The sequence below is a fragment of the Streptacidiphilus sp. ASG 303 genome (assembly GCF_020991365.1).
Taxonomy (GTDB): Bacteria; Actinomycetota; Actinomycetes; order Streptomycetales; family Streptomycetaceae; genus Peterkaempfera.
This window is the reverse complement of sequence record NZ_JAJLRA010000001.1, coordinates 404,376-462,046: the sequence shown is the minus strand read 5'-3', so window position 1 is coordinate 462,046 and position 57,671 is coordinate 404,376. Positions and strand designations below refer to the sequence as shown.

Sequence of the window (57,671 nt, the reverse complement as noted above, 5' to 3'; positions counted from 1 at the left end):
GAGACCGTCCGCAAGATGGTCGTCGCCATGGCCAAGGACCCCCGCGTCCTGGTGATCAAGCTCGCGGACCGCCTGCACAACATGCGCACCATGCGCTACCTCAAGCGGGAGAAGCAGGAGAAGAAGGCCCGCGAGACCCTGGAGATCTACGCCCCGCTGGCGCACCGGCTGGGCATGAACACCATCAAGTGGGAGCTGGAGGACCTCGCCTTCGCGATCCTCTACCCCAAGATGTACGACGAGATCGTCCGGCTGGTCGCCGAGCGCGCCCCCAAGCGCGACGAGTACCTGGCCACCGTGATCGACCAGGTGCAGGGCGACCTGCGGTCCGCCCGCATCAAGGCGACCGTCACCGGCCGCCCGAAGCACTACTACTCGGTCTACCAGAAGATGATCGTGCGGGGCCGCGACTTCGCCGAGATCTACGACCTGGTGGGCATCCGGGTGCTGGTCGACACCGTCCGCGACTGCTACGCGGCGCTCGGGACCATCCACGCGCGGTGGAACCCGGTGCCGGGGCGGTTCAAGGACTACATCGCCATGCCCAAGTTCAACATGTACCAGTCGCTGCACACGACGGTCATCGGGCCCGGCGGCAAGCCGGTCGAGCTGCAGATCCGCACCTTCGACATGCACCGCCGCGCCGAGTACGGCATCGCCGCGCACTGGAAGTACAAGCAGCGGGCCGTCGCCGGCGCCTCCAAGGTGCGCACCGACGCCCCCGCCGCGCCGCGCCGGGCCGGCGACCGGGGCGACCTCAACGAGATGGCCTGGCTGCGGCAGCTCGTCGACTGGCAGAAGGAGACCGAGGACCCGGGCGAGTTCCTGGAGTCGCTGCGGTTCGACCTCTCCAGCAACGAGGTCTTCGTCTTCACGCCCAAGGGCGACGTGATCGCGCTGCCCGCCGGGTCCACGCCGGTGGACTTCGCCTTCGCCGTCCACACCGAGGTCGGCTACCGCTGCATCGGCGCCCGGGTCAACGGCCGCCTGGTGCCGCTGGAGTCCACCCTGGACAACGGCGACCTGGTGGAGGTCTTCACCTCCAAGGCCGCCGGCGCCGGGCCGTCCCGCGACTGGCTGGGCTTCGTCAAGTCGCCGCGGGCCCGCAACAAGATCCGCGCCTGGTTCTCCAAGGAGCGCCGCGAGGAGGCCATCGAGCAGGGCAAGGACGCCATCGCCCGCGCCATGCGCAAGCAGGGCCTGCCCATCCAGCGGATCCTCACCGGCGACTCGCTGGTCACCCTGGCCCACGAGATGCGCTACCCCGACATCTCCTCCCTCTACGCCGCCATCGGCGAGGGCCACGTCGCCGCGCAGTCCATCGTGCAGAAGCTGGTGCAGGCGCTCGGCGGCGAGGAGGGCGCCACCGAGGACATCGCGGAGATCACCACCCCGTCGCCCGAGCACGCCCGGCGGCGCCGCCCCAAGGGCGACCCCGGCGTCATCGTCAAGGGCGTCGAGGACGTCTGGGTGAAGCTCTCCCGCTGCTGCACCCCGGTGCCCGGCGACCCCATCGTCGGCTTCATCACCCGCGGCAACGGCGTCTCCGTCCACCGCGCGGACTGCGTCAACGTGGAGTCGCTCTCCCAGCAGCCCGAGCGCATGATCGACGTCGAGTGGGCGCCCACCCAGTCCTCGGTCTTCCTGGTCGCCATCCAGGTCGAGGCGCTGGACCGCTCCCGGCTGCTCTCCGACGTCACCCGGGTCCTCTCCGACCAGCACGTCAACATCCTGTCGGCGGCGGTGCAGACCTCCCGCGACCGGGTGGCGATGAGCCGCTTCACCTTCGAGATGGGCGACCCCAAGCACCTGGGGCACGTCCTGAAGGCGGTCCGCGGGGTGGAGGGCGTGTACGACGTCTACCGCGTCACCTCCGCCCGCCAGCAGCGCTGACGGCCCGACCCGCCGGCGTTCCCGCCGCCCCGGCCCCCGACGCCGCCCCGGCCGCCCGCCGGGGCGGCGGCACGACGGACCGGTACGTCCGGCGGGGCGCGGCGGCCGTCCGCCGCCCCCGCCGCTCTGCCGGCCCCGCGCGCCGGGACGGCACGGGCCGGGACGCGGCGGCGGCCGGGACCCCGCCGCTGCGGGGTCCCGGCCGCCGTGTCCGGGCCGTCGGCGCGGCTCAGCCGCTGAACTCCTCCAGCGACTTCTGCGCCTGCTCCAGCAGCTCGCGGCGCCCGGCCAGCTCGGCCTCCAGCTTCGCGGCCTTGGCGGTGTTGCCCGCCGCACGGGCCCGCTCCGCCTCGCCCTCCAGCCTCTCCACCGCGGCCTGCAGCAGCCCCGTCATGCCCTGGGCGCGCGCCCGGGCCTCCGGGTTGGTGCGGCGCCACTCGGCCTCCTCGGCCTCCCGGATCGCCCGCTCCACGGTGTGCAGCCGGGCCTCCAGGCGCGGCCGGGCGTCGCGCGGCACGTGGCCGATCGCCTCCCAGCGCTCGCCGATCGACCGGTAGGCGGCCTTCGCCGCCTTCAGGTCCGTGACCGGCAGCAGCGCCTCGGCCTCGACCAGCAGCGCCTCCTTCTGCGTCTGGTTCTCCCGCTGCTCGGCGTCGCGCTCGGAGAAGGCCTCCGAACGGGCCTGGAAGAAGACGTCCTGGGCGCCGCGGAAGCGGGTCCACAGCTCGTCCTCGGCCTCCCGCTGGGCGCGGCCCGCCGCCTTCCACTCCGTCATCAGCTGGCGGTAGCGGGCCGCGGTCTCGCCCCACTCGGTGGAGCCGGAGAGCGCCTCCGCCTCGGCCACCAGCTCCTCCTTGCGGGCGCGCGCCTCCTCGCGCTGCTGGTCGAGGGTAGCGAAGTGCGCCTTGCGCCGCTTGGAGAACGCCGAGCGGGCGTGCGAGAAGCGGTGCCACAGCTCGTCGTCGCTCTTGCGGTCGAGCCGCGGCAGGCCCTTCCAGGTGTCGACCAGGGCGCGCAGCCGGTCCCCGGCCTCCCGCCACTGGGTCGACTCCGCCAGCTGCTCCGCCTCGGCGACCAGCTGCTCCTTGGCCGTCCGGGCCTCCTCCTGGGCCTTCGCCCGGGCGGCCCGGCGCTCCTCCCGGCGGGACTCGATCTCGCCGGTCAGGGCGTCCAGCCGGGCGGCGAGCGCGGCGAGGTCGCCCACCGCGTGGGCCTCGACGACCTGGGCGCGCAGGTGCTCCACCGCGGTCAGCGCGTCCTTGGGCGCGAGGTCGGTGGTGCGTACGCGGCGCTCCAGGAGGCCGATCTCCACCGCGATGCCCTCGTACTTCCGCTCGAAGTACGCGAGGGCCTCCTCCGGGGAGCCCGCCTGCCAGGAGCCGACGACGCGCTCTCCTTCGGCCGTCCGCACGTAGACGGTCCCCTGCTCGTCGACACGGCCCCACCGGTCGCTGGTCACAGCGCCTCCTCCACATGACACCCGCCCCCGGCGGCGCCGGGCCGCCGGGGTGCGGACGTCGTCCACAGTTGGTGTACGGCCGCCCCGGCTCACGGGCCGGCCGCCCGGTGCGCCGCCTTCGCGGTGCCTGGTGGAGGCGGCCGCCGGGTCAGGGCACCCTACACAACAGCAACATAGGCGACCGGCACCGGTGCTGTCCGCATCCGGGGCCGCCCGTTTCGCGCGGCGGGGTCCCGCCGCCCGCGCCCCGGGCCGGGGCGCCCGTGCCTCCGGTCAGCCCTTGGCGGCGGTGACGGAGTCCATCACCACGCCGGCCTTGGGGGCGCCGTCCGCGCCGCCGCCCACCACGCCGCCCGCGGCGATGTTCTGCAGCACGTCCAGCCCGCCGGTGATCCGGCCGAAGGGCGTGTAGTTCGGGGGCAGCTCGGTGTCCTTGTAGACCAGGAAGAACTGGCTGCCGTTGGTGCCGGGGCCCGCGTTGGCCATCGCCACCGTGCCCGCCTTGTAGGTGGCGCCCTTGAGGTTCTCGTCCTTGAACTGGTAGCCGGGGCCGCCCGAGCCCTGGCCGGTCGGGTCGCCGCACTGCAGCACGTAGATGCCCTGGGTGGTCAGCCGGTGGCAGGGCACGTGGTCGAAGTAGTGCTGCCCGGCGAGGAAGACGAACGAGTTGACGGTGTGCGGTGCCGCGGCCGGGTTCAGCTCCAGCGTCACCTTCCCGCAGGTGGTGTCCAGCACCGCCCGGTAGGTCGCCTTGGTGTCGACGGTGAGCGCGGGCTCGGCCTTCCACTGCTTCCCGTTCGGCTTCGCCGAGGACGGGACCCTGCAGCCCTTGACCGACGCCGGGTCCGCCGAGGGGGCGGCGGACGGCGCGGCGGACGGCGCGGCGGACACGGCGTCGCCGGCCGCCGGGGCGTCCTTCTTCGCGTCGCCGTCGCCCGCCAGCGACGCCCCGGCCCAGGCGGCACCGCCGGCGAGCAGCACCACGGCCAGCGAGGCGCCGACCACCGTGTTGCGCCGCCTGGCGCGCCGCTGCGCCTCGGCCCGGCGCTGCTGCTGCCGCTCGTACTTCGCCCGGGCGAGCTCCCGCCGCCGCTTCTCGCTGTCCACCTGGGGGTCTCCTCGTTCGTGGCCGGGGGTCCGCCGGGGGTCCGCGGCCGGGGGGCTGAGGGGCGTGCGCCGGTGCGGCACGCGCCTGTCGGCGGCCAGTGTAGGGACGTCCCGGGTAAACCCGGCGTCAGCGGACGGTTCCGCACCGCAGCCGTGCCGCGCCCCGCCGGGGCCGCACCCGGCCGGCCCCCGCCCCGGGGAGCGGCGGCGCCGGACGGGGGAGCGGCGGGGACGCGCGGGAGCCGGGCCCCGCATCTGGTTCGCAAACGGCACCGCACCGCCGGTAGGCTGCCCGGAGACCTCAGAGACCGCCGCCCGAACCCACCCCCGAGGACGCCCGTGTTCATCGCCGGATTCCCCGCCGGAGCCTGGGGCACCAACTGCTACCTGGTCGCCCCGGCCGCCGGCGAGGAGTGCGTGATCGTCGACCCGGGCCACGAGGCCGCGGACGGCGTCGAGGAACTGGTCCGCGAGCACCGGCTCAAGCCGGTCGCGGTGGTGCTGACCCACGGGCACATCGACCACATCGCCTCCGTGGTGCCGGTCTGCGGCGCCCGCGGCGTCCCGGCGTGGATACACCCCGACGACCGCTACATGATGGCCGACCCGGCCCGCGGCCTCGGCCTCTCCCTCGGGCAGCAGATCATGGGGTCGATCACCGTCGGCGAGCCCGACGACGTGCGCGAGCTCTCCGACGGCGCCGTCCTCGACCTCGCCGGCCTGCGGCTCACGGTCGACCACGCACCCGGCCATACCGAGGGGTCGGTGACGTTCAGGACGCCCGCCGCCGGGGACGTGCCCCCGGTCCTCTTCTCGGGCGACCTGCTCTTCGCCGGCTCCGTCGGACGCACGGACCTGCCCGGGGGCGACTCCGCCGCACTCCTGAGGTCGCTGGCACGCGTGTGCCTGCCGCTTCCGGACGAGACGGTGGTCCTCTCCGGCCACGGCTCCCAGACCAGCATCGGCCGCGAGCGCGCCGCCAACCCCTACCTCAGGCAGGCGGCCGGCGCCGCCGGGGCGGCACCCGCCGCCCCGCGACGAGGAATGTGACGGAAGCGAAGTTGAGCACCTTCTCCGCCCCCAAGGGCACCTACGACCTGATCCCGCCGGACTCCGAGACCTTCCTCGCCGTGCGCGAGGCCATCGCCGCGCCCCTGCGCCGCGCCGGGTACGGCTACGTCGAGACCCCCGTCTTCGAGGACGTCAACCTCTTCTCCCGCGGTGTCGGCGAGTCCACCGACATCGTCACCAAGGAGATGTACACCCTCACCACCAAGGGCGGCGACGACCTCGCGCTGCGCCCCGAGGGCACCGCCTCCGTGCTGCGCGCAGCCCTCCAGGCCAACCTGCACCGCACCGGCAACGTGCCGGTCAAGCTCTGGTACTCCGGCTCCTACTACCGCTACGAGCGGCCCCAGGCCGGCCGGTACCGCCAGTTCTCGCAGGTCGGCGCCGAGGCGATCGGCGCGGAGGACCCCGCACTCGACGCGGAGCTGATCGTCCTCGCGGTCGACGCCTACCGCTCCCTCGGTCTCAGGGACTTCCGCCTGCTGCTCAACAGCCTCGGCGACCGCGAGTGCCGCCCCCTCTACCGCGCCGCCCTCCAGGACTTCCTGGGCGGCCTGGACCTCGACGAGGACACCCGCCGCCGCGCCGAGATCAACCCGCTGCGCGTCCTCGACGACAAGCGCGAGGCCGTGCAGAAGCAGCTCGCCGGCGCGCCCCTCATGCGCGACCACCTGTGCGAGGGCTGCAAGGCCTACCACGAGCAGGTGCGCGAGCTGCTGACCGCGGCCGGCGTCGCCTACACCGACGACCCCCGGCTGGTGCGCGGCCTGGACTACTACACCCGCACCACCTTCGAGTTCGTCCACGACGGCCTGGGCTCGCAGTCCGCGGTCGGCGGCGGCGGCCGGTACGACGGCCTGTCCGAGATGATCGGCGGCCCCGCGCTGCCCTCCGTCGGCTGGGCGCTCGGCGTGGACCGCACCGTCCTGGCGCTGAGGGCCGAGGGCGTGGACGTCGCCGTCCCCGCCCGCACCCAGGTCTTCGCGGTGCCGCTCGGCGAGCAGGCCCACCGGACGCTCTTCGGCCTGGTCACCGAGGCCCGCCGGGCCGGCATCGCCGCGGACCTCGCCTTCGGCGGCAAGGGGCTCAAGGGCGCCATGAAGTCCGCCGACCGCTCCGGCGCCCGCTGGGCCGTCGTCGCGGGCGAGCGCGACCTCGCCGACGGCGTCGTCCAGCTCAAGGACCTCACCACCGGCGACCAGACCCCGGTCGCCGTCGACGCTCTCGTCACCACCCTGAAGGAGAAGCTTTCGTGATCCGCACGCACGACGCGGGCACCCTCCGCGCGGAGCACGCCGGAACCACCGTGACCCTCGCCGGCTGGGTCGCCCGCCGGCGCGACCACGGAGGCGTCGCCTTCATCGACCTGCGCGACGCCTCCGGCACCGTGCAGGTCGTCGTCCGCGACCTGGACTCGGTGCACGGCCTGCGCGCCGAGTACTGCGTCAAGGTCACCGGCGAGGTCCGCGTGCGCCCCGAGGGCAACGAGAACCCCGACATCCCCACCGGTGCCGTCGAGGTCGTCGTCGCCGACCTGGAGGTCCTCTCCGAGGCCGCCCCGCTGCCGTTCCCGGTCGCCGAGTACGAGCCCGGCACGGTCAACGAGGAGGTGCGGCTCCGGTACCGCTACCTCGACCTGCGCCGCGAGGGCCCGGCCCGCGCGCTGCGCCTGCGCTCCAAGGTCAACCACGTCATCCGTACGGTGATGGAGGAGAACGGCTTCCTCGACATCGAGACGCCGAACCTCACCCGCTCCACCCCCGAGGGCGCCCGCGACTTCCTCGTCCCGGTCCGCCTGCAGCCCGGCACCTGGTACGCGCTGCCGCAGTCCCCGCAGCTCTTCAAGCAGCTGCTGATGGTCGCCGGCATGGAGCGCTACTACCAGATCGCCCGCTGCTTCCGCGACGAGGACTTCCGCGCCGACCGGCAGCCGGAGTTCACCCAGCTCGACGTGGAGATGTCCTTCGCCGACCAGGAGGACGTCATCGACGTCGGCGAGCAGGTCGTCGCCCGCGTGTGGAAGGAGGTGCACGGCTACGACGTCCCGCGCCCGCTGCCGCGCCTCTCCTACGCGGACGCCATGGCCCGCTACGGCTCGGACAAGCCCGACGTCCGGTTCGGCCAGGAGCTGGTGGACCTCACCGGCTACTTCGCCGGCACGGAGTTCCGCGTCTTCCAGGCCCCCTACGTCGGCGCGGTCGTCATGCCCGGCGGCGCCTCCCAGACCCGCAAGCAGCTCGACGCCTGGCAGGACTGGGCCAAGGCCCGCGGCGCCCGCGGCCTCGCGTACGTCGTCGTCGACGCCGAGACCGGCGAGCTGCGCGGCCCGGTCGCCAAGAACCTCTCCGAGGAGCACCTGGCCGGCCTCGTCGAGGCCGCCGGCGCGGCCAGGGGCGACGCGATCTTCTTCGCCGCCGGCCGCCGCACCGCCTCCCAGGAGCTGCTGGGCGCCGCCCGCCTGGAGATCGGCCGCCGCTGCGGCCTGATCGACGAGTCCGCGTGGGCGTTCCTCTGGGTCGTCGACTTCCCGATGTTCGAGCCGGTGGAGGACGACAAGGGCGAGCAGACGGGCTGGACCGCCATCCACCACCCGTTCACCGCCCCCACCGCCGCCTCCCTGGACACCTTCGACAAGGACCCGGCGAGCGCCCTGTCCAACGCCTACGACCTCGTGCTCAACGGCTCCGAGATCGGCGGCGGCTCCGTCCGTATCCACCAGCGCGAGGTCCAGCAGCGGGCCTTCGAGGCCATCGGCCTCTCCCCGGAGGAGGCCGCCTCGCAGTTCGGCTTCCTGCTGGAGGCCTTCAACTACGGCCCGCCGCCGCACGCCGGCATCGCGCTGGGCCTGGACCGGCTGGTGACCCTCCTCGGCGGGTACGACACCATCCGGGACGTCATCGCCTTCCCGAAGACGTCGACCGGCGGCGACCCGCTGACCGGGGCCCCGACCCCGATCACCCCCGAGCAGCGCCGCGAGGCGGGGATCGACGCCAAGCCCAGGCCCAGGGGCGAGGCGGAGCAGGCGTCCGGGTCCTGATCCGGGCGGCAGGACCTTCCGGGCCCCGGCGGCCGCGTACCTGGCGGCCGCCGGGGCCCGTTCACAACGGTGTGGAGCACGGAGGGAGCAGGCGATGATCGAGCGCACCGGAGTGGTCCGGGCGAGACCCGAGGAGCCCGGCGACGCACCGGCGGTGCGCCGCGTGCACATGGCGGCCTTCCCGAGTCCCGCGGAGGCCGACCTGGTCGACACGCTGCGCAAGGACCCGGTGTGGCTGCCCGGCCTGTCCTGGGTCGCGGTGGACCACCGCGGCCTGGTGATCGCCCACGCGCTCCTCACCCGGCTCGACGTCGGCGGCGGCGACGCGCTGGCCCTCGCCCCGGTGGGGGTCGCCCCGGAGTGGCAGCGCCGCGGGGTCGGGACCTTCGTGGTCCGCTCCGCCCTGGAGGCCGCCGAGGCCGCCGGGGAGCGGCTGGTGGTGGTGCTGGGCGACCCGCGCTGGTACGGCCGGTTCGGCTTCGCACCCGCCGCCGACCACGGCGTCGACGGCCCGTTCGACGGGGCCGCCGCCCACTTCCAGGCGCTGCCGCTGGCGGCCCACGACGGGGCGCCGCGCGGCGTCGCGGTCTACCCGCCGCCCTTCGCCCAGGTCTGACCGGCCCCGGCCGGCCCCGTCCGGTCCGGCCCCGTCCGATCCCAAAGGACCCGATCCGGGCGGACCCGATCCGCCCGGGCCCGTCCGCCCCGGCCCGGGGCCCGGTGCGGCCGCCCTCCGGCGGCCCCCGGGATTTTCTTCCCGCAGGTTTGAACCGTCCACCGTCCGGCCCCGTAATCCTCCTCGACGGCGGCGCTACCGCGCCACAGCAGACCGGACCGAGGAGTGCGCAGATGAAGAAGGCGACAAGGGCGGGAGCCGCTGTGGGGGCTGCGGCCGTGGTCCTGCTTGCAGGCGCCTGCGGATCTTCCCAGCAGTCTGCCGGCACCACCACCGTGCAGCCCGCGGCGGCCGCCGGCGACGCCTACGGGAACTCCGCGGCCTACGGCGGCTCCTCGTCCGCGCCCCAGGCCGCCCCGGCCGCCGCCGGAGCCGCGGGGGGCATCGGCACCGCCAAGGACGCGAAGCTCGGCGAGATCCTGGTCGACGGCCAGGGCCGGACCATGTACCGCTTCGACAAGGACACCGCCAACCCGGCGAAGTCCAACTGCAACGACGCCTGCGCCCAGGCGTGGCCCCCGGTCCCGGCGTCCGCCAAGGACGGCGCCAAGGTCGCCGACCCGAGCCAGCTGGGCGAGGTGACCCGCGCCGACGGCTCCAAGCAGCTGACCGTGGCCGGCTGGCCGATGTACCTCTACGCGGCCGACTCGGCGGCCGGCCAGACCAACGGACAGGGCGTCAACCAGGTCTGGTGGGCCGTCCAGCCGAACGGCAAGAAGGCCGGCCAGGCCGGCGGCGCCGCACCGGCGGGCGGCGGCGCGTACGGCGGCTCCGGCAGCGGCGGCGGCTCGTACGGCGACTCGGGCAGCAGCACCGCGTGGCCGGCGCTCTCCAGCGTCGAGGACCCGCAGCTCGGCAAGATCCTGGTCGACGGCAAGGGCATGGTGCTCTACCGCTTCACCAAGGACGTCGCCTGGCCCATGAAGATCTCCTGCGTCGGCCAGTGCGCCAAGGTCTGGCCGCCGGCCAGGCCCCTCGACCTGAAGCAGCAGGAGGAGGCCGCCAAGGCGCTCGGCATCGACCGGAAGCTGATCACCAACATCCACCGGCCCGACGGCACCTGGCAGCTCGCCATCAACTGCTGGCCCGTCTACACCTACAGCAAGGACACCAAGCCCGGCCAGGCCTCCGGCCAGGGCGTCGGCGGCACCTGGTTCGCCGTCACGCCCCAGGGCAAGCTGGCCAAGTAGACCCGCAGGGGAACCGGCGGCGCCTGGCAGCGGCCCGCCGGTGCGGGGAAGGGGAGGGCGGCGCACGGACAGGAAGGGTCCGTGCGCCGCCCCGGTGCGTCGCGGCCCCGCCGCCCGGGCCCGCCCCGCTCCCCGGCCCGCCCCGCTCCCCGGCCCACCCCGCTCCCCGGCCCACCCCGCTCCCCGGCGCACCCCGCGCCGCCGGGGCGCCGCGGGTCCGGGGCGCCCGGGGTGTCCGCGCCCTGGCATACGCTGCACGGGTGGAAGCCGACCTCTTCACCGCCGCCGCCGAGGAACGCCGGGCCCGGGAGCCCGGCCGCGAGCCGCTGGCCGTCCGGATGCGCCCGCGCACCCTGGACGAGGTCGCCGGGCAGCGCCACCTGCTCGGCGACGGGTCCCCGCTGCGGCGCCTGGTCGCCTCCGCCCGCGGCCCCGCCGCCACCTCCTCGGTCATCCTGTGGGGGCCGCCCGGCACCGGCAAGACCACCCTCGCCCACGTGATCAGCCGGGCCACCGAGCGCCGCTTCGTGGAGCTGTCCGCGATCACCGCGGGGGTGAAGGAGGTCCGCGCCGTCATCGACGGCGCCCGCCGCGAGGTCGGCGCCTCGGGCCGGGAGACGGTGCTCTTCCTCGACGAGATCCACCGCTTCTCCAAGGCCCAGCAGGACTCCCTGCTCCCGGCGGTGGAGAACCGCTGGGTCACCCTCGTCGCCGCCACCACCGAGAACCCCTCCTTCTCGGTGATCTCCCCGCTGCTCTCCCGCTCGCTGCTGCTCACCCTGGAGTCGCTCACCGAGGACGACGTCCGCGCGCTGCTGCGCCGGGCCGTCGCCGACGAGCGGGGCCTGGGCGGCGCCCTGACCCTCGCGGAGGACGCCGAGCAGCACCTGGTGCGGCTGGCGGGCGGCGACGCCCGCCGGGCGCTCACCACCCTGGAGGCGGCGGCCGGCGCGGCCCTGGCCCGCGAGGAGGACGAGATCACCCTGGCCGTCACCGAGGCCGCGGTGAACCGGGCGGCGGTCCGCTACGACAAGGCCGGCGACCAGCACTACGACGTGGCCAGCGCCCTCATCAAGTCCATCCGCGGCAGCGACGTGGACGCGGCGCTGCACTACCTGGCCCGGATGGTCGAGGCGGGGGAGGACCCCCGGTTCATCGCCCGGCGGCTGATGATCTCCGCCAGCGAGGACATCGGCCTCGCCGACCCCACCGCGCTGCAGACGGCGGTGGCCGCCGCCCAGGCGGTGCAGCTGATCGGATTCCCCGAGGCCCGGATCACCCTCTCCCAGGCCGTGATCGCCCTGGCCCTGGCGCCCAAGTCCAACGCGGCCTACCTGGCGATCGACGCCGCGCTGGAGGACGTCCGCAAGGGGCTCGCCGGGCCCGTCCCGCCGCACCTGCGCGACGCCCACTACGCGGGGGCCCGCACGCTCGGCCACGGCCAGGGGTACCGGTACCCGCACGACCTGCCGGGCGGGATCGCGGCCCAGCAGTACGCGCCGGACGCGGTGCACGGCCGCCGCTACTACCGGCCCACCCGCTACGGCGCGGAGGCGCGCTATGCGGAGGTCGCGGAGCGGGTGCGGGGCAAGCTGTCCGGGGAGTGACGCCCCGGCGGCCGGCGCCCCGGGCCCCGCGGCGGGTCCGCGGCCGGACCGGTCCGCCGTGCCGTCAGGCGCCCGCCGCCGCCTGTGCCGCCCGCACGGTGGCTGCGGGCGGCGCGGTCGGCAGGTCGCGGTGCGTGCGGACGGGCCCGAGCAGCCGCACGCCCTTGAGGAGCACCCCGGCGCCCAGGGTGATCCACAGGGCCTCCCGGACGCCCAGCACGGTGCCGAGGGCGCCGCCGAGCAGCGCCGCCACGGGGATGACCCCGAACTGCAGGACCCGGGAGCTGGCGTAGACCCGTCCGAGGATCCGCTGCGGGACGTACGCCTGGCGGAAGCCCCCGGAGAGGACGTTGCAGACGGTCAGTCCGGCCCCCGCCACCATGAGCCCCAGGGCGAAGAGCAGCAGCCGGGGACCGGGCCCCGCCAGCGGGATGAGCAGCGTGAACGGCGCGGTCCCCAGGGCCGCCAGCAGCATGCCGCGCGCGGTCCCGAAGCGGCGGGCGATCCGGACGGCCAGCAGTCCGCCGACGACGCCGCCGACGCTGTCCGCGGCGGTCATGAAGCCCACCGCGCCCGTCGGGGCGTGCAGGTCGCGGACGAGGTAGACCACGTACAGGGCGGCCGAGGAGGTCCAGGTGAGGTTGTCCAGTGCGCCCGCCACCGTGAGCACCCGCAGGTAGGGGTCGTGGACCACGAAGCGGACGCCCTCGGCGACCTCGGCCCGCAGGTCCCGCCGGGAGCGCTCCCCCGTGGGCTGCGGCTCGGCGGTCCGGATCCGCAGCAGGCACGCCGCCGACACCGCGAAGCTGGCCGCGTCCGCGAGGACGCCGGCCACCGCCCCGGCCGCCTGCGCGATCAGGCCTCCGGTTCCGGGGCCGGCCACGCCGGTCACCTGCTGGGTGGTCTGCAGCTTCGCGTTGGCGCCGCCCAGGTCCTCCTTGGCGACCAGGGTCGGCAGGTACGCCTGGTACGCGGCGGTGAAGAAGACGGAGGACGCGCCGACGCCGAGCGCCACCGCCACCAGCTGCGGGACGCCCAGCACCCCGGAGGCGGCCGCCACGGGCACGCTGGCGAGCAGCAGCAGGGAGGCGGCGTCGCAGGCCAGCATCACCCGGCGCCGCTGCAGCCGGTCGATCCACACGCCGGCGGGGAGCCCGATCAGCAGCCAGGGGAGCCAGCTCGCCGCCCTGATCAGGGCGACCATGAAGGTCGAGGCGTGCAGGGCGGTGACGGCGGTGAGGGCGATCGCGACCCCGCTGATCCCGGTGCCCAGGCCGCTGACGGCCTCGCCGCCCCACAGCAGGCGGAAGTCGCGGCGGCGCACAGCCGCGGCGTCCCGGACGGCGGGCCCGCGGCTGCGGACTGCGGTGGACCGGCTCACCTCTTCGGACATGCCTCGTACCCCCGTCGCACACTCCGGCAGATCTGGAGTGTACATGCCGACCATGGGAGACGGTCAGTGGACGAAGCGCATCCCCCGGCCCCGCCCCCCGCGGCGGGCCCCGCTCCGGGCCGCCGGTGGGACGGGCACTCCCCGGCACCCCGTACAATGGCCGGAAGCACCACGCCCCGTGCACGGCCGTCATCCGGGAGACCGGACCGCCGGCCGGCATCACCAGCGGAGCGTCGGTCGGAGCGCCGCACCCCGGTGCGGCTCCTCCAGGAGCGTCGCGCACGTACCGTGCCGCGGGCAGCCCACCGCCTTCCGGCGGTGGGCCTCTCGTGCGCACCGGTGCGGGCTCCGGACCGGGAAGCGGCTGGCCCCCTCCGCCACGGCGGGGACGGGTTTTCCCGGACCGCGGCAGGCGACCTCCTTCAACAGTGGTGAGCCATGCACACAACAGAGAGGTTCGGTTCACAGTGAACCAGTCCCGTCCCAAGGTGCGTCTGTCCCGCGCGCTGGGTATCCCGCTGACCCCGAAGTCCGTCAAGTACTTCGAGGCCCGCCCCTACCCGCCGGGTCAGCACGGCCGTGGGCGCAAGCAGAGCAGCGACTACAAGGTCCGCCTGCTCGAGAAGCAGCGCCTCCGCGCCCAGTACGACCTCAGCGAGACCCAGCTCTCCCGTGCCTTCGACCGCGCCCGCAAGGCCGGCGGCAAGACCGGTGAGGCGCTGATCATCGAGCTCGAGCGCCGTCTGGACGCCCTGGTGCTGCGCTCCGGCATCGCCCGGACGATCTACCAGGCCCGTCAGATGGTCGTCCACGGCCACATCGAGGTCAACGGCCGCAAGGTCAACAAGCCCTCGTTCCAGATGAAGCCGGGCTACGTCGTCACCGTGCGTGACCGCAGCAAGGAGAAGCACCCCTTCCAGGTGGCCCGTGAGGGCGGCTACGCCGGCGAGGGCCAGACCCCGAAGTACCTCGAGGTCAACCTCAAGGCCCTGGCCTTCCGCCTGGACCGCGACCCGCAGCGCAAGGAGATCCCCGTGATCTGCGACGAGCAGCTGGTCGTCGAGTACTACTCCCGCTGACCCGCGGGCCCTACCCGCGCCCACGCGCGGGCAGGCCGCCCGGTGTACGCGGACCCCGGCCCCCGCGGCGCACTGCGCCGCGGGGGCCGGGCCCGTCCAGGGCCCGGGCGACGGCCGCGTCCAGGTCCAGCCCGGTGCCCTCCCGGAAGGCCTCCGCCGACACCGGCCTGGACAGGCCCGCCCGTGCGCGGGCCGCGCACTCGTCGTGCGGCGCCCGGAAGTGGTGCGAGCCGAACAGCGGGATGCCCACCGCCTGCCAGATCCGGTGCGCGGCCCCCTGCAGCACCCTCGCCTCCCGCAGGTCGCCGGGGGACCCGTCGGCGCCCGGCTCCGTCGCCAGCAGCGCCAGCAGCTCCAGGCCGAGCACCGTGCCGACCAGGTCGCGGAAGAGGTGGTTGAGGCGCACGCACTCCCGCGCCTCCCGCCGCGCCGTGCGCACGTCGCCGGCCAGCCACGCCGCGTACGCCGTCCCGTAGAGGCAGTAGGCGTAGGCCCACTGCTCCCCGAACTCCTCGCACACCTCCCGCAGCCGCTCCAGCCAGTGCCCGGCGGTGTCCGTCTCGCCCAGGAAGAGGGCGGCCACCCCCAGCTCGAACATCGCCATCAGCACGTTGCTGTTGAGTTCGCCGAGCTTCTCGTAGTGCCACAGCGCCTCCTCGAAGAGCTCGGCGGCGCGGGCCGGGTCGTCGCCGACGAGCGCCGCACAGCCCTGCCGGTGCACCGCGTAGGCGAGCGCCAGGTCGTCCCCCGTGTCCAGCGCCTGCCGCCGGCACTCCTCCAGCATCGGCCGGGCCCGCTCCAGGTCGCCCTGGAGGGTCGCCATGTAGCCGGTCACCCAGAGCGCCTTGGCGCGGGCCGCCGTCGCCCCCGGAGCCGTCGCCAGCGCCCGGTCCAGCCACACCCGGCCCTCGCCCAGGTGCCCGCAGCCCACCCAGTAGAACCAGAGCGTCGCGGCCAGGTGCAGCGCGACCTGCTCCTCGCCCGGCTGGGTGAGGCAGAAGTCCAGCGCCGCCCGGAGGTTGGGGTGGGCCAGGCGGGTGCGCTCGCCGGTCTCGGCCTGCCGGGCGGAGAACCACTCCACCTCGCCCCAGGTCGCCAGCCCCAGGTACCAGTCGCGGTGCCGGCGGCGGATCACGCCCTCCTCGCCCAGCGACCGCAGCCATCCGGCGCCGTACTCGCGCAGCGTGTCCAGCATCCGGTAGCGGGCCCCGCCCGCGACGCCGTCGGACGCCTCCCGGACCACCACCGACTTGGCGACCAGCTCGCCCAGCAGCTCCAGGACGTCCTCCGCCGCGATGCCGCCGCCGGGGCAGACGTACTCGGCGGCGTCCAGGTCGAAGCCGTCGGCGAAGACGGCGAGGCGGGCCCAGAGCAACCGTTCCTGCGGGGTGCACAGCTCGTGGCTCCAGCCGACGGCCGTCCGCAGGGTGCGGTGGCGCGGCAGCGCGGTGCGGGCCCCGCCGGTGAGCAGGCGGAAGCGGTCGTCCAGCCGCTCGGCCACCTGCTCCAGCGAGAGGGTGCGCAGCCGCCCGGCGGCCAGCTCCACCGCCAGCGGGATGCCGTCCACCCGGCGGCATACCGCCGCCACGGCGGCCTCGTTCTCCGGGGTCAGGCGGAAGCCGCCCGCCACCGCCGCGGCCCGGTCGGCGAAGAGCGCGACCGCGTCGCCGTCCCGGCGGCCCGTCCCGCCGCCCGCCGCCCCGCCGCCCCCCGGCGGTCCCCCCGCCGCGCCGCCCGCCGGGGACGGGCGCACCGGCAGCGGCGGCAGGTCCAGCAGGTGCTCGCCCCCGGTCCGCAGCTCCTGGCGGCTGGTGGCCAGCACCCGCAGGCCCGGCACCCCGCGCAGCAGCACGTCCACCAGCTCCGCGCAGGCGTCCACCAGGTGCTCGCAGCCGTCCAGCACGAGCAGCACCTCCCGGTCGCGGAGCCGCTCCACCAGCACCTCCGCCGCCGGCCGGACCGTGGAGTCCGCCAGCAGCAGCGCCTCCAGCACCGCGTGCCCGAGCAGGGAGGGATCCTGCACCCCGGAGGCCTCCACCAGCCACGCCCCGTCGGGGAAGAGCCCCCGCACGGCCGCGGCCGCCCGCAGCGCCAGCCGGCTCTTGCCGACCCCGCCCGGACCGGTCACCGTCACCAGCCGGGAGACCCCCAGCAGCCGTGCCGCCTCGCCCAGCTCGCGGCGGCGCCCGACGAAGCTGGTGGTCTCCGCGGGCAGGTTCCCCGCACACCGCACCGGGGCCGGCCCGTCCGCCTCCGCCCCGGCCCCCCGGCCCGCCCGCACCCCCGCCGCCCGGTCCCGCTCCCGGTCCCGCGCCCCCGCACCGGTGCCGTCAGCCGCTCCCGTGCCGTCAGCCGCTCCCGTGCCGTCAGCTGCTCCCGTACCGGCCGAGGCCGACCCCGCAGACACCCTCGTACCCCCACCGACGCCGCTTCCGGCCGGGGACCGCAACGCCCCGGCCAACCCCCAACGACACGTCCGGCGGGCAGGTTACGTCCCCGCCCCACGGGGCAGCAGGGCAGCGCGGAGACATGCGGTCGGGAAAGCGGGCGGCGGCGCGATAGGGTTCTACCCTGCGGCTTGACGTGCGCACCCGAACGCACCGCGCACCGCCGGCCCCGCCCCGACGCGGGCCCGGCCCGACGAGCCCGGCAGCCGAGGCAGCACACGAGGGAGCGCTCAAGGTGTCCGTGGGAGAGATGGCCGGCCTGATCGTGGCCGTCTTCTGGGCCGTCCTCGTGACCCTGCTCGCCGTCGTCCTGGTGCGGCTCTCCACGGTGCTGCGCGAGACCTCCGCGCTGGTGCACTCCGTCTCCGAGCAGGCCGTGCCGCTGCTGGAGGACGCCTCCGCCGCCCTGGCCGGCGCCCGGCAGCAGCTGGACCGGGTCGACGAGATCACCGCCAACGTCCAGGACGCCGCCGCCAACGCCAACGCGCTCTCCTCCACCGTCGCCGCCACCCTCGGCGGCCCGCTGGTGAAGGTCGCCGCCTTCAGCTACGGCGTGCGCCGCGCCGTCGCCCGGCAGGGCGGGTCCGGGGCGGCCGTCCCCGGTCCGCACACGCCGGGCGACCGGGACGCCATCGCCGCCATCGTCCGTGCCGAGGTCCGCGCCGCCACCGCCCCGCGCCGCCGCGGGCTGGCCGCGCGCATCCGGCGAGCCGTGAGGGGCTGAACCACACCGTGCGACGCATCTTCTGGATGGCGGTCGGCGCCGGCGCCACCGTCTGGGCCATGAACAAGGCGAACGAGGCCGCCCGCCGCCTCACCCCGGCCAGCCTGGCCGGCACCGCCGCCCGCGGCGCCCTGGACCTCGGCGACGCCGTCCGGTCCTTCGCGGGCGAGGTGCGGGCCGGCATGGCCGAGCGCGAGCTGGAGCTCCGCGCCGACCTGGGCCTGGACGGCACCGCCGTGCTCCCGCCCCCGCCGCCCCGGCGGGCCCTCGGGGCGCCCAGCCACCCGGCGGACGAGTACCGAGCTATCGCGCCGGCCCCGGGCCTGCCCGGAGCCGGCCCGGTCCGCCGCCTCGACCCCCAGAACCGACAGACCCCAAGCGCCCTCGAGACGACCCCCGATCCGCACGAGGCAGGACTGCGCGGCCGACGCCCGCGCAGGGGCAGCACCCACAACCGGAAGGACCACTGATGGAGTCGGCTGAGATCCGCCGCCGCTGGCTGCGCTTCTTCGAGGAGCGCGGCCACACCGTCGTTCCGTCGGCCTCCCTGGTCGCCGACGACCCCACCCTGCTGCTGGTCAACGCCGGCATGGTGCCGTTCAAGCCGTACTTCCTCGGCGAGGTCACCCCGTCCTTCTCCCGCGCCACCAGCGTGCAGAAGTGCGTGCGCACCCTGGACATCGAGGAGGTGGGCAAGACCACCCGCCACGGCTCGTTCTTCCAGATGTGCGGCAACTTCTCCTTCGGCGACTACTTCAAGGAAGGCGCCATCCGGTACGCGTGGGAGCTGCTCACCACGCCCACCGAGGACGGCGGCTACGGCCTGGAGCCGGAGAAGCTCTGGATCACCGTCTACCAGGACGACGACGAGGCCGAGAAGATCTGGCGCGACGTCGTCGGCGTCCCGGCCGAGCGCATCCAGCGCCTCGGCATGAAGGACAACTTCTGGTCGATGGGCGTCCCCGGCCCCTGCGGCCCCTGCTCGGAGATCAACTACGACCGCGGCCCCGCCTACGGCGAGGAGGGCGGACCGGCCGTCAACGGCGAGCGCTACCTGGAGATCTGGAACCTGGTCTTCATGCAGTACGAGCGCGGCGCCGGCGACGGCAAGGACGGCTTCGAGATCCTCGGGGACCTGCCCAGCCGCAACATCGACACCGGCCTCGGCCTGGAGCGCCTGGCCTGCATCCTGCAGGGCGTCGACAACCTCTTCGAGATCGACACCACCCGCATGATCCTCGGCCGCGCGGGCGAGCTCACCGGCCACCGCTACGGCGCCGGCGAGAAGTCCGACGTGTCGCTGCGCGTCATCGCCGACCACATCCGCACCGCCGTCATGCTCATCGGCGACGGCGTCACCCCCGGCAACGAGGGCCGCGGCTACGTGCTGCGCCGCATCTTCCGCCGCGCCATCCGCAACATGCGCCTGCTCGGCGCCACCGGGCCGGTCGCCCGCCAGCTCGTCGACGTCACCATCGAGGCGATGGGCCCGCAGTACCCCGGGCTCTTCGAGGACCGCGCGCGCATCGAGACCGTCGCCGTCGCCGAGGAGGCCTCCTTCCTCCAGACGCTGCGGACCGGCACCGCCATCCTCGACACCGCCGTCGCCGAGGCGAAGACCTCCGGCAGCGCGGTCCTGGGCGGCGACAGGGCCTTCCAGCTCCACGACACCTACGGCTTCCCCATCGACCTCACCCTGGAGATGGCCGCCGAGCAGGGCGTCTCGGTGGACGAGGACGGCTTCCGCCGCCTGATGAAGGAGCAGCGGGACCGGGCCAAGGCCGACGCGAAGGCGAAGAAGCACGGCCACGCCGACGTCTCCGCCTACCGCGAGGTCGCCGACCGCGCCGGCGCCACCGTCTTCACCGGCTACACCGACACCGCCGGCGAGTCCACCGTCGTCGGCCTGCTCGTGGACGGCGCCCCCTCCCCGGCCGCCACCGAGGGCGACGACGTCGAGGTCGTCCTGGACCGCACCCCCTTCTACGCCGAGGGCGGCGGCCAGCTCGCCGACCACGGCCGGATCCGCTTCGACTCCGGCGCCGTCGTGGAGGTCCGCGACGTCCAGCAGCCGGTGCCGGGCGTCACCGTCCACAAGGGCTCGGTCCTGGTCGGCGAGGTCACCCTCGGCGCCTCCGCCGAGGCCCGGATCGACGTGGACCGCCGCCGCGCGGTCTCCCGCGCCCACTCCGCGACCCACCTCACCCACCAGGCGCTGCGCGACGCCCTCGGCCCCACCGCCGCCCAGGCCGGGTCCGAGAACGCCCCCGGCCGCTTCCGCTTCGACTTCGGCTCGCCGGCCGCCGTCCCCGGCACGGTGCTCACCGACGTCGAGCAGAAGATCAACGAGGTCCTGGCCCGCGAGCTGGACGTCACCGCCGAGGTGATGACCATGGACGAGGCCCGCAAGCAGGGCGCCATCGCCATGTTCGGCGAGAAGTACGGCGACGCCGTCCGGGTCGTCACCATCGGCGACTTCTCCAAGGAGCTGTGCGGCGGCACCCACGTCGCCAACACCGCCCAGCTCGGCCTGGTGAAGCTGCTCGGCGAGTCCTCCATCGGCGCCGGCGTCCGCCGCGTCGAGGCCCTGGTCGGCGTGGACGCCTACCGGTTCCTCGCCCGCGAGCACACCGTGGTCTCCCAGCTCACCGAGCTGGTCAAGGGCCGCCCGGAGGAGCTGCCGGAGAAGATCTCCGGCATGCTCGCCAAGCTCAAGGACGCCGAGAAGGAGATCGAGCGCTTCCGCGCCGAGAAGGTCCTCGCCGCCGCGGCCGGCCTCGCCGACTCCGCCCAGGACGTGCACGGCGTCTCCGTGGTCGCCGCCCGCGTCCCGGACGGCACCGGCGCCGACGACCTGCGCAAGCTGGTCCTCGACGTCCGCGGCCGCCTCGGCTCGCGCCCGTCCGTGGTCGCGGCCTTCACCGTCGCCAACGGCCGCCCGCTGACCGTCATCGCCACCAGCGAGGCCGCCCGCGAGCGCGGCGTCAAGGCCGGCGAGCTGGTCCGCACCGCCGCCAAGGCCCTCGGCGGCGGCGGCGGCGGCAAGGACGACGTCGCCCAGGGCGGCGGCAGCAACCCGGCCGCCGTCGACGAGGCGATCGAGGCGGTCCGCCGCCTGGTCGCCGAGCGCACCGCCTGATGCGCCGCGGCCGGCGGATCTCCGTCGACGTCGGGGACGCCCGCATCGGGGTCGCCTCCTGCGACCCCGACGGGCTCCTCGCCACCCCGGTGGAGACCGTCCCCGGGGCCGACCGGCCCCGGGCCCAGGCCCGGATCGCGGCCATCGCCGAGGAGTACGAGGCGGTCGAGGTCGTCGTCGGCCTGCCCCGCTCGCTCAGCGGGCGGGAGGGCCCGGCCGCCGCGAAGGTCCGCGCCTTCGCGGCCGGCCTCGCGGCACGGGTCGCGCCCGTGCCGGTCCGGCTCGTCGACGAGCGGATGTCCACCGTCACCGCCACCCAGGGGCTGCGCGCCTCCGGCGTGCGGTCGAGGAAGGGCCGCTCGGTGGTCGACCAGGCCGCCGCCGTCGTCATCCTCCAGTCGGCCCTGGAGGCCGAACGGGTGAGCGGCAGCCCGCCCGGCGAGAGTGTCGGGCCCGCCTGACCCCGGCCCCGCCTACCCTCACCGCAAGGGGGCCCGCCGACCGCCCGGACCACGCGTCCGGCGACCGGCGGGCCCCCTGGCCTGTCCGGCCGCCCCTCCGCCGGGGACCGCCGGGCAGGCCCCGGACATCCGCCGCGGGCCGCCGCGCCCGGGACCGCCGTGAGGGGCCCATGACCGACCAGGACGCGACCGCGGGGGCAGCCCCCGGCCCCATCGACGCACTAGCGGAGCACGCCGTCCCCGACCCGGCCCCCGACCCCGACCGGCGCCGCCGCAACGGGCTGGCCTGCGCCGTCTCCGCCCTGCTGCTCGCCTCCCTGGCCGTCATCGGCCTCCTGCTCGCCCTCGGCTGGTGGGACGGCCGGCAGTCCCCGGCCCCCGCCGACTGGGCCGGCACCGGGACCGGGGCGGTCCGCGTCGAGGTGCCCCAGGGCGCCGACCTCACCCGGATCGGGCACCTGCTGCACGACGGGGGAGTGGTCGCCAGCGTCGAGGCCTTCACCCGCGCCGCCGTCGGCGACCCCCGCGCGGTCTCCATCCAGCCCGGCGACTACGGCCTGCGCCGCCACATGTCCGCCCTCGCCGCCCTGGCGGTCCTCACCGACCCGGCCAACGCGGGCGGCCTCGTCGTCCCCGAGGGCCGCCGCGCCCGCCAGGTCTACGCCGCGCTCGACGCCCGCCTCGGCCTGCCGCCCGGCACCGCCGAGCACGCGGCCCGGACCCGCACCGCCGCCCTCGGGCTGCCGCCGTACGCGGGCGGCCGCGTCGAGGGGTTCCTCTTCCCCGCCCGGTACGGCGTCGCCGGGGTCCACGACGCGCTGACCGTGCTGCGGCGCATGGTCGCCCAGGCCCGGACCGAGTACGCCGCCGACGGCATCGGCACCGGCGACGCCGCGTACCGCACGCTCATCGTCGCCAGCCTCGTGCAGGCCGAGGCGCAGGAGCCCGCCGACTTCGCGAAGGTCGCCCGCGTCATCCGCAACCGCCTGGACCGCGGCATGCCCCTCCAGCTGGACTCCGCCCTCAACTACGGCCTGGGCCGGACCACCCTGGACACCACCCACGAGGACGTGAGGATCGAGAACCCGTACAACACCTACCTCCACACCGGCCTGCCCCCGACCCCGGTCTGCAACCCCGGCCACGACGCGGTCCGGGCGGCCCTGCACCCGGCCCCGGGGAGGTGGCTCTACTTCGTCACCGTCAAGCCCGGCGACACACGGTTCACGGACAGTTACGCCGAGCAGCAGCGGAACGTCGCGGACTTCAACCGCTACCGGCAGCAGCACAGCAGCTCACCGGGGGTGCAGGGCCGCTGACCCCCGCGCGGGCCGCCGGAGGCGGGCCGGACACCCTGTTGCGGTACGGTAACGTCTCCGAGCACGGCTGCTCCGGGTAGCACGCCGGTTCGAGCTGTCCGTCGGCAAAAGGGGATCCATGACTGACCTGGGGCGGGGGTACGGCTCCCAGCCGTGGAGCGCGGGGGACCCGCTGTACGGCGACCTGCCCGGCGGGCCCGACGGCGGCCGCGGGCGTCCGTACGGCGGCCCCGGGCACCAGGGGCAGCAGTACGGCGGGCAGGGCGGCTGGCCCGCCGACCCGTACGGGCAGCCCCAGCAGCCCGGGTACCCGCAGCAGCCGCAGCACCCCGGCCAGGGGTACCCGCAGCAGCACGACCCCCGGCAGCACGACACGGGCGGGTACCAGCAGTACCCCGGCCCGTACGGGCAGCCGCAGTACCCGCACCCCGTCCCGCAGCAGCAGGGTCCGGAGCAGGGCGGCCACGGCTGGGAGGCCCCGCCGGGAGCCGCCCCCGGCCACGACGCCTCCGGCCGCGACGCCTCCGGCCACGACGCCCCCTGGGCGGACGACGAGTCCTGGCAGGACGGCGAGGAGCACGCCGACGAGCCGGAGGAGGCCGAGGAGGGGTCCTTCTTCGGCCCGCAGGACGACAGCCGCGGCGCCGAGCGCCGCCGCAAGCAGCAGGGCAGGAAGTCCGGCCGCCGCAACGGCGGCGCCTGCCTGGTCGTCTCCCTCGTGCTGGTCGGCGTCCTCGGCGGCGGCGGCTACTACGGCTACACCTTCTACCAGGACCACTTCGGGCCGCCGCCGGACTTCGCGGGTCCGGGCAACGGCTCGGTGCAGGTGGAGGTGAAGAGCGGCGCCTCCGTCGGTGACATGGCGCTCGCACTCAAGCAGGCCGGGGTCATCAAGAGCGCCGGAGCCTTCCTGGAGGCCGACAAGGCGGACGGCGGCAAGGCGCAGACCATCCAGCCCGGGTTCTACACCCTCAAGCACGAGATGTCGGCCTCGGGCGCGCTCAAGCTGATGCTGCTCACCCTGGGCGGTGACAACCTCGTGATCCGGGAGGGCGCCCGGGCCAGCGAGGTCTACGCGATGATCGACCAGAAGCTCAAGCTGGACAAGGGCACCACCGCCTCCGTGGCCAGGCGCCAGCGGGCCTCCCTGGGGCTTCCCGCCTACGCCGGCGGCAATCCGGAGGGCTTCCTCTTCCCGACGCGCTACTCGATCGGCAAGTCGACCAAGCCCGTCGACATCCTGAAGCAGATGGTCTCGAACGCCAAGGACGAGTACGCCAAGCTCGGTGTCGAGGAGGGCGCCAAGCGCGTCGGCCTCGCCTCGGCCCACGAGGTGATCACCGAGGCGAGCATCGTGCAGGCCGAGGGCTTCGACTCCAACGACTTCGGCAAGGTCGCCCGCGTCATCTACAACCGCCTGCACTGGCAGGGCCATCCGCACCTGCTCGGGATGGACTCCACCCTCAACTACGCCCGGGGCGTCTCGACGCTCGACAACTCCTACAAGGACACGCAGTTCAAGAGTCCTTACAACACGTACACCAACCCCGGGCTCCCGCCCGGCCCCATCGGCAACCCGGGCGAGGAGGCCATCAAGGCCGTCCTCAACCCGGAGCCGGGCGACTGGCACTTCTTCACGACCGTGAAGGGGCACGAGACCCGCTTCGAGGTCACCCAGCAGGAGCACGACCGCAACGTGGCCGAGTTCAACCGCAATCGGCAGAACGGCGGATGACGGTCCGCCACCGCGCGGCGGTCCTCGGCTCGCCCGTCGCGCACTCGCTCTCGCCGGTGCTCCACACCGCCGCCTACGCCGCGCTCGGCCTGGACGGCTGGAGCTACGGCCGCCACGAGGTGGACGAGGCCGCCCTGCCGGGCTTCCTCGCCGCCCTCGACGTGCCCGGCGGGGGCTGGGCCGGGCTCTCCCTCACCATGCCGCTGAAGCGGGCCGTCATCCCGCTGCTCGACGAGGTGGGCCCCGCCGCCCTCGCCGTGGAGGCCGTCAACACCGTCGTGTTCACCGCCGACGGCCGCCGGACCGGCGACAACACCGACATCCCCGGCCTGGTCGCGGCCCTCGCCGAGCGCGGCGTGGAGAAGGTGGAGGCCGCCGCCGTCCTCGGCGCCGGAGCCACCGCCTCCTCCGCCGTCGCGGCCCTCGCCCGGGTCTGCACCGGCGAGGTCACCGCCTACGTCCGCAGCCCGGAGCGTGCCGCGGAGATGCGCGCCCTCGGCGAGCGCCTGGGCGTGGCCGTGCGCACCGCGCCGTGGGAGCGGGCCGCCGACGCCCTGGCCTCGCCGCTCACCGTCTCCACCACCCCGGCGGGCGCCGCCGACGCCCTGGCCGCCGCCGTCCCGGACCGCCCCGGCGTCCTCTTCGACGTGCTCTACCACCCCTGGCCCACCCCGCTCGCGGCCGCCTGCGCCGCCCGCGGCGGCACCGTGCTGGGCGGCCTGGACCTGCTGGTCCACCAGGCCGTCCTGCAGTGCGAGCTCTTCACCGGCGTCCGCCCCGGGCCCCTGGCCGCCATGCGCGCCGCGGGCGAGGCGGCCCTCGCGGCCCGCTGAGCAGGTCCGCGCCCGGCCCCCTGCTCCGGCCCCCGTGCCGCCGCTCCCGACCGTCCGTACAGCGGACCGCTGCTCCGCCGCACCCCGCCGACGTGAAAGGATTCGAGGGGACGAACCCGGCGCCCACGCACCGGCCGGGCCGAGGACGAAGGAGCACCGTTGAGCAGGTTGCGCTGGCTGACGGCGGGGGAGTCGCACGGCCCCGCACTCGTCGCGACGCTGGAAGGACTGCCGGCGGGCGTTCCGGTCACCACGGACATGGTGGCGGACGCCCTGGCGCGGCGGCGTCTGGGCTACGGCCGCGGCGCCCGGATGAAGTTCGAGCGCGACGAGGTGACCTTCCTCGGCGGCGTCCGGCACGGCCTGACCCTCGGCAGCCCGGTGGCGGTCATGGTCGGCAACACCGAGTGGCCCAAGTGGGAGCAGGTGATGTCCGCCGACCCGGTGGACGCCGACGTCCTCGCGGGCCTCGCCCGCAACGAGCCGCTGACCCGGCCCCGCCCCGGCCACGCCGACCTGGCCGGCATGCAGAAGTACCACTTCGACGAGGCCCGGCCGATCCTGGAGCGCGCCAGCGCCCGCGAGACCGCGGCCCGCGTCGCCCTCGGCACGGTCGCCCGCTCGTACCTGCGGGAGACCGCCGGCATCGAGCTGGTCTCCCACGTCGTGGAGCTGGGCGCCGCCAAGGCCCCCGCCGGCACGGTGCCGCAGCCCTCCGACGAGGCCCGCCTCGACGCCGACCCCGTGCGCTGCCTGGACGCGGACGCCTCCGCGCGGATGGTCGCCGAGATCGACCAGGCCCACAAGGACGGCGACACCCTCGGCGGCGTCGTCGAGGTCCTCGCCTACGGCCTGCCGCCGGGCCTCGGCTCGCACGTGCACTGGGACCGGCGCCTGGACGCCCGCCTGGCCGCGGCCCTGATGGGCATCCAGGCCATCAAGGGCGTGGAGGTCGGCGACGGCTTCGAGCTGGCCCGCGTCCCCGGGTCGCAGGCCCACGACGAGATCGAGCCCACCCCGGACGGCGTGCGCCGCCGCTCCGGCCGTTCCGGCGGCACCGAGGGCGGCCTGTCCACGGGCGAGGTGCTGCGGGTCCGCGCCGCGATGAAGCCCATCGCCACCGTGCCCCGCGCCCTGGCGACCCTCGACGTGCGCACCGGCGAGCCCGCCAGGGCCCACCACCAGCGCTCCGACGTCTGCGCGGTCCCCGCGGCCGGCATCGTGGCCGAGGCCATGGTCGCCCTCGTCCTGGCCGACGCGGTGGCGGAGAAGTTCGGCGGCGACTCCGTCCCCGAGACCCGCCGCAACGTCCGGGGCTACCTGGACGACCTGGTCATCCGCTGAAGGGCGCCGCCACCGTGACCGAGAACCCCGTGCCGCCCGCCGCCACCCCGCAGGTGGTCCTCGTCGGCCCCATGGGGGCCGGCAAGACCACCGTCGGCCGCCTGCTGGCCGACCGCCTCGGCGTGCCCTTCCGGGACACCGACGAGGACATCGCCGAGGCCGCCGGCAAGCCTGTCCCCGACATCTTCGTCGACGAGGGCGAGGAGCACTTCCGCGCCCTGGAGGCCGCCGCCGTCCGCGCCGCCCTGGACGCCCACCCGGGCGTCCTGGCCCTCGGCGGCGGCGCCGTCCTGGACCCGGCGACCCGCGCGCTGCTCGCCGCCCGCCCCGTCGCCTTCCTGGACGTCGGCGTGCACGACGGCGTCCGCCGGGTCGGGCTGGACGCCCCCCGCCCGCTGCTGGCGGTCAATCCGCGGGCCCGCTGGCGCGAGCTGATGGAGGCCCGCCGCCCGCTGTACCTGGAGGTGGCCCGCGCCGTGGTGGCCACCGACGGCCGCACCCCCGACGAGGTCGCCGACGCCGTCCTCGAAGCCCTGGAGCTGAAGACCGCATGACCACCGAGAGCCCCGACACCCCCGGAGCCGCCGGCACCCCCGGGAGCGCCGGCACCCCCGTCCGCATCCCGGTCGGCGGCGACGCCCCGTACGAGGTGCTGGTCGGCCGCCACCTGCTGGACGAGCTGGCCGGACTGGTCGGCACCCGCGCCCGCCGGGTCGCCGTCGTCCACCCCGAGGCGCTGGCCGCCACCGGCGACGCCATCCGCGAGGACCTGGCCGCGCAGGGCTACGAGGCCATCGCCCTCCAGGTGCCCAACGCGGAGGACGCCAAGAGCGCCGAGGTCGCCGCCTACTGCTGGTCCGTGCTCGGCCAGACCGGCTTCACCCGCAGCGACGTGGTGGTCGGCGTCGGCGGCGGCGCCACCACCGACCTGGCCGGCTTCGTCGCGGCCACCTGGCTGCGCGGGGTCCGCTGGATCGCCATGCCCACCACCCTGCTGGGCATGGTGGACGCGGCGGTCGGCGGCAAGACCGGCATCAACATCGCCGAGGGCAAGAACCTCGTCGGCGCCTTCCACCCGCCCGCCGGGGTCCTCGCCGACCTGGCGACGCTGGAGACCGTGCCGCGCAACGACTACATCGGCGGCCTCGCCGAGGTCGTCAAGGCGGGCTTCATCGCCGACCCGGCCATCCTCGACCTCGTGGAGGCCGACCCCGAGGGCGCCACCCGCCCCTCCGGGCCGCACACCCTGGAGCTCATCGAGCGGGCCGTGCGGGTCAAGGCCGAGGTGGTCTCCGGCGACCTGCGCGAGGCCGGGCGCCGCGAGGTCCTCAACTACGGCCACACCCTCGGCCACGCCATCGAGCGCAACGAGCGCTACAAGTGGCGCCACGGCGCGGCGGTCTCCGTCGGCATGGTGTTCGCCGCCGAGCTGGGCCGCCTCGCCGGCCGCCTGGACGACGCCACCGCCGACCGGCACCGCAGCGTCCTCGCCTCCCTCGGCCTGCCGCTCACCTACCGGGCCGACGCCTGGCCGCGGCTGCTGGACGCCATGAAGGTCGACAAGAAGTCGCGCGGCGACATGCTGCGGTTCGTCGTCCTCGACGGCCTCGCCAAGCCCTCCCTGCTGGAGGCCCCGGACCCGTCGCTGCTGGCCGCCGCGTACGCGGAGGTCGCCGGGTGACCCGTGTCCTGGTGCTCAACGGGCCCAACCTCGGCCGCCTCGGCAGCCGCGAGCCCGACGTCTACGGCTCCACCTCCTACGCCGGGCTCGTCGAGCGCTGCACCGCGCTCGGCAGGGAGCTCGGCCTGGAGGTGGAGGTCCGGGAGACCAACGACGAGGGGGAGCTGATCCGCTGGCTGCACGAGGCCGCCGACGGGCGCCTCCCGGTCGTGCTCAACCCGGGCGCCTTCACCCACTACTCGTACGGCATGCGGGACGCCGCCGCGCAGCGCACCGCCCCGCTGGTCGAGGTGCACATCTCCAACCCGTACGCCCGCGAGGAGTTCCGGCACACCTCGGTGGTCGCCGCGGTCGCCTCCGGCACGGTCGCCGGATTCGGCATCGGCTCGTACGAACTGGCCCTGCGCGCGCTCGCGGACGGCCTGGCCGGCGGCTGAGCGGCGGCCGGGCGGCTGCCGGGCCGCGGGGAGGCCGGCGGCCGGGAGGCCGCGCCCGCCGATCCCGCGTCAGGAGCCGGACGGCGGCCCGGCGGCGGACTGTGCCCGCCGCCGGGCCGCCGTGTATCGTCCCCGCCGGAGGTGCACGTGACGCAGCATGCCAGGGGAGCGCCGCAGGCCCCCCCCCCGCCGGGCCCGGACGGCGCGGGGCAGCCGGGCGTGCCGGCCTTCCCGCCCGGCGCGCCGGGCGGCGGGCACCCCGTCCCGTCCCCGCCCGGCCGACCCCCGCACGCGCCGCACCCCCAGCCCCTGCACCCCCAGCCCCCGCACCCCCACCCGGGGCACCCCCACCCCCAGGGCGTCCACCCCCGGCCCGCGCAGCCCCACCTCCCGGCCGGCCGGCCGTCCCCGGCCCAGCCGCCCGCGCCCCCGCACGCCCCCGCCGGGGCCACCGGGCACTTCCCCCTGCCGCCGGGCGTCCCCGCCGCGCTCCCGGCCCCCGCGCCGGGCCCGCACCCGCAGGCCCCCGCCGGACCGGTCGCCGTGCTGCTGATCGGACCGGCCGGCGCCGGCAAGACCACCGTCGCCCGCCACTGGGCCGGCCTGCGCACCGTCCCCACCGCCCACATCAGCCTGGACGACGTCCGCGAGTGGGTGCGGTCCGGCTTCGCCAACCCCCAGTCCGGCTGGAACGAGCACTCCGAGGCGCAGTACCGCCTCGCCCGCCGCACCTGCGGCTTCGCCTGCCGCAACTACCTCGCCAACGGCATCTCCTGCATCATCGACGACGCCGTCTTCCCCGACCGCCCGGCCATCGGCCTCGGCGGCTGGAAGCGCCACATCGGCCCCGGTATGGTCCCGGTGGTGCTCCTGCCGGGCCTGGAGTCGGTGCTGGCCCGCAACGCCCGGCGCAGCGGCACCCGCAGGCTCAGCGACGAGGAGGTCGCCCGCATCCACGGCCGGATGGCCGGCTGGTACAACTCCGGGCTCCCCATCATCGACAACAGCCGCCTCGACGTGGCCGCCACCGCCGCCGAGCTCGACCGCGTCGTCGCCGCCCGCCTGGCCGGCCACCCGGTCCGCTAGCGGCCGCCCCTGCGCCACACGGGTGACGCCGCAGGCCGTGCGGCACGAACGCACGTACGCTGCCTGCATGGCCGATGTGCACGCAGCACGACGCGAGCGCCTCAGGGAGCGGTGCGGGGCCCTCGCCGCCGACGCCGTCCTGGTGACCCGCCCGGCGAACGTGCGGTACCTGGCGGGCGCCGTACCCGGGTGCGCCGCGCTGCTGCTGGTCCGGGACCGGGCGGTGCTCGCCGTACCGGAGGACGCGCCGCACGCCGCCGACGGGCCCGCGCCGCAGTCCGACGAGGTCCAGCGGCTCACGGTCCCGGCGGGCGCGGACCCGGCCGTGGCCGCCGCCGCCGAGGCCGCCCGCCACCGGGCCGCCGTCCTCGCGGTCGAGGAGCACGACCTGACGGTCGTCCGCCACCGCGCGGTCGCCGGGGCCGCCGCCCCGGGCCGCCCCGTCGACCTGGGGCGTTCGGTGGAGCAGCTGCGCCTGGTCAAGGACGAGGAGGAGATCGCCGCGCTGCGGATCGCCGCCGAGATCGCCGACCAGGCCCTCGGCGAACTGCTGGAGTCGATCCTCGTCGGCCGCACCGAGCGGCACCTGGCCATGGAGCTGGAGCGCCGCATGGTCGACCACGGCGCCGACCGGGCGGCGTTCCCGGTCTCCATCGCCACCGGCCCCCACGCCGGACTGGCGGGGCACGCGCCCACCGACCGCCGGGTGGAGGAGGGCGACTTCCTCACCGTGGCGCTCGGCGCCCGCTACCGCGGCTACGGCGCCTCGGCGGTGCGGACCTTCGTCATCGGCACCGCGCCGGCCCAGTGGCAGATCGACCTGCACGCGGTCGTCTTCGCCGCCCAGCGGGCCGGCCGGGAGGCGCTGCTGCCCGGCACGCCCTGCCACGACGCGGACCGCGTGGTGCGCGAGGTGCTGCAGGCGGCGGGCCACGCCGAGGAGCCGTACCGGGCCGTCGGACACGGCGTGGGACTGGAGATCGCGGAGGAGCCGCGACTCGGTCCCGGCGGCATGGGTAAACTGGATGCTCGTGTGCCGGTCACCGTCGGCCCCGGGGTCCACCTCCCGGGCCGGGGCGGCGTCCGGATCGAGGACACGCTCGTCGTCCGCCCCCTCGGAGAGGGCGGTCCCGAGCTGCTCACCATCACCACCAAGGAGCTCCTCGCCCTGTGAGCCCGGACGGGCGGCGGTCCGCACGGGCCGCGGTCCGCGCGGGCGGCGTCCCGAAGGGGCCGCGGCCCCGGAGGGCCCGCAGGACACACGCCCTTGGTTCCTTGACATCTCTATGCAGGAGTTAGTGCGACCGTGGCGACCACGAACGACCTCAAGAACGGCATGGTGCTCAAGCTCGACAACGGCCAGCTCTGGTCCGTCGTCGAGTTCCAGCACGTCAAGCCCGGCAAGGGCGGCGCCTTCGTCCGCACCAAGCTCAAGCACGTGCTCTCCGGCAAGGTCGTCGACAAGACCTTCAACGCCGGCACCAAGGTGGAGACCGCCACCGTCGACAAGCGCGGCATGCAGTTCTCCTACAAGGACGGCTCGGACTTCGTGTTCATGGACACGGACACCTTCGAGCAGATGCCGATCAGCCCCGAGGTCGTCGGCGACGCCGCCAACTACCTCCTCGAGGGCTTCGAGGCCGTCGTGGCCATCTACGAGGGCCAGGCGCTCTACGTCGAGCTGCCCGCCTCCGTCGAGCTCGTGATCGAGTACACCGAGCCCGGCGTCCAGGGCGACCGCTCCACCGGCGGCACCAAGCCCGCCCGCCTGGAGACCGGCTACGAGATCGCCGTGCCGCTCTTCATCACCACCGGTGAGAAGGTCAAGGTCGACACCCGCGACGGCAGCTACCTCGGCCGGGTGAACAGCTAACCGTGTCCGCAGCACGCAGCAAGGCGCGCAAGCGCGCGTTCCAGATCCTCTTCGAGTCCGACCACCGCGGCGTCGACCCCCAGGGCGTCCTCGCCGACTGGATCCGCCGGGGCCGGGAGCCCAAGCCCGACGAGGGCGTCCCGCAGGTGGGCGAGTACACGATGCAGCTGGTCGAGGGGTACGCGCAGCACGCCGCCCGGATCGACGAGCTCATCTCCGGCTACGCCGTGGGCTGGACGCTGGACCGCATGCCCATCGCGGACCGCAACATCCTCCGGCTCGGCGCCTACGAGCTGATCTGGGAGGACGACGTGCCGGACGCGGTCGTCCTGGACGAGGCGGTGGAGATCGCCAAGGAGTTCTCCACCGACGAGTCGCCCGCGTTCGTCAACGGCCTGCTCGGCCGGCTCAAGGAGCTCAAGCCCTCCCTGCGCCGCTGACGCCGGCGGACCGCCGGCCGGGACCCGTCCCGGCGCGGCACCGCGGCCGCCCTTGCCGAAGGCCCGCGGCGGGACCCCTCCGCGGGGTCCCGCCGCGGGCCTTCGGCCGTTCCCGGCGCTCTCCCGCACCGCCGCGCTCCGCACGGGCCCCGCGCCGCCGCAGCGCCCTGCGCGGGGCCCGGAAGCGCACGGCCGGACGACGCACGGCGGTGGGACGACGCACGGGGGCCGGACAACGCACGGCGGCCGGGGTGCCCTGCCCGTCCCGGTCCGCCGGACCGGGACGGCGCGGGGGCCGGACCCGAGGGGTCAGACCGAGTCGTCCTCGCGCACCGCGCGGCGCGCGTCGGGGTTGAGCACGCCCCAGCTGATCAGCTGCTCGGTCAGGATCGACGGCGACTGGTCGTAGATCACGGCCAGCGTGCGCAGGTCGTCCTGCCGGATGGAGAGCACCTTGCCGTTGTAGTCGCCGCGCTGGCTCTGGATGGTCGCCGCGTAGCGCTGCAGCGGGCCGGCCTTCTCGGACGGGACCTGGGACAGCCGCTCCAGGTCGAGCACCAGGCGCGGCGGGGGCTCGGCGGCGCCGCCCGGGGTGCTGCCGGGGAGCAGCTCCTGCACGGGGACGCCGTAGAACTCGGCCAGTTCGGCCAGGCGCTGGACGGTCACGGCGCGGTCGCCGCGCTCGTAGGACCCGACCACGACGGCCTTCCAGCGCCCCTGGGACTTCTCCTCGACGCCGTGCAGGGAGAGGCCCTGCTGGGTGCGGATCGCGCGGAGCTTGCCCCCGAGCTGTTTCGCGTAGTCGCTGGACATTGGTCTCCCCGGACGTGGTGTTGAGGGCCGGACATGGTGTCGCGGACGTGGTGTCGGGACGGCCGGACGCGCTGTACGGGGCGGTCGGACGCACCTGTGAGGGATGGGCGGCCGGCGCGGCTGCCCCGTTGCGACGCCCGGTCCGTAACTCACTGTGAGGTTACGCAGAGTAATGTGCGTTCGTCAAGCCGAATGGTGCAGCCGTGCGAATACCCCGCCCCGGGCCGCCCCGCCGCCCGCCGCCGCCGGGCTGAGCTGCTGCTTCGCCCCGTCCGGGGCCTCCCGCCGAAACCGTCCCGGGTGCTCCTGATAAAGTGGGGCATGGCCTGCCCGCACGCCGGACAAGCCCTTTTCCAGACATCCTTTAAGGCCCGTCCCGTGAGGCGGGGAAGGAGGTCCGCTTCGGCATGACCGCATCCCAGGACACGGGCGCCGCGCCGCGCCCGCCCCACCAGGTCCTCGACGAGTCCGACATCGCCCGGGTGGTCACCCGCATCGCGCACGAGGTCGTCGAACGCGCCAAGGGCGCGGAGGACGTCGTCCTCCTCGGCATCCACACCCGCGGCGTCCACCTCGCCCGCCGGCTCCGCGCCAGGCTCGCCGCCATCACCGGCCGCGAGATCCCGCTCGGCACCCTGGACATCACCATGTACCGGGACGACCTGCGGATGAAGCCCGCCCGGGCCCTGGAGCACACCGAGATCCCGCCCGGCGGCATCGACGGCCGCCTCGTGGTCCTCGTCGACGACGTGCTCTTCTCGGGCCGCACCGTCCGCGCCGCCCTCGACGCCCTCGGCGACATCGGCCGGCCCCGCGCCGTCCAGCTCGCCGTCCTCGTCGACCGCGGCCACCGCGAACTGCCGATCCGTGCCGACTACGTGGGCAAGAACCTGCCCACCTCGCTGCGCGAGGCCGTCAAGGTCCAGCTCGCCGAGACCGACGGCCGCGACGCCGTCCTGGTCGGCGACCGCGACTACGCCGCCCTGTCCTCCCAGGCCCTGGCCGCCGGCCGGGACCCCGGGAGCGGGGACGCCCCCGACGCCGAGCAGCCGTCCGCACCGCACCTCCCGGAGTAGCAACCGCGTGAAGCGCCACCTCGTCTCCGCCGCCGACCTCACCCGCGACGACGCGCTGCTGATCCTCGACACCGCCGAGGAGATGGCCCAGGTCTCGTCCCGCGCCGTCAAGAAGCTGCCGACCCTGCGCGGCCGCACCGTCGTCAACCTCTTCTTCGAGGACTCCACCCGCACCCGCACCTCCTTCGAGATCGCCGAGAAGCGGCTCTCCGCCGACGTCGTCAACTTCTCCGCGAAGGGCTCCTCGGTCTCCAAGGGCGAGTCCCTCAAGGACACCGCCCTCACCCTCCAGGCCATGGGCGCCGACGCCGTCGTCATCCGGCACGGCGCCTCCGGCGCCCCGCTGCGCCTCGCGCAGTCCGACTGGCTGCACGGCAGCGTCATCAACGCCGGCGACGGCACCCACGAGCACCCCACGCAGGCCCTGCTCGACGCCTTCACCATGCGCCGCCACCTGAACCCCGGCGCCGGCCGCGACCTGGCGGGCCGCCGCGTGACGATCGTCGGCGACATCCTGCACAGCCGCGTCGCCCGCTCCAACGTGCTGCTGCTGAGCACCCTGGGCGCCGAGGTCACCCTGGTCGCCCCGCCGACCCTGGTGCCGATCGGCGTCGAGAGCTGGCCCTGCGAGGTCTCCTACGACCTGGACGCCGTCCTCGCCAAGACCGACGCCCTGATGATGCTGCGCGTCCAGCGCGAGCGGATGAACGCCGCCTTCTTCCCCACCGAGCGCGAGTACTCCCGCCGCTACGGCCTGGACGGCATCCGCATGGCGGCCCTGCCGGGGCACGCCATCGTGATGCACCCCGGCCCGATGGTCCGCGGCATGGAGATCACCGCCGACGTCGCCGACTCGCCCCGCTGCACCGTCGTCGAGCAGGTCGCCAACGGCGTCAGCGTCCGCATGGCCGTCCTGTACCTGCTGCTCGGCGGCGCCACCCCCGCCGACGGCGCCCCCGCCGGCCCCACCGCCGCCGCCGACGCCCCCGCCGGCCCCACCGCCGCCGACGCCCCCGCCGCCCCCGCCGCCGAGGAGAGCACCCCGTGACCACCCACCTCATCCGCAACGCCCGCATCCTCGGCGGGGACCCGCAGGACGTCCTGATCGCCGACGGGGTCGTCCGCGAGGTCGGCACCGGCCTCGGCGGCGCCGACACCGAGACCGACGCCACCGGCCTGGTCCTCCTCCCGGGCCTGGTCGACCTCCACACCCACCTGCGCGAGCCCGGGCGCGAGGACGCCGAGACCGTCCTCACCGGCACCCGCGCCGCGGCCCGCGGCGGCTACACCGCCGTCCACGCCATGGCCAACACCTTCCCCGTCGCCGACACCGCCGGCGTCGTGGAGCAGGTCTGGCGCCTCGGCCGCGCCTCCGGCTACTGCGACGTGCAGCCGGTCGGCGCCGTCACCGTCGGCCTGGAGGGCAAGCAGCTCGCCGAGCTCGGCGCCATGCACGACTCCGCCGCGGGCGTCCGGGTCTTCTCCGACGACGGCAAGTGCGTCGACGACGCCGTGATCATGCGCCGCGCCCTGGAGTACGTGAAGGCCTTCGACGGCGTCGTCGCCCAGCACGCCCAGGAGCCCCGCCTCACCGAGGGCGCCCAGATGAACGAGGGCGCCGTCTCCGGCGAGCTGGGCCTCGGCGGCTGGCCCGCCGTCGCCGAGGAGGCGATCATCGCCCGCGACGTGCTGCTCGCCGCCCACGTCGGCTCCCGCCTGCACGTCTGCCACGTCTCCACCGCCGGCTCCGTCGAGATCATCCGCTGGGCCAAGGCCAAGGGCTGGGACGTCACCGCCGAGGTCACCCCCCACCACCTGCTCCTCACCGACGAGCTGGTCCGCTCCTACGACCCGGTCTACAAGGTCAACCCGCCGCTGCGCACCGCCGCCGACGTGGCCGCCCTGCGCGAGGCCCTGGCCGACGGCACCATCGACGCCGTCGCCACCGACCACGCCCCGCACCCCGCGGAGGACAAGGACTGCGAGTGGGCCGTCGCCGCCATGGGCATGGTCGGCCTGGAGACCGCGCTCTCCGTCGTCCAGCACACCATGGTCGACACCGGCCTGCTGGACTGGGCCGGCGTCGCCGACCGCATGTCCTTCCGGCCCGCCCGGATCGGCCGCCTCGCCGGCCACGGCCGCCCCGTCTCGCCGGGTGAGCCGGCCAACCTCGTCCTGGTCGACCCCGCGTACCGTGGAACGGTGACCCCCGAGAGCTTCGCCACCCGCAGCCGCAACACCCCCTACCGCGGCCTGGAGCTGCCCGGACGGGTCCGCGCGACCTTCCTGCGCGGCGTGCCGACCGTCGTCGACGGCGAGCCGGTGGCGCCCGAGGCCGTCGCCGGGGGCGCGGCGTGACCCTCCCGAGCGCACCCCTCGCCCTCCTCGCGGAGGCCCCGCACTCCGCACCGGTCCGGCACTGGGAGCAGTACCTGGGCTGGAGCGCCGGGCTCGTCCTCCTCGTCGTCCTCGTCTACTGGCTGATGCGCCAGGGCTGGAACTGGCGCTCCACCCTCCAGTCCGACCTGCCGCCGCTGCCCGAGCCCCCCGAGGACCCGGGACCGGTCCTCCTCACCGCCACCGGCCGCTACCACGGCACCACCCGGGCGGGGGAGTGGCTGGAGCGGATCGTCGCCCACGGCCTGGGGGCCCGCAGCCTCGCCGAGCTCACCCTCACCGAGCGCGGCCTGCTCGCCCGCCGCCCCGGCGCCGGGGACCTGTGGATCCCCGCCGGGGACCTGGCCGGCGCCCGCACCGACTCCGGGATCGCCGGCAAGGTCGTCCCCTCCGGGCTGCTGGTCGTCACCTGGCGCCTCGGCGACACGCGCCTCGACTCCGGCTTCCGCGCCGACCACCCCGACCAGCACCCCGCGTGGGTCGCCGCGATCGACCGCATCGCCGCCGCCGCCCCCGCCGCACGACACGACACGGAAGGCACGTCATGACCGCACCCGCCCCCGCCACGCAGGCCCGGCCGTCGGCCGGGCAGCGCCGCGCCGCCCGCCGGGAGCGCGTCCCGGCCGTCCTCGTCCTGGAGGACGGGCGCACCTTCCGCGGCCAGGCGTACGGCGCCGTCGGCGAGACCTTCGGCGAGGCGGTCTTCAACACCGGCATGACCGGCTACCAGGAGACCCTCACCGACCCCTCGTACCACCGCCAGGTGGTCGTGATGACCGCCCCGCACGTCGGCAACACCGGCGTCAACGACGAGGACCCCGAGTCGTCCCGCATCTGGGTCGCCGGCTACGTGGTCCGCGACCCCGCCCGGGTGCCCTCCAACTGGCGCTCGGTGCGCTCCCTGGACGACGAGCTGGAGCGGCAGGGCGTCGTCGGCATCAGCGGCATCGACACCCGCGCCCTCACCCGCCACCTGCGCGAGCGCGGCGCCATGCGCGTCGGCATCTTCTCCGGCCCGGCGCTCGCGGCCGCCGCCGACGACGCCGCGCTGCTGGAGCGGGTCCGGCGGGCCCCGCAGATGACGGGCGCCGACCTCTCCGCCGAGGTCGCCACCGCCGAGCCGTACGTCGTGCCCGCCCTCGGGCCCGACGGCCAGGCCCTGCCCCTGGGCACCGCGCGGTTCACCGTCGCCGCCCTCGACCTCGGCATCAAGGCCATGACCCCGCAGCGGATGGCCGAGCGCGGCATCGAGGTGCACGTGCTGCCCGCCACCGCCACCCTGGAGGAGGTGTACGCCGTCGAACCCGACGGCGTGTTCCTCTCCAACGGCCCCGGCGACCCCGCCACCGCCGACCTCACCGTGGTCCGCGGCGTGCTGGAGCGGAGGACCCCGCTCTTCGGCATCTGCTTCGGCAACCAGCTCCTCGGCCGCGCCGTCGGCTTCGGCACCTACAAGCTGAAGTACGGCCACCGCGGCATCAACCAGCCCGTGCAGGACCGCGCCACCGGCACGGTGGAGGTCACCGCGCACAACCACGGCTTCGCCGTGGACGCGCCCCTCGACCGGGTCACCGACACCCCCTACGGCCGGGTCGAGGTCTCCCACGTCTGCCTCAACGACGACGTGGTCGAGGGCCTGCGCCTGCTCGACACCCCCGCCTTCAGCGTCCAGTACCACCCCGAAGCGGCCGCCGGCCCGCACGACGCCGCCTACCTGTTCGACCGCTTCGTGAAGCTCATGGAGGGCCAGCGTGCCTAAGCGCACCGATATCCAGTCCGTCCTGGTCATCGGCTCCGGCCCGATCGTCATCGGCCAGGCCGCCGAGTTCGACTACTCCGGCACCCAGGCCTGCCGCGTCCTCAAGGCCGAGGGCCTGCGGGTCGTCCTGGTCAACTCCAACCCGGCGACGATCATGACCGACCCGGAGATCGCCGACGCCACCTACGTCGAGCCGATCACCCCGGAGTTCGTCGAGAAGATCATCGCCAAGGAGCGGCCCGACGCGCTGCTCCCCACCCTCGGCGGCCAGACCGCGCTCAACACCGCCGTCTCCCTCGCCAAGAACGGCGTCCTGGAGAAGTACGGCGTCGAGCTGATCGGCGCCAACATCGAGGCCATCGAGAAGGGCGAGGACCGCGAGCGCTTCAAGGCCGTCGTCGAGGCCGTGAAGGCGAAGACCGGCCACGGCGAGTCCGCCCGCTCGGTCATCTGCCACACCATGGACGAGGTCATGGCGGGCGTGGAGACCCTCGGCGGCTACCCTGTCGTCGTCCGCCCCTCCTTCACCATGGGCGGCGCCGGCTCCGGCTTCGCCCACGACGAGGAGGACCTGCGCCGCATCGCCGGCCAGGGCCTCGCCCTCTCGCCGACCACCGAGGTGCTCCTGGAGGAGTCCATCCTCGGCTGGAAGGAGTACGAGCTGGAGCTGATGCGCGACCGCAACGACAACGTCGTGGTCGTCTGCTCCATCGAGAACTTCGACCCGATGGGCGTCCACACCGGCGACTCCATCACCGTCGCCCCCGCGATGACGCTGACCGACCGCGAGTACCAGGTGCTGCGCGACGTCGGCATCGCCGTCATCCGCGAGGTCGGCGTCGACACCGGCGGCTGTAACATCCAGTTCGCGGTCGACCCCGAGGACGGCCGGGTCATCGTCATCGAGATGAACCCCCGCGTCTCCCGCTCCTCCGCGCTCGCCTCCAAGGCCACCGGCTTCCCGATCGCCAAGATCGCCGCCAAGCTCGCCGTCGGCTACACCCTCGACGAGATCCCCAACGACATCACCGAGCAGACCCCGGCCTCCTTCGAGCCCACCCTCGACTACGTCGTGGTGAAGGTGCCGCGGTTCGCCTTCGAGAAGTTCCCCTCCGCCGACGCCTCCCTCACCACCACCATGAAGTCGGTGGGCGAGGCCATGGCCCTGGGCCGCAACTTCCCCGAGGCGCTCAACAAGGCGCTGCGCTCCCTGGAGAAGAAGGACTCCGAGTTCACCTGGACGGGCGAGCCCGGCGACAAGGACGAGCTGCTCGCCACGGCGCGGACCCCCACCGACGGCCGCATCAACACCGTCATGGAGGCCATCCGGGCCGGGGCCACCCCCGAGGAGGTCTTCGAGGCCACCCGGATCGACCCGTGGTTCGTCGACCAGCTCTTCCTCCTCGACGAGATCGCCGCCGAGCTCGCCGAGGCCCCCGAGCTCACCCCCGGGCTGCTGCGCCACGCCAAGCGGCACGGCTTCTCCGACCGGCAGATCGGCGGGATCCGCGGCCTGAGCGCCGACGTGGTCCGCGAGGTCCGGCACGCCCTCGGCATCCGCCCGGTGTACAAGACCGTCGACACCTGCGCCGCCGAGTTCGCCGCCCGCACGCCGTACTTCTACTCCTCCTACGACGAGGAGACCGAGGTCGCGCCGCGCGAGAAGCCCGCCGTGGTCATCCTCGGCTCCGGGCCCAACCGCATCGGCCAGGGCATCGAGTTCGACTACTCCTGCGTCCACGCCTCCTTCGCGCTCGCCGAGGCCGGCTACGAGACCGTGATGGTCAACTGCAACCCGGAGACCGTCTCCACGGACTACGACACCTCCGACCGGCTCTACTTCGAGCCGCTCACCCTGGAGGACGTCCTGGAGGTCGTCCACGCCGAGCAGCAGGCCGGCCCGCTCGCCGGCGTCATCGTCCAGCTCGGCGGCCAGACCCCGCTCGGCCTCGCCCAGGCGCTCAAGGACAACGGCGTGCCGATCGTCGGCACCTCCCCGGAGGCCATCCACCTCGCCGAGGAGCGCGGCGCCTTCGGCCGCGTGCTGCGCGACGCGGGCCTGCCCGCCCCCAAGCACGGCACCGCCTTCTCCTTCGAGGAGGCCAAGGCCATCGCCGACGAGATCGGCTACCCGGTCCTGGTCCGCCCGTCCTACGTGCTCGGCGGCCGCGGCATGGAGATCGTCTACGACGAGCCGTCGCTGGCCGCGTACCTGGAGCGCCACGCCGGCCTGATCTCCGAGCACCCGGTGCTGGTGGACCGCTTCCTCGACGACGCCGTGGAGATCGACGTCGACGCGCTCTACGACGGCGCCGAGCTCTACCTCGGCGGCGTCATGGAGCACATCGAGGAAGCCGGCATCCACTCCGGCGACTCCGCCTGCGCGCTGCCCCCGATCACCCTCGGCGGCCACGACATCAAGCGGCTGCGGGCCTCCACCGAGGCCATCGCCAGGGGCGTCGGGGTGCGCGGACTGATCAACATCCAGTTCGCCATGGCCGGGGACATCCTCTACGTGCTGGAGGCCAACCCCCGCGCCTCGCGCACCGTGCCGTTCACCTCCAAGGCCACCGCCGTGCCGCTGGCCAAGGCCGCCGCCCGCGTCTCGCTCGGCGCCACCATCGCCCAGCTGCGCGCCGAGGGCATGCTCCCGGCCGAGGGCGACGGCGGCACCCTGCCGCTGGAGTGCCCGGTCGCGGTCAAGGAGGCCGTGATGCCGTGGAGCCGCTTCCGCGACGCCTCCGGCCGCGGCGTGGACACCGTCCTCGGCCCGGAGATGCGCTCCACCGGCGAGGTCATGGGCCTGGACTCGGTCTTCGGCACCGCGTACGCCAAGTCCCAGGCCGGCGCCTACGGCGCGCTGCCGCTCAAGGGCCGCGTCTTCGTCTCGGTCGCCAACCGCGACAAGCGCAGCCTGGTCTTCCCCGCCCGCGCCCTGGTCGAGCTCGGCTTCGAGCTGCTCGCCACCTCCGGCACCGCCGAGGTGCTGCAGCGCAACGGCATCCCCTCCACCGTGGTGCGCAAGCACAGCGAGGGAGAGGGCCCGAACGGCGAGAGGACCATCGTGCAGCTCATCCACGACGGCGGGGTCGACCTGATCATCAACACCCCGTTCGGGACCGGCGGCCGCCTCGACGGCTACGAGATCCGCACCGCCTCCGTCGCCCGCGGCGTGCCCTGCCTGACCACGGTCCAGGCCATGGGCGCGGCCGTCCAGGGCATCGACGCCCTGATCCGCGGCGACGTCGGCGTCATGTCGCTGCAGGAGCACGCGGCGCTGCTGAACGCGGCCCGGCAGAAGCAGTAGCGCGACCCGTGGGGGGCACGCCGTACCGACGGGGTGCCCCCCACAGTCCTGCCCGGCCCCGCCCCGGGTCCCGGACCCCACCGCCCGGCCCCCCGCACCCCGGCCGGCCCGCCCGGCCCCCTCCGCCGGCCCCCTCCGCCCGGCCCACCGGAAGGCACCGCCCCGTGTACCGCCTCCTCTTCGACCTCCTCTTCCGCCGCATGGACCCCGAGAAGGCTCACCACCTGGCCTTCGGCTGGATCCGCGCCGCCTCCGCCGTCCCCGGCCTGCGCACCCTGGTCCGCCGGGTGCTCGCCCCCCGCGACCCCGCGCTGCGGGTGACCGCCCTCGGCCTGGACATGCCCGGCCCCTTCGGCCTGGCCGCGGGCTTCGACAAGAACGCCGTCGGCATCGACGGCCTCGCCATGGCCGGCTTCGACCACGTCGAGATCGGCACCGTCACCGGGCAGCCCCAGCCCGGCAACCCCGCCCCGCGCCTCTTCCGCCTCGTCGAGGACCGCGCCCTGGTCAACCGGATGGGCTTCAACAACGACGGCTCCGCCGCCGTCGCCGCCCGCCTCGCCGCCCGGCCCCGCACCTCCACCGTCGTCGGCGTCAACATCGGCAAGACCAAGGCCGTCCCGGAGGCGGAGGCCGTCGCCGACTACGTCACCAGCACCGAGCGCTTGGCCCGCCACGCCGACTACCTCGTCGTCAACGTCAGCTCGCCCAACACCCCCGGGCTGCGGAACCTCCAGGCCGTCGACCAGCTCCGCCCGCTGCTCACCGCCGTCCGCGAGGCCGCCGACCGCTCCACCGACCGCCGGGTCCCGCTGCTGGTGAAGATCGCCCCCGACCTGGCCGACGCCGACGTCGACGCCGTCGCCGACCTCGCCCTGGAGCTGGGCCTGGACGGCGTCATCGCCACCAACACCACCATCGGCCGCGAGGGCCTGCGCACCGACGCGGCCACCGTGGCGGCGGCGGGCGCCGGCGGCCTGTCCGGCGCGCCGCTGAAGGAGCGCTCGCTGGAGGTGCTGCGCCGCCTGCACGCCCGCACCGGAGGCCGCCTCACCCTCGTCGGGGTCGGCGGCGTCGAGACCGCCGCCGACGCCTGGGAGCGCATCCTGGCCGGGGCCACCCTGGTCCAGGGCTACAGCGCCTTCATCTACCAGGGCCCCTTCTGGGCCCGGCGGGTCCACCGGGGCCTCGCCGCCCGCCTGCGGGCGAGCGGGTACGCGACCCTCGCCGACGCCGTCGGCGCCGGTGCGGCCCCCGTGTCCGCGCCGGACGGCACGTCCCCGGACGGCGCCGCCCCGAACGACCCCGCCCGCGACGAGCAGTGAGGACCCCCGTGACCGCCACCCGCAAGGCCCCCGCGCCCGCCCCGATCGCCGTCGCCCTCGACGCCCCCGACCTCGCCACCGCCACCGGCTGGGCCGAGGCCGTCGGTCCGCACGTCTCCACCGTCAAGGTGGGCCTGGAGCTGTACCTCGCCCACGGCCACGACGCCGTCCGCCGGGTGCGCGGGGCCAGCGGCGGCCGCGACCTCTTCCTCGACCTCAAGCTCCACGACATCCCCAACACCGTCGCCGGGGCCGCCCGCTCGGTCGCCGACCTCGCCCCCGCCTACCTCACGGTGCACGCCTCCGGCGGCGCCGCCATGGTCCGCGCCGCCGCCGAGGCGCTGCCGCAGACCCGGATCACCGCCGTCACCGTCCTCACCTCGATGTCCGAGGAGGACCTGGACGCGGTCGGCCTCGCCGGCCCGGCCCTCGACGCGGTGCGCCGCCTCGCCGTGCTCGCCGTCGGCGCGGGCGCCCGCGCCCTGGTCTGCTCGCCGCGCGAGGTCGCCGCGGTGCGGGCCGAGGTGGGCCCGGACGTCCACCTGGTGACCCCCGGCGTGCGTCCGGCGGGCGCGGCGCTGGGCGACCAGACCCGGGTCGCCACCCCCGAGCAGGCCCTCGCCGACGGCGCCGACCTGCTGGTCGTCGGCCGTCCGGTCACCGCCGCGGCGGACCCGGGCGCGGCGGCCGCCGCGCTCGCCGCCGCCCTCAGGGCCTGAGCCCCGGCCGGCGGGCCGGGGCGTGAGGGCCGTCACACCGGGGCCCGTCGCGGGGATGTATGCGCGGAAATGTCCTGGTCGATCTGCGCTGACCAGGACTTTTCCGTCCCTTCTCCTGACGTGGGCCCCCAGGGGGGGTAGTCTCCGGCGGTAGGTCGCAAGTGGAGCGCGTTTGTCGTTGCTCCTGCAGGTCAGAGCAGCTAGGTTCCTCTGCGATCGCTAGTTGGACATCCCATTCGTTCGAACCCTGAGGTGAACGGCGTGGCACTTCCGCCCCTGACCCCTGAACAGCGCGCTGCTGCGCTCGCCAAGGCCGCTGAGGCTCGCCGGGAGCGCGCCGAGGTGAAGAACAGGCTGAAGCACAGCGGTGCTTCGCTGAGCGAGGTCATCAAGCAGGGCCAGGAGAACGACGTCATCGGCAAGATGAAGGTCTCCGCCCTGCTCGAGTCCCTCCCCGGCGTCGGCAAGGTCCGCGCCAAGCAGATCATGGAGCGCCTCGGCATCTCCGAGTCCCGCCGCGTCCGCGGTCTCGGCTCCAACCAGATCGCCTCGCTGGAGCGCGAGTTCGGCGGCGCGACCGCCTCCTGAGGCCCCGCAGCCGCACCGGTGTCCCGGCACGCCCCGCGTCCGGGATAATCGGTGCATGAGTGAACGTCCGCGGCTGACCGTGCTCTCCGGCCCCTCCGGTGTCGGCAAGAGCACGGTCGTCGCCCATATGCGCAAGGCACACCCCGAGGTCTGGCTCTCCGTGTCGGCGACCACCCGCAGGCCCCGGCCGGGGGAGCGGCACGGTGTCCAGTACTGGTTCACCGGCGAGGACGAGTTCGGCAAGCTGGTCGCCAACGGCGAGCTGCTGGAGTGGGCCGTCTTCGCGGGCAATCGCTACGGCACCCCGCGCGGACCGGTCCTGGAGCGGCTGGAGCGCGGCGAGCCCGTGCTGCTGGAGATCGACCTCCAGGGCGCCCGCCAGGTCCGCGAGTCGATGCCCGACGCCCAGCTGGTCTTCCTCGCCCCGCCCTCCTGGGACGAACTGGTGCGCCGGCTCACCGGCCGCGGCACCGAGCCGCAGGAGGTCATCGAGGAGCGGCTGGCCGCGGCCCGGGTGGAGCTGGCGGCGGAGTCGGAGTTCGACGTGACGCTTGTCAACACCTCCGTCGAGCAGGTAGCGGCCGAACTGCTAGCCTTGATGAACGTTGTCTGATCTTTTCCACCCTTTCGGAAGGTTTCTCGCGTGTCCTCTTCCATGACCGCGCCCGAGGGCATCATCAACCCGCCGATCGACGAGCTGCTCGAGGCCACGGACTCGAAGTACAGCCTGGTGATCTACGCGGCGAAGCGTGCGCGGCAGATCAACGCCTACTACTCGCAGCTGGGCGAGGGCCTGCTGGAGTACGTCGGGCCGCTGGTCGACACCCACGTGCACGAGAAGCCGCTGTCGATCGCGCTCCGCGAGATCAACGCCGGCATGCTGACCGCCGAGGCCATCGAGACCGCTCCGTAGGGTCGCGCCTCCCTCCGCGGACGTCCGCCGCGGGTCCCGCCGTGCACCGGCGGACCCGCGGCGTCCGCATGTCCGCGCCCGGCCCGGTTCCGCGCCCGCCCCGGCCCCGTCGCGGCGGCCTCGGCGCCGCCCGTACAGTGTGGGCTGATCCCAGGAGCCACCCCCACGAGCCGGAGCCGATCAGCATGAACGGGCGCCCCGAACCCGAGCCGAGCGCGGCGGCGGAGTCCGCCGCCCAGCCGCGCGTCGTCCTCGGCGTCTGCGGCGGCATCGCCGCCTACAAGGCATGCGAGCTGCTGCGTCGCCTCACCGAGTCCGGCCACGCGGTGACGGTGGTCCCCACCGCCTCCGCGCTGCACTTCGTCGGCGAGGCGACCTGGGCCGCGCTCTCCGGCAACCGGGTGGCGACCGAGGTGTGGGAGAGCGTCCACGAGGTCCCGCACGTGCGGATCGGCCAGCAGGCCGACCTGGTGGTCGTCGCCCCCGCCACCGCCGACATGCTCGCGAGGGCCGCCCACGGCCTCGCCGACGACCTGCTCACCAACACCCTGCTGACGGCCCGCTGCCCGGTGGTCTTCGCCCCGGCCATGCACACCGAGATGTGGGAGCACCCGGCCACGCAGGAGAACGTCGCGACCCTGCGCCGCCGCGGCGCGGTCGTCCTCGACCCGGCGGTCGGCCGGCTCACCGGCGCGGACACCGGCAAGGGGCGCCTCCCGGACCCCGCTGCGATCTTCGACGCCTGCCGCCGGGTGCTCGCCCGCGGCGGCGCCCCGGCCGCCGACCTCGCCGGCCGGCACGTGGTGGTCTCCGCGGGCGGCACCCGCGAGCCGCTGGACCCGGTCCGCTTCCTCGGCAACCGCTCCTCCGGCAAGCAGGGCTACGCCCTGGCCGCCGCGGCCGCCGCCCGCGGCGCCCGGGTCACCCTGCTGGCCGCCAACACCGCCCTGCCGGACCCGGCCGGGGTGGACGTGGTCCGGGTGTCGACCGCCCTCCAGCTGCGGGAGGCCGCGCTCAAGGCCGCCGCCGACGCGGACGCCGTGGTGATGGCGGCCGCCGTCGCCGACTTCCGGCCGGCGCACTACGCCGCCGGGAAGATCAAGAAGGTGGAGGGGCGGGAGCCCGCGCCGGTCGCCCTGGAGCGCAATCCCGACATCCTCGCCGAGCTCTCCGCCGACCGCGCCCGCCCCGGCCAGGTCGTCGTCGGCTTCGCCGCCGAGACGGACGACGTGCTGGCCAACGGCCGCGCCAAGCTGGCGCGCAAGGGCTGCGACCTGCTCGTCGTCAACGAGGTGGGCGAGCACAAGGTCTTCGGCGGCGACACCAACGAGGCGGTGGTCCTCGCCGCCGACGGCACCGAGACGCCGGTCCCGTACGGGCCGAAGGACGCCCTGGCGGAGCGGGTCTGGGACCTGGTGGCGGCCCGGCTGGCCTGACCCGGCCCGGCCCCCGGGGGAGGGCGCCCGCACGGGCGGCGGCCGAACGGGTGTACGGATGGCCCAAACGTACACGTCAGGTGACCGTTCGGTCCGGATGTGCCATCCACCACCCGAGACCGCATGTCCTTTCCCAGGTCATCACGGTTAGACTCGCCCTCAGAAGTCTTTCCGGACGCCCCCGGCCCGCCGGGGGCGTTCAGTCAGCAGCCGCTGCAACCCCAGGGAGCGCTGTGTCTCGCCGCCTGTTCACCTCGGAGTCCGTCACCGAGGGCCACCCCGACAAGATCGCTGACCAGATCAGCGACACCATCCTCGACGCGCTCCTCAAGGACGACCCGTCCTCCCGGGTCGCCGTCGAGACGCTGATCACCACCGGCCAGGTGCACGTGGCCGGCGAGGTCACCACCAAGGCGTACGCGCCGATCGCGACGCTCGTCCGGGACAGGATCCTGGAGATCGGCTACGACAGCTCCAAGAAGGGCTTCGACGGCGCCTCCTGCGGCGTCTCGGTCTCCATCGGCGCGCAGTCGCCCGACATCGCCCAGGGTGTGGACGCGGCGTACGAGAACCGCGTGGAGGGCGACGACGACGAGCTGGACCGCCAGGGCGCCGGCGACCAGGGCCTGATGTTCGGCTACGCGTGCGACGACACCCCCGAGCTGATGCCGCTGCCGATCACGCTGGCCCACCGCCTGGCCCGCCGCCTCTCCGAGGTGCGCAAGAACGGGACCATCCCCTACCTGCGCCCGGACGGCAAGACCCAGGTCACCATCGAGTACGACGGCGACCGCCCGGTCCGCCTGGACACCGTGGTCGTCTCCAGCCAGCACGCCAGCGACATCGACCTGGACTCGCTGCTCGCCCCCGACATCCGCGAGTTCGTGGTGGAGCCGGAGCTGGCCCGCCTGGCGGAGGACGGCATCACGCTGGCCACCGAGGGCTACCGGCTGCTGGTCAACCCGACCGGCCGCTTCGAGATCGGCGGCCCGATGGGCGACGCCGGCCTGACCGGCCGCAAGATCATCATCGACACCTACGGCGGCATGGCCCGCCACGGCGGCGGCGCCTTCTCCGGCAAGGACCCGTCCAAGGTGGACCGCTCGGCCGCGTACGCGATGCGCTGGGTCGCCAAGAACATCGTCGCCGCGGGCCTGGCCCGCCGCGCCGAGGTCCAGGTCGCCTACGCCATCGGCAAGGCCGAGCCGGTGGGCCTCTTCGTGGAGACCTTCGGCACCGAGACCGCCCCGGTCGAGAGGATCCAGGCCGCCGTGGCCCAGGTCTTCGACCTGCGGCCGGCCGCGATCATCCGCGACCTCGACCTGCTGCGCCCGATCTACGCCCAGACGGCGGCGTACGGCCACTTCGGCCGCGACCTGCCGGACTTCACCTGGGAGCGGACCGACCGCGCCGAGGAGCTGCGCAAGGCCGTCGAGGCCTGACGCCCCCGCGGGACGCACGCTCCCGCACGGAACGCCACGGTGGCCCCGCGACGACGTCGCGGGGCCACCGCCGCGTCCGGCGCGCGCCCCCGCCGTCCGTCGCCGGACGGGACCCCGGGGGCCGCCCGGCCCGCCCCCGCCGCCGGCCGGCGCCGCCGTCCCGGCCTGTCCGTCCCGTCTGGTACCACTGGGAGCGATGAGCACCACCGACCCGCAGCAGCCCGGCCCCGTGACCGGCTCCGGGGCGGGGCCCGTGACCGGCCCCGGGCCCGGCGCGGAGGCCGCCCCGGTGACCCCCCCGGAGGCCGGACCGCCCGAGCAGCTGGCCCTGCTCCGCGCGTCCGTCCGCCGGGCGCGGCCGCGCGCCCGCGGGCCGCAGCCGCTCGCCGACGAGCTGCCCGTCGCCCGGGTGCTGGTGGACAAGGGTCTGGCCCACCTGGACCAGTACTACGACTACGCCGTGCCCGCGAAGATGGCCGGGGCCGCGCAGCCCGGCGTCCGCGTCCGGGTGCGGTTCGGCGCCCGCGTCGTGGACGGCCGCCGGGCCGGCGGCGGCCTCGTCGACGGGTACGTCGTCGAGCGCCGCGCCGCCTCCGACTACCCCGGCCCGCTCGCCCCGCTCTCCCAGGTGCTCTCGCCCGAGCCGGTCCTCACGCCCGCCCTGCTCCGCCTGTGCCGGGCCGTCGCCGACCGGTACGCGGGCACCCTCGCCGACGTGCTCAGCCTCGCCGTACCGCCCCGCCACGCCCGGGCCGAGGCCGACCCCTCGCCGGACCCGCTGCCCGCCCCGCCCGCGCCCGCGCCGGGCGGCTGGGCCCGCTACCCCGCCGGTCCGGCCTTCCTCGACGCCCTCGCCGCCGGGCGGTCCCCACGCGCCGTGTGGACCGCCCTGCCCGGCCCCCAGTGGCCCGAGGAGGTCGCCCGCGCGGCCGCCGCCACCCTCGCCTCGGGACGCGGCGTCCTCGTCGTGCTGCCCGACGGCCGCGCCACCGCCCGCGTCGACGCCGCCCTCGCCGCCGTCCTCGGCCCCGGCCGCCACACCGCCCTCACCGCCGAGCTCGGCCAGGAGGAGCGCTACCGCCGCTGGCTCGCCGTCAGCCGCGGCTCCGTCCGCGCCGTCGCCGGCACCCGCGCCGCGATGTTCGCGCCCGTCCGCGACCTCGGCCTGCTCGTCGTCTGGGACGACGGCGACTCCAGCCACTCCGACCTGCACGCCCCCCATCCGCACGCCCGCGACGTCGCCCTGATGCGGGCCGCCGAGGAGGGCGCCGGCGTGCTGATCGGCGGCTTCGCCGTGACCGTGGAGGCCGCCCGGCTCGTCGCCACCCGGTGGGCCAGGCCGCTGGTCCCCGACCGGGACGGGCTCCGCCGCGCCGCGCCCCTGGTCCGCACCGTCGACGACCGCGACCTGGACCGCGACGGGGCCGCCCGGGCCGCCCGCCTGCCCACCCTCGCCTGGCGGACCGCCCGCGACGCCCTCGCCCGCGGCCCGGTCCTCGTCCAGGTGCCGCGCCGCGGCTACGTGCCCCGGCTCGCCTGCGCCCGCTGCCGCGAGCAGGCCCGCTGCGCCCACTGCGCCGGCCCGCTGGAGGCCCGCGGCGGCGACGGGCTGCTGCACTGCGTCTGGTGCGGGCGCCCCGAGGCCGACTGGCACTGCCCCGAGTGCGGCTCCTTCCGGCTGCGCGCCCAGGTGGTCGGCGCCCGCCGCACCGCGGACGAGCTCGGGCGCGCCTTCCCCGCCGTCCCGGTGCGGACCTCCGGGCGGGACGCGGTCCTCGCCGCGGTGTCCGGCGAACCGGCCCTCGTCGTGGCCACCCCCGGCGCCGAACCCGTCGCCGACGGCGGCTACGCCGCCGCCCTGCTGCTCGACGGCTGGGCCCTGCTGAACCGGCCCGACCTGCGGGCGGGGGAGGAGGCGCTGCGCCGCTGGCTGGGCGCCGCCGCCCTGGTGCGGCCGCACGCCGAGGGCGGGACGGTGGTGGTCGTCGCCGAGCCGACGCTGCGGCCCGTCCAGGCCCTGGTGCGGTGGGACCCGGCCGGACACGCCGCCACCGAGCTCCAGGAGCGGGAGCAGCTCGGCTTCCCGCCGGTCTCCCGGATGGCCGCGGTCACCGGGTCGCCGGCCGCCGTCGCCGACCTGCTCGCCCTCACCCGGCTGCCCGAGGGCGCGGACGTCCTCGGGCCGGTGCCCGTCCCCGGGCCGCCCGAGGCCGGGGGGGAGCCGCAGCAGCGGGCGCTGGTCCGCGTCCCCCCGGGGCAGGGCGGTGCGCTCGCCGCCGCCCTCAAGGCCGCCCGGGTGGCCCGGCTCGCCCGCAAGCAGCCCGAGCCCGTGCGGATCCGCATCGACCCGCCGGACATCGGCTGACGGCGGCCGCGTCCGCGGCGGCGCGGGAGCCCGGCGCGGGCCGCCGCGTCCGGCCTGCGGACGGCCCGCGTCCGGACGTCGGCCGCCGCGCCCGGCGCGGGCCGGACCGTCCCGGCCCGCGCCCCGGGGAGCCCCGTCAGTGCACCGGCCGCTGCAGCGGCCGGATAGAGCCCGCCTGCCGGGCCGGCGGGATCACGGCGGACCGGGCGGCGGCCGCCACCGGCTGGGGCGCCGTCGGCTGGTGCGGCACGGACGGCACCGCCGGCGGACCGTCCGCAGGCCCGGCGGGTGCGGGCACCGGGCCCCCCGCGGCCTGGCCCACCGGTGTGCGGCGCATGCCGTAGCGGCGGTGCACCGCCTGCTTGGTCACGCCCAGGGCCGAACCCACCGAGTCCCACGAGAACCCCAGCGAGCGGTCGAACTCCACCGCCGCGCCCACCAGCGATTCGATGCTGTCCCGCAGCTCCTGCGCCAGCCGTACGGTCGGCGCGGGCGCCCGTCCGTACACCACGAAGCCGGTGGAGCCGCCGGCCCTGCGCGGCCGGTAGACGTTGCCCAGCTGGGCGGTGAGCGTCCGCAGCGCGTCCACCTGGCGGCGCACTCTCTCGATGTCGCGGACGAGCAGGTGCAGGCTGGCCCGAGCCCGGGCGTCGTGTGTCGTGTGGTCGGCCATAGAACCGGAGCCTCCAGGACGGCGGGGAGCGGCCGGGGCGCTGCTGCCACGGCCGGATCCGTCCGCGCGGTCAATCTCGCCTTGACCAACGCCCGACCCGCCCCCTGGTCACGCTTTCGGCGGAACCGGTACGGGAGCCGCCCCCGGTCCCGCCCCTCCCGCACCCGCGCCCGCCCGGCCGCCCGCCGCCCGCCCGGCCCGGCCCGGCCGCCGCCCGTGCGGAACGGCGGCCCCGTCCCCGTAGACTGGTACGCCGTCCCTGCCTCGACCCGACGGGAGCACCCTCCGGTGGCGATACAGCCGATCCGCATCTTCGGCGACCCGGTCCTGCGCACCCCGGCCCGGCCGGTGACCACCTTCGACAAGGAGCTGCGCACCCTGGTCAAGGACCTCACGGACACCATGCTGGACGCGCCCGGCGCGGGCCTGGCCGCCCCCCAGCTCGGCGTCTCGCTGCGGGTCTTCACCTACGTCGTCGACGGCGAGATCGGCCACCTGGTCAACCCCGACCTGTCGCTCACCGACGAGGAGCAGGAGGGCCCCGAGGGCTGCCTCTCCCTGCCCGGCCTGACGTTCGACACCCGCCGCGCGTACGGCGTGGTCGCCCGCGGCCTCAACATGCACGGCGACCCGGTGACCGTCGAGGGCACGCAGCTGCTGGCCCGCTGCATCCAGCACGAGACGGACCACCTCGACGGCATCATCTTCATCGACCGCCTCGACCGCGAGCAGCGCAAGGCGGCGCTGCGGGCCATCCGCGAGGCCGAGTGGTCCGGCGGTCCGGCCCCGCAGGTGAAGGTCTCCCCGCACAGCACCTTCGGCGGCGCCCGCTAGCCCCGTCCCGCCGGCCGGCCGGCCCCGCGCCCGTCCCGCCCGCTCCGACCCAGCCCGCTCCGCCCCAGGAAGGCCCCACCCCCGCATGAGGCTCGTCTTCGCCGGCACCCCCGAGGTCGCCGTCCCCGCGCTGGAGGCCCTGCTCGCCTCCGACCGGCACCAGGTCGCAGCGGTCGTCACCCGGCCCGACGCGCCCGCCGGACGCGGCCGCCGCCTGGTGGCGAGCCCGGTCGCCCAGCGGGCCGAGGAGGCGGGCGTCGAGGTCCTCAAGCCCGCCCGTCTCCGCGACCCGGACTTCCTGGAGCGGCTGGCCGCCATCGCCCCGGACTGCTGCCCGGTGGTCGCGTACGGGGCGCTGCTGCCCCGGGCCGCCCTCGACGTCCCGCGGCTGGGCTGGGTCAACCTGCACTTCTCGCTGCTGCCCGCCTGGCGCGGCGCCGCCCCGGTGCAGCACGCGGTGATGGCCGGCGACGAGGTCACCGGCGCCTCCACCTTCCTCATCGAGGAGGGCCTGGACTCCGGGCCGGTCTACGGCGTCCTCACCGAGGAGATCCGCCCCACCGACACCAGCGGCGAACTCCTCGACCGCCTCTCCCGCTCGGGCGCCCGGCTGCTGGCCGCCACCATGGACGGCATCGAGGACGGCTCCCTGCACGCCGTCCCGCAGCCCGCCGACGGCGTCACCCTCGCCCCGAAGATCACCGTCGAGGACGCGCGCGTCGACTGGAGGGCCCCCGCCCTGCGGGTCGACCGCGTGGTGCGCGGCTGCGCCCCCGCTCCCGGCGCCTGGACCGTCTTCCGGGGCGAGCGCCTCAAGCTCGCCGGGCCCGTCCGGCTGCTCACCGACCGCGCGGAGCTGGCCCCCGGCGAACTGGCCGTCGCCAAGAACAGCGTGCGGGTCGGCACCGGCAGCCACGAGGTCGAGCTGGGCGACGTCCAGCCGCAGGGCAAGAGGCGGATGGGCGCGGGAGACTGGGCCAGGGGCGTCCGCATCGGGTCGGGCGAGTTCCTGGGCGCCTGACCGGGCCGCCCGCCCCAGCCCCACCGGACCCGCACCCCTTCCCGCCCCCGCCTGCCCGCACCGCCGTACTGAACCCGCACCGCCGCACCGAACCCGCACCGCCGCACCGAACCCGCACCGCCGTACTGAACCCGCACCGCCGCACCGAACCCGCACCGCCGCACCGATCCGTGATCCGACGCACCTTCCCGCGAGGCCCCGCATGACCACCCCGCCCCCCGCCCGCGGCCGCCGCGCCCCGCGCCCGTACCGCCGCCCCAAGAAGGACGCGGCGCGCATGGTCGCCTTCGAGGCGCTGCGCGCCGTCGACGAGCGCGACGCCTACGCCAACCTGATCCTGCCCTCCCTGCTCCGCGAGGCCGAGCGCAGGAGCGGCCTCGACCGCCGCGACGCCGCCCTGGCCACCGAGCTGGTCTACGGCGCGCTGCGCCGCCAGGGCACCTACGACGCCGTCGTCGCGGCCTGCGTCGACCGGCCGCTGCGCGAGGTCGACCCGCCGGTCCTGGACGTCCTCGTCCTCGGCGCCCACCAGCTGCTCGGCACCCGCATCCCCCCGCACGCCGCCGTCTCCGCCACCGTGGAGCTGGCCCGGGTGGTGCTCGGCGACGGCCGCGCCAAGTTCGTCAACGCCGTGCTGCGCCGCATCGCCGCCCGCGACCTCGACGGCTGGCTGGCCGAGGTCGCCCCGCCCTACGAGAAGGACGCCGAGGACCACCTCGCCGTCGTCCACTCCCACCCCCGCTGGGTGGTCTCCGCCCTCTGGGACTCCCTCGGCCGCTGGCAGCCCGACGCCTCCGGCCGCGCCGGCATCGAGGACCTGCTCGAGGCCGACAACGCCCGGCCCGAGGTCACCCTGGTCGCCCGCCCCGGCCGCTCCACCGCCGACGAGATCCGCGCCTCCCTGCCCGAGGAGACGACCGCGCCCGGCCGCTGGTCCCCGTACGCGGTCCGCCTCGCCGAGGGCGGCGACCCGGCGGCCGTCGACGCCGTCCGCGAGAACCGGGCCGGCGTCCAGGACGAGGGCAGCCAGCTCGTCGCCGCCGCCCTGGCCGCCGCGCCCCTGGACGGCCCCGACCGGCTCTGGCTGGACGGCTGTGCGGGCCCCGGCGGCAAGGCCGCCCTGCTCGCCGCCCTCGCCGCCGGCCGCGGCGCCGCCCTGGTCGCCTCCGAGAAGCAGCCGCACCGCGCCCGCCTGGTCGCCCGCGCCCTGGACGGCAACCCCGGCCCGTACGCCGTCGTCACCGCCGACGGCACCCGCCCGGCGTGGCGGCCCGGCACCTTCGACCGGGTCCTGGTCGACGTGCCCTGCTCCGGCCTCGGCGCGCTGCGCCGCCGCCCGGAGGCCCGCTGGCGCCGCCGCCCCGACGACCTGGCCGCCTTCGGCCCGCTCCAGCGCGGCCTGCTGCGCTCCGCCCTGGACGCGGCCCGGCCCGGCGGCGTCGTCGGGTACGCCACCTGCTCCCCGCACCTGGCCGAGACCCGCTCCGTCGTCGACGACGTGCTGCGCGGCCGCACCGACACCGAGTGGATCGACGCCCGCCCGCTGCTGCCCGGACTCCCCGGCCTCGGCGACGGCCCGGACGTCCAGCTCTGGCCGCACCTGCACGGCACCGACGCGATGTACCTGGCGCTGCTGCGCCGCACGTCCTGACAGGCCCCGTCGCCCTTCCCGCGACCGGGACCCCGCCACCCGACCCCGCCGGCGCCCGCCGGCGGGGTCGGGTGCCCTCCGCCGCCTTCCGGCCCCTTCCGCCGCGCCCCTCGCGTGACGCCGCCTCCCGGCCCCTTCCGCCGCGCCCCCGCGTGACGTGCCACCCCTCTGCCGCGACGCCCCGCAATCCGCTGTGACCTGCACTGAGACGGTCGTCACCACGGCGCGGTGTTCCGGCCCGCCGTCAGTGGGCAGGTCTACACTCGGCCACTTCCCTCGGCGCGCCGCGACGGGGGAGGAGCGGCCGCCGCCGTGCCCGACCGACCTACCCGAAGGACGACCGCCGCTTTGATACGTTTTGAATCCGTCACGAAGCGCTACCCGGACGGCACGGTCGCGGTCGACGGGCTCTCCCTGGAGATGCCCGACCGGTCGATCACGGTCCTGGTCGGCCCGTCCGGCTGCGGCAAGACCACCTCGCTGCGCATGGTCAACCGCATGATCGAGCCCACCGGCGGCCGCATCCTGCTGGACGGCGCCGACCTGCGGGAGCAGCCGGTCCACGGCCTGCGCCGCTCCATGGGCTACGTCATCCAGCACGCCGGGCTCTTCCCGCACCGCACCGTCGCCGACAACATCGCCACCGTCCCCCGCCTGCTCGGCTGGGACCGGCGCCGCGCCCGTGCCCGCTCCCTGGAGCTGATGGAGCGGGTGGGCCTGGACACCGCCATGGCCGGCCGCTACCCGTACCAGCTCTCCGGCGGCCAGCAGCAGCGCGTGGGCGTGGCCCGGGCCCTCGCCGCCGACCCGCCGGTCCTGCTCATGGACGAGCCCTTCTCGGCGGTGGACCCCGTCGTCCGCAAGGGCCTCCAGGAGGAGCTGCTGCGGATCCAGGCGGAGCTGGGCAAGACCATCGTCTTCGTCACCCACGACATCGACGAGGCGATCCGCCTCGGCGACATGGTCGCGGTGCTGCGCACCGGCGGGCGCCTCGCCCAGTTCGCACCGCCCGACCGGCTGCTCTCCGCCCCCGCCGACGCCTTCGTCGAGGACTTCCTCGGCGCTGACCGCGGCATCCGGCGGCTCTCCTTCTTCGCCGCCTCCGGCCTGGAGCTCACCACCGCCCCCGTCGTCCGCGACGACGCCCCCGCCGGGGACCCGGCCGGAGCGGCGGCCGACCGCGGCGGTGCGCCGTACCTGCTGGTCACCGACGCCGAGGGCCGTCCCCTCGGCTGGGCCGACCCGGCCCGCCGCGCCGCCGGCGACCGGGAGCTGGTCCCGTACGGCCGCACCTTCGAGGCGGGCCGCGGCTCGCTGCGCTCCGCCCTGGACAGCGCCGTCCTCTCGCCGACCGGCTGGGCCGTCGGCGTCGACGGCGACGGCCGGGTGGTCGGCGTGGCCTCCCAGGAGGCCGTCGCCGCCGCGATCCGCGCGGCGCACGCCGCCGGACGGTACCCGGAGGCCGAGGGCGCCGACGACGCGGACGCGCGCGACGGGGGCGCGCCCGAGGGCACCGAGCCCGCCGGGGTCGCGTGATGGACGAGTTCTTCCGCATGCCCAGCGACCTCCAGCACAGCTACCTCGGCCTCGTCGGGTGGCACCTGGAGGAGGCGCTGGTCCCGGTCCTCGCCGGACTGCTGCTGTCCCTGCCCCTCGCCCAGCTCTGCGTCCGGTTCCCCCGGCTGTACCCGCCGGTGCTCTGGACGACCACGGTGCTGTACGCGGTCCCGTCCCTGGCCTTCTTCGTCCTGCTCATCGACTGGACCGGCCAGAGCGAGGTCACCGTGATGATCCCGCTCGCCCTCTACAGCCTGGTGGTCCTGGTGCCCGCGATCGTCGACGGCGTCCGCTCGGTGCCGGAGGAGACCCACGCCGCCGCCACCGCGATGGGCTTCGGCCCGCTCCGCCGCTACCTCCAGGTCGAGCTGCCGATCGCCGTGCCCGCGGTCTTCGCCGGCCTCCGGGTCGCCACCGTCTCCAGCATCAGCCTGGTCAGCGTCGGCGCCCTCATCGGCAACCAGGGCGCGCTCGGCAACCTGCTCGCGGACGCGATGTCCTACCACCGCCCGGAGCTCGCGGTCACCTCGGTGGCCACCACCGCGCTGCTGGCCGTCGCCGCCGACGCCCTCCTGGTGCTCTGCCGCCGCCTGCTCACCCCCTGGTCGCCGGACCGCCGCAGGCGGACGGCGGCGCCGCGGCCCGCGGCCGTGCCCGCCGCCCCGGCCGTGGAGGAGGCCCGGTGAACCTCCTCCACTTCGTCACCGACTTCTTCGGCCGCAGCGGCCAGTGGCACGGCTACGACGGCATCCCGCAGCGCCTGGCGGAGCACCTGGAGTACTCCCTGCTGGCCCTCCTGCTCGCCGCGGCCGTCGCCCTCCCGGTCGGCCTGGTCACCGGGCACACCGGGCGCGGCGGCAACGCGCTGGCCATGCTGGCCACCGCCGGGCGCGCGCTGCCCAGCTTCGGCCTGCTGGTGCTGCTCTTCACGGTCATGGGCCTCGGCCTGGCGCCGGTGATGATCCCGCTCGTCGTGCTGGCCGTCCCGCCGATCCTGGTCACCACCTACGAGGCGGTCCGCAGCGTGGACCGCGCGCCGGTGGACGCCGCACGCGGGATGGGCATGGGCCCCGCGCGGGTCCTGTTCCAGGTCGAGCTCCCGGTCGCGCTGCCGCTCATCCTCAGCGGCCTGCGGTCGGCGGCCGTCCAGATCGTCTCCACCGCCACCATCGCCGCCTACGTCAGCTTCGGCGGACTGGGCCGGTACATCATCGACGGCCTGTACCAGCGGGACTACACGAAGGTCGTGGGCGGCGCCGTCCTCGTGGCGGCGCTCGCCCTCGCCACCCTCGGCCTGTTCCGACTGGCCGCCAGGTTCGCCGTCTCACCGGGGGTGCGCAGGAGCTGACCGCGCCCCACCGGGCCCCGGCGCCGGGCGGACCGTCCGCCCGGTCCGTCCGGACGGCATGTCAAGACTTCGTGACAAGCGACGGCAGGACCTGTCGCCGCACCCGCACCACCCCGCAGGATCGACCCGAGACAGAGCTCGGGGACCACCGAACGCACCCGGAAAAGGACACCGTGACCGACAGCAGAATCCAGGGCCGCCGCCTCCGCGCGACCGCCGTCCTCGCCACCGCCACCGCCACCGCCGCGCTGCTCGCGGGCTGCGGCTCCTCGGGCGGGGGCGACAACCCGCTGGGGCCCGGCAAGGCGGCGTCCGGCCAGATCGTCGTCGGATCCAACAACTTCGCCGAGAGCATCCTGCTCGCCGACATCTACGGCGAGGCCCTGAAGGCCAAGGGCCTGAAGGTCTCCTACCGGCCC

At 75.5% G+C, this 57,671-nt stretch carries 50 protein-coding genes (2 of these 50 cut by a window edge); 44 read left to right on the top strand and 6 right to left on the bottom strand.

Translation table 11 applies throughout. From position 1 onward, the window contains the following. On the top strand, nt 1-1,893 hold the 3' portion of the coding sequence (locus LO771_RS02045) for a bifunctional (p)ppGpp synthetase/guanosine-3',5'-bis(diphosphate) 3'-pyrophosphohydrolase (protein ID WP_230647700.1). It extends 654 nt beyond the left edge of the window; the window shows 1,893 of its 2,547 coding nt (coding positions 655-2,547); its start codon lies beyond the left edge, outside the window; the stop codon is at nt 1,891-1,893. A 229-nt stretch (nt 1,894-2,122) separates the two neighbouring features. Here the strand turns inward: LO771_RS02045 and LO771_RS02040 are convergent, their stop codons facing one another. After that, entirely contained in the window at nt 2,123-3,352 is a 1,230-nt protein-coding gene (locus LO771_RS02040) for a DUF349 domain-containing protein (RefSeq protein ID WP_230647698.1), read from the bottom strand. 273 nt (nt 3,353-3,625) lie between these two features. After that, nucleotides 3,626-4,459, bottom strand: a complete 834-nt coding sequence (locus LO771_RS02035; RefSeq protein ID WP_230647696.1) for a peptidylprolyl isomerase — start codon at nt 4,457-4,459, stop codon at nt 3,626-3,628. A gap of 339 nt (nt 4,460-4,798) precedes the next feature. On the opposite strand from LO771_RS02035, the gene LO771_RS02030 reads away from it, so the two are divergent. The 6 genes from LO771_RS02030 (at nt 4,799) to LO771_RS02005 (ending at nt 12,037) form a co-directional block, all read left to right on the top strand. After that, on the top strand, nt 4,799-5,509 hold the full coding sequence (locus LO771_RS02030) for an MBL fold metallo-hydrolase (protein ID WP_230647694.1): 711 nt from the start codon (nt 4,799-4,801) through the stop codon (nt 5,507-5,509). A gap of 11 nt (nt 5,510-5,520) precedes the next feature. Then, on the top strand, nt 5,521-6,783 hold the full coding sequence (gene hisS, locus LO771_RS02025; RefSeq protein WP_230647692.1) for a histidine--tRNA ligase: 1,263 nt from the start codon (nt 5,521-5,523) through the stop codon (nt 6,781-6,783). Further along, a complete protein-coding gene (gene aspS / locus LO771_RS02020; protein WP_230647690.1) occupies nt 6,780-8,564 on the top strand; it encodes an aspartate--tRNA ligase in 1,785 nt (594 codons plus the stop codon). The genes hisS and aspS overlap by 4 nt, the downstream gene beginning before the upstream one ends. Before the next feature lie 94 nt (nt 8,565-8,658). After that, on the top strand, nt 8,659-9,180 hold the full coding sequence (locus tag LO771_RS02015; protein WP_230647688.1) for a GNAT family N-acetyltransferase: 522 nt from the start codon (nt 8,659-8,661) through the stop codon (nt 9,178-9,180). Between the two features lie 233 nt (nt 9,181-9,413). After that, nucleotides 9,414-10,430 carry an SCO0930 family lipoprotein gene (locus LO771_RS02010; protein ID WP_230647686.1) on the top strand — a complete coding sequence of 339 codons (1,017 nt, stop codon included), beginning with the start codon at nt 9,414-9,416 and terminating at the stop codon, nt 10,428-10,430. 260 nt (nt 10,431-10,690) lie between these two features. Further along, a complete protein-coding gene (locus LO771_RS02005) occupies nt 10,691-12,037 on the top strand; it encodes a replication-associated recombination protein A (RefSeq protein WP_230647682.1) in 1,347 nt (448 codons plus the stop codon). A gap of 64 nt (nt 12,038-12,101) precedes the next feature. On the opposite strand, the gene LO771_RS02000 is transcribed toward LO771_RS02005, so the two are convergent. Beyond that, on the bottom strand, nt 12,102-13,430 hold the full coding sequence (locus tag LO771_RS02000) for an MFS transporter (protein ID WP_230647680.1): 1,329 nt from the start codon (nt 13,428-13,430) through the stop codon (nt 12,102-12,104). A gap of 467 nt (nt 13,431-13,897) precedes the next feature. On the opposite strand from LO771_RS02000, the gene rpsD reads away from it, so the two are divergent. Beyond that, entirely contained in the window at nt 13,898-14,509 is a 612-nt protein-coding gene (gene rpsD, locus LO771_RS01995) for a 30S ribosomal protein S4 (RefSeq protein ID WP_230647678.1), read from the top strand. 10 nt (nt 14,510-14,519) lie between these two features. Here the strand turns inward: rpsD and LO771_RS30950 are convergent, their stop codons facing one another. Continuing rightward, nucleotides 14,520-16,742 (bottom strand): regulator, encoded by a 2,223-nt coding sequence (locus tag LO771_RS30950; protein ID WP_308188810.1) that lies wholly within the window; start codon nt 16,740-16,742, stop codon nt 14,520-14,522. Between the two features lie 449 nt (nt 16,743-17,191). On the opposite strand from LO771_RS30950, the gene LO771_RS01985 reads away from it, so the two are divergent. From LO771_RS01985 to nusB, 15 genes are all read left to right on the top strand, one after another. Further along, entirely contained in the window at nt 17,192-17,680 is a 489-nt protein-coding gene (locus tag LO771_RS01985) for a DUF948 domain-containing protein (protein ID WP_230647675.1), read from the top strand. Nucleotides 17,681-17,688: 8 nt separating this feature from the next. Further along, nucleotides 17,689-18,150 carry a DUF6167 family protein gene (locus LO771_RS01980; RefSeq protein ID WP_230647673.1) on the top strand — a complete coding sequence of 154 codons (462 nt, stop codon included), beginning with the start codon at nt 17,689-17,691 and terminating at the stop codon, nt 18,148-18,150. Continuing rightward, a complete protein-coding gene (gene alaS, locus LO771_RS01975) occupies nt 18,150-20,819 on the top strand; it encodes an alanine--tRNA ligase (RefSeq protein WP_230647671.1) in 2,670 nt (889 codons plus the stop codon). Before LO771_RS01980 ends, alaS begins: the two co-directional genes overlap by 1 nt. Beyond that, complete coding sequence (ruvX, locus tag LO771_RS01970; RefSeq protein WP_230647669.1) at nt 20,819-21,280, top strand: Holliday junction resolvase RuvX; 462 nt, start codon at nt 20,819-20,821, stop codon at nt 21,278-21,280. The genes alaS and ruvX overlap by 1 nt, the downstream gene beginning before the upstream one ends. Before the next feature lie 170 nt (nt 21,281-21,450). Further along, on the top strand, nt 21,451-22,599 hold the full coding sequence (gene mltG, locus LO771_RS01965) for an endolytic transglycosylase MltG (RefSeq protein WP_230647663.1): 1,149 nt from the start codon (nt 21,451-21,453) through the stop codon (nt 22,597-22,599). A gap of 118 nt (nt 22,600-22,717) precedes the next feature. Next, nucleotides 22,718-24,334 (top strand): endolytic transglycosylase MltG, encoded by a 1,617-nt coding sequence (gene mltG / locus LO771_RS01960; RefSeq protein WP_230647661.1) that lies wholly within the window; start codon nt 22,718-22,720, stop codon nt 24,332-24,334. Then, nucleotides 24,331-25,167 (top strand): shikimate dehydrogenase, encoded by an 837-nt coding sequence (locus LO771_RS01955; protein WP_230647655.1) that lies wholly within the window; start codon nt 24,331-24,333, stop codon nt 25,165-25,167. The genes mltG (LO771_RS01960) and LO771_RS01955 overlap by 4 nt, the downstream gene beginning before the upstream one ends. 159 nt (nt 25,168-25,326) lie before the next feature. Further along, nucleotides 25,327-26,511, top strand: a complete 1,185-nt coding sequence (gene aroC / locus LO771_RS01950) for a chorismate synthase (protein ID WP_230647653.1) — start codon at nt 25,327-25,329, stop codon at nt 26,509-26,511. A 71-nt stretch (nt 26,512-26,582) separates the two neighbouring features. Then, nucleotides 26,583-27,065: a shikimate kinase gene (locus LO771_RS01945; protein WP_230647937.1), complete on the top strand. Its 483-nt coding sequence runs from the start codon at nt 26,583-26,585 to the stop codon at nt 27,063-27,065. Next, the gene (gene aroB / locus LO771_RS01940; RefSeq protein ID WP_230647651.1) at nt 27,062-28,192 is read left to right on the top strand and encodes a 3-dehydroquinate synthase; all 1,131 of its coding nucleotides are present in this window, start codon (nt 27,062-27,064) and stop codon (nt 28,190-28,192) included. The genes LO771_RS01945 and aroB overlap by 4 nt, the downstream gene beginning before the upstream one ends. Then, nucleotides 28,189-28,629: a type II 3-dehydroquinate dehydratase gene (gene aroQ / locus LO771_RS01935; protein WP_230647648.1), complete on the top strand. Its 441-nt coding sequence runs from the start codon at nt 28,189-28,191 to the stop codon at nt 28,627-28,629. The genes aroB and aroQ overlap by 4 nt, the downstream gene beginning before the upstream one ends. Before the next feature lie 543 nt (nt 28,630-29,172). Continuing rightward, a complete protein-coding gene (locus LO771_RS31580) occupies nt 29,173-29,715 on the top strand; it encodes an AAA family ATPase (RefSeq protein WP_374228031.1) in 543 nt (180 codons plus the stop codon). 67 nt (nt 29,716-29,782) lie between these two features. Continuing rightward, nucleotides 29,783-30,889, top strand: a complete 1,107-nt coding sequence (locus tag LO771_RS01925; protein ID WP_230647644.1) for a M24 family metallopeptidase — start codon at nt 29,783-29,785, stop codon at nt 30,887-30,889. A gap of 132 nt (nt 30,890-31,021) precedes the next feature. Continuing rightward, entirely contained in the window at nt 31,022-31,588 is a 567-nt protein-coding gene (efp, locus tag LO771_RS01920; protein ID WP_230647642.1) for an elongation factor P, read from the top strand. Nucleotides 31,589-31,590: 2 nt separating this feature from the next. Beyond that, complete coding sequence (nusB, locus tag LO771_RS01915; protein WP_230647640.1) at nt 31,591-32,028, top strand: transcription antitermination factor NusB; 438 nt, start codon at nt 31,591-31,593, stop codon at nt 32,026-32,028. A 309-nt stretch (nt 32,029-32,337) separates the two neighbouring features. Here nusB and LO771_RS01910 read toward each other — a convergent pair whose 3' ends face one another. Continuing rightward, nucleotides 32,338-32,841 (bottom strand): transcriptional regulator, encoded by a 504-nt coding sequence (locus LO771_RS01910; RefSeq protein WP_230647638.1) that lies wholly within the window; start codon nt 32,839-32,841, stop codon nt 32,338-32,340. A gap of 407 nt (nt 32,842-33,248) precedes the next feature. Here LO771_RS01910 and pyrR point away from each other — a divergent pair, with 407 nt between their 5' ends. The 14 genes from pyrR (at nt 33,249) to LO771_RS01840 (ending at nt 50,168) form a co-directional block, all read left to right on the top strand. Beyond that, the gene (gene pyrR, locus LO771_RS01905) at nt 33,249-33,917 is read left to right on the top strand and encodes a bifunctional pyr operon transcriptional regulator/uracil phosphoribosyltransferase PyrR (protein WP_230647636.1); all 669 of its coding nucleotides are present in this window, start codon (nt 33,249-33,251) and stop codon (nt 33,915-33,917) included. Between the two features lie 7 nt (nt 33,918-33,924). Further along, on the top strand, nt 33,925-34,965 hold the full coding sequence (locus tag LO771_RS01900) for an aspartate carbamoyltransferase catalytic subunit (RefSeq protein ID WP_230647634.1): 1,041 nt from the start codon (nt 33,925-33,927) through the stop codon (nt 34,963-34,965). Beyond that, nucleotides 34,962-36,275: a dihydroorotase gene (locus tag LO771_RS01895; protein WP_230647632.1), complete on the top strand. Its 1,314-nt coding sequence runs from the start codon at nt 34,962-34,964 to the stop codon at nt 36,273-36,275. Before LO771_RS01900 ends, LO771_RS01895 begins: the two co-directional genes overlap by 4 nt. Further along, nucleotides 36,272-36,862, top strand: coding sequence for a hypothetical protein (locus LO771_RS01890; RefSeq protein WP_230647630.1), 591 nt, complete (start codon nt 36,272-36,274; stop codon nt 36,860-36,862). Before LO771_RS01895 ends, LO771_RS01890 begins: the two co-directional genes overlap by 4 nt. Next, nucleotides 36,859-38,073: a glutamine-hydrolyzing carbamoyl-phosphate synthase small subunit gene (carA, locus tag LO771_RS01885; protein WP_230647628.1), complete on the top strand. Its 1,215-nt coding sequence runs from the start codon at nt 36,859-36,861 to the stop codon at nt 38,071-38,073. The genes LO771_RS01890 and carA overlap by 4 nt, the downstream gene beginning before the upstream one ends. Further along, nucleotides 38,066-41,380: a carbamoyl-phosphate synthase large subunit gene (gene carB, locus LO771_RS01880; RefSeq protein WP_230647626.1), complete on the top strand. Its 3,315-nt coding sequence runs from the start codon at nt 38,066-38,068 to the stop codon at nt 41,378-41,380. Before carA ends, carB begins: the two co-directional genes overlap by 8 nt. 164 nt (nt 41,381-41,544) lie before the next feature. Then, entirely contained in the window at nt 41,545-42,705 is a 1,161-nt protein-coding gene (locus LO771_RS01875; protein ID WP_230647623.1) for a quinone-dependent dihydroorotate dehydrogenase, read from the top strand. An 8-nt stretch (nt 42,706-42,713) separates the two neighbouring features. Continuing rightward, a complete protein-coding gene (gene pyrF, locus LO771_RS01870; RefSeq protein WP_230647621.1) occupies nt 42,714-43,424 on the top strand; it encodes an orotidine-5'-phosphate decarboxylase in 711 nt (236 codons plus the stop codon). Between the two features lie 261 nt (nt 43,425-43,685). Beyond that, complete coding sequence (locus tag LO771_RS01865) at nt 43,686-44,012, top strand: integration host factor, actinobacterial type (protein WP_230647619.1); 327 nt, start codon at nt 43,686-43,688, stop codon at nt 44,010-44,012. Nucleotides 44,013-44,067: 55 nt separating this feature from the next. After that, complete coding sequence (gene gmk / locus LO771_RS01860; RefSeq protein ID WP_230647617.1) at nt 44,068-44,625, top strand: guanylate kinase; 558 nt, start codon at nt 44,068-44,070, stop codon at nt 44,623-44,625. A gap of 30 nt (nt 44,626-44,655) precedes the next feature. Further along, complete coding sequence (rpoZ, locus tag LO771_RS01855) at nt 44,656-44,925, top strand: DNA-directed RNA polymerase subunit omega (protein ID WP_111492960.1); 270 nt, start codon at nt 44,656-44,658, stop codon at nt 44,923-44,925. 185 nt (nt 44,926-45,110) lie between these two features. Further along, nucleotides 45,111-46,361 (top strand): bifunctional phosphopantothenoylcysteine decarboxylase/phosphopantothenate--cysteine ligase CoaBC, encoded by a 1,251-nt coding sequence (coaBC, locus tag LO771_RS01850; RefSeq protein ID WP_230647615.1) that lies wholly within the window; start codon nt 45,111-45,113, stop codon nt 46,359-46,361. 233 nt (nt 46,362-46,594) lie between these two features. After that, nucleotides 46,595-47,803 carry a methionine adenosyltransferase gene (gene metK, locus LO771_RS01845; RefSeq protein WP_230647613.1) on the top strand — a complete coding sequence of 403 codons (1,209 nt, stop codon included), beginning with the start codon at nt 46,595-46,597 and terminating at the stop codon, nt 47,801-47,803. Nucleotides 47,804-47,999: 196 nt separating this feature from the next. Continuing rightward, nucleotides 48,000-50,168, top strand: coding sequence for a primosomal protein N' (locus LO771_RS01840; RefSeq protein WP_230647611.1), 2,169 nt, complete (start codon nt 48,000-48,002; stop codon nt 50,166-50,168). Between the two features lie 136 nt (nt 50,169-50,304). Here LO771_RS01840 and LO771_RS01835 read toward each other — a convergent pair whose 3' ends face one another. Next, on the bottom strand, nt 50,305-50,841 hold the full coding sequence (locus tag LO771_RS01835) for a hypothetical protein (protein ID WP_230647609.1): 537 nt from the start codon (nt 50,839-50,841) through the stop codon (nt 50,305-50,307). Nucleotides 50,842-51,129: 288 nt separating this feature from the next. Between LO771_RS01835 and def the strand changes: the two genes are divergently transcribed. The 7 genes from def to LO771_RS01800 all read left to right on the top strand — a co-directional run. Then, on the top strand, nt 51,130-51,675 hold the full coding sequence (def, locus tag LO771_RS01830; protein WP_230647607.1) for a peptide deformylase: 546 nt from the start codon (nt 51,130-51,132) through the stop codon (nt 51,673-51,675). Between the two features lie 85 nt (nt 51,676-51,760). Further along, complete coding sequence (gene fmt, locus LO771_RS01825) at nt 51,761-52,696, top strand: methionyl-tRNA formyltransferase (protein WP_230647605.1); 936 nt, start codon at nt 51,761-51,763, stop codon at nt 52,694-52,696. A 202-nt stretch (nt 52,697-52,898) separates the two neighbouring features. Beyond that, the gene (locus LO771_RS01820; protein WP_230647603.1) at nt 52,899-54,347 is read left to right on the top strand and encodes an RsmB/NOP family class I SAM-dependent RNA methyltransferase; all 1,449 of its coding nucleotides are present in this window, start codon (nt 52,899-52,901) and stop codon (nt 54,345-54,347) included. A 348-nt stretch (nt 54,348-54,695) separates the two neighbouring features. After that, nucleotides 54,696-55,883: an ABC transporter ATP-binding protein gene (locus LO771_RS01815; RefSeq protein WP_230647601.1), complete on the top strand. Its 1,188-nt coding sequence runs from the start codon at nt 54,696-54,698 to the stop codon at nt 55,881-55,883. Beyond that, nucleotides 55,883-56,590, top strand: coding sequence for an ABC transporter permease (locus tag LO771_RS01810; protein WP_230647599.1), 708 nt, complete (start codon nt 55,883-55,885; stop codon nt 56,588-56,590). The genes LO771_RS01815 and LO771_RS01810 overlap by 1 nt, the downstream gene beginning before the upstream one ends. Continuing rightward, on the top strand, nt 56,587-57,252 hold the full coding sequence (locus tag LO771_RS01805; RefSeq protein ID WP_230647597.1) for an ABC transporter permease: 666 nt from the start codon (nt 56,587-56,589) through the stop codon (nt 57,250-57,252). The genes LO771_RS01810 and LO771_RS01805 overlap by 4 nt, the downstream gene beginning before the upstream one ends. Nucleotides 57,253-57,425: 173 nt before the next feature. Beyond that, nucleotides 57,426-57,671, top strand: partial view of an ABC transporter substrate-binding protein gene (locus LO771_RS01800; RefSeq protein ID WP_374228029.1) — the 5' portion only. 705 nt of this gene lie beyond the right edge of the window; the window shows 246 of its 951 coding nt (coding positions 1-246); it begins with the start codon at nt 57,426-57,428; the stop codon falls past the right edge of the window.

What these genes read in the sequence shown, in the direction of transcription:
- mltG (WP_230647663.1), top strand. Translation starts at nt 21,451, where the DNA reads ATGACCGACCAGGACGCGACCGCGGGGGCAGCCCCCGGCCCCATCGAC.
- LO771_RS02010 (WP_230647686.1), top strand. Translation starts at nt 9,414, where the DNA reads ATGAAGAAGGCGACAAGGGCGGGAGCCGCTGTGGGGGCTGCGGCCGTG.
- aroB (WP_230647651.1), top strand. Translation starts at nt 27,062, where the DNA reads ATGACCACCGAGAGCCCCGACACCCCCGGAGCCGCCGGCACCCCCGGG.
- gmk (WP_230647617.1), top strand. Translation starts at nt 44,068, where the DNA reads ATGAGTGAACGTCCGCGGCTGACCGTGCTCTCCGGCCCCTCCGGTGTC.
- LO771_RS01910 (WP_230647638.1), bottom strand. Translation starts at nt 32,841, where the DNA reads ATGTCCAGCGACTACGCGAAACAGCTCGGGGGCAAGCTCCGCGCGATC.
- LO771_RS01955 (WP_230647655.1), top strand. Translation starts at nt 24,331, where the DNA reads ATGACGGTCCGCCACCGCGCGGCGGTCCTCGGCTCGCCCGTCGCGCAC.
- LO771_RS01925 (WP_230647644.1), top strand. Translation starts at nt 29,783, where the DNA reads ATGGCCGATGTGCACGCAGCACGACGCGAGCGCCTCAGGGAGCGGTGC.
- LO771_RS01835 (WP_230647609.1), bottom strand. Translation starts at nt 50,841, where the DNA reads ATGGCCGACCACACGACACACGACGCCCGGGCTCGGGCCAGCCTGCAC.
- LO771_RS01820 (WP_230647603.1), top strand. Translation starts at nt 52,899, where the DNA reads ATGACCACCCCGCCCCCCGCCCGCGGCCGCCGCGCCCCGCGCCCGTAC.
- carA (WP_230647628.1), top strand. Translation starts at nt 36,859, where the DNA reads ATGACCGCACCCGCCCCCGCCACGCAGGCCCGGCCGTCGGCCGGGCAG.
- LO771_RS01840 (WP_230647611.1), top strand. Translation starts at nt 48,000, where the DNA reads ATGAGCACCACCGACCCGCAGCAGCCCGGCCCCGTGACCGGCTCCGGG.
- LO771_RS01810 (WP_230647599.1), top strand. Translation starts at nt 55,883, where the DNA reads ATGGACGAGTTCTTCCGCATGCCCAGCGACCTCCAGCACAGCTACCTC.
- alaS (WP_230647671.1), top strand. Translation starts at nt 18,150, where the DNA reads ATGGAGTCGGCTGAGATCCGCCGCCGCTGGCTGCGCTTCTTCGAGGAG.
- ruvX (WP_230647669.1), top strand. Translation starts at nt 20,819, where the DNA reads ATGCGCCGCGGCCGGCGGATCTCCGTCGACGTCGGGGACGCCCGCATC.
- coaBC (WP_230647615.1), top strand. Translation starts at nt 45,111, where the DNA reads ATGAACGGGCGCCCCGAACCCGAGCCGAGCGCGGCGGCGGAGTCCGCC.
- LO771_RS01945 (WP_230647937.1), top strand. Translation starts at nt 26,583, where the DNA reads ATGGGGGCCGGCAAGACCACCGTCGGCCGCCTGCTGGCCGACCGCCTC.
- fmt (WP_230647605.1), top strand. Translation starts at nt 51,761, where the DNA reads ATGAGGCTCGTCTTCGCCGGCACCCCCGAGGTCGCCGTCCCCGCGCTG.
- pyrR (WP_230647636.1), top strand. Translation starts at nt 33,249, where the DNA reads ATGACCGCATCCCAGGACACGGGCGCCGCGCCGCGCCCGCCCCACCAG.
- mltG (WP_230647661.1), top strand. Translation starts at nt 22,718, where the DNA reads ATGACTGACCTGGGGCGGGGGTACGGCTCCCAGCCGTGGAGCGCGGGG.
- LO771_RS02015 (WP_230647688.1), top strand. Translation starts at nt 8,659, where the DNA reads ATGATCGAGCGCACCGGAGTGGTCCGGGCGAGACCCGAGGAGCCCGGC.
- LO771_RS02000 (WP_230647680.1), bottom strand. Translation starts at nt 13,430, where the DNA reads ATGTCCGAAGAGGTGAGCCGGTCCACCGCAGTCCGCAGCCGCGGGCCC.